Source organism: Streptomyces sp. NPDC090021, assembly GCF_044748225.1.
Classification (GTDB): Bacteria; Actinomycetota; Actinomycetes; order Streptomycetales; family Streptomycetaceae; genus Streptomyces.
Window position 1 is genome coordinate 54,211 of record NZ_JBIVFO010000014.1, and the last position, 55,408, is coordinate 109,618.

Annotated in this window: 53 protein-coding genes (2 of these 53 running past the window's edge); 29 read left to right on the top strand and 24 right to left on the bottom strand. The window is 72.6% G+C overall.

The features are described from left to right. Positions 1-412, top strand: partial view of a pentapeptide repeat-containing protein gene (locus ACIPXC_RS13575; RefSeq protein ID WP_401616543.1) — the 3' portion only. It extends 263 nt beyond the left edge of the window; only the last 412 of its 675 coding nucleotides appear in the window; its start codon lies off the left edge, out of view; the stop codon is at positions 410-412. A gap of 14 nt (positions 413-426) precedes the next feature. Further along, a complete protein-coding gene (locus ACIPXC_RS13580; RefSeq protein ID WP_401616545.1) occupies positions 427-1,146 on the top strand; it encodes a hypothetical protein in 720 nt (239 codons plus the stop codon). A 130-nt stretch (positions 1,147-1,276) separates the two neighbouring features. Here ACIPXC_RS13580 and ACIPXC_RS13585 read toward each other — a convergent pair whose 3' ends face one another. Beyond that, positions 1,277-2,464: a thiolase C-terminal domain-containing protein gene (locus tag ACIPXC_RS13585; protein WP_401616546.1), complete on the bottom strand. Its 1,188-nt coding sequence runs from the start codon at positions 2,462-2,464 to the stop codon at positions 1,277-1,279. 374 nt (positions 2,465-2,838) lie between these two features. Here ACIPXC_RS13585 and ACIPXC_RS13590 point away from each other — a divergent pair, with 374 nt between their 5' ends. Beyond that, positions 2,839-4,173: an acyl-CoA dehydrogenase family protein gene (locus tag ACIPXC_RS13590; RefSeq protein ID WP_401616548.1), complete on the top strand. Its 1,335-nt coding sequence runs from the start codon at positions 2,839-2,841 to the stop codon at positions 4,171-4,173. Continuing rightward, positions 4,173-4,655, top strand: coding sequence for a nitroreductase family deazaflavin-dependent oxidoreductase (locus ACIPXC_RS13595; protein WP_401616550.1), 483 nt, complete (start codon positions 4,173-4,175; stop codon positions 4,653-4,655). The genes ACIPXC_RS13590 and ACIPXC_RS13595 overlap by 1 nt, the downstream gene beginning before the upstream one ends. A gap of 87 nt (positions 4,656-4,742) precedes the next feature. Here ACIPXC_RS13595 and ACIPXC_RS13600 read toward each other — a convergent pair whose 3' ends face one another. Continuing rightward, complete coding sequence (locus ACIPXC_RS13600) at positions 4,743-5,390, bottom strand: TetR family transcriptional regulator (RefSeq protein WP_401616552.1); 648 nt, start codon at positions 5,388-5,390, stop codon at positions 4,743-4,745. 308 nt (positions 5,391-5,698) lie between these two features. Here ACIPXC_RS13600 and ACIPXC_RS13605 point away from each other — a divergent pair, with 308 nt between their 5' ends. The 3 genes from ACIPXC_RS13605 (at position 5,699) to ACIPXC_RS13615 (ending at position 9,673) form a co-directional block, all read left to right on the top strand. Next, a complete protein-coding gene (locus tag ACIPXC_RS13605; protein ID WP_401616554.1) occupies positions 5,699-6,493 on the top strand; it encodes a VOC family protein in 795 nt (264 codons plus the stop codon). 192 nt (positions 6,494-6,685) lie between these two features. Further along, a complete protein-coding gene (locus ACIPXC_RS13610) occupies positions 6,686-9,112 on the top strand; it encodes a PQQ-binding-like beta-propeller repeat protein (RefSeq protein ID WP_401616555.1) in 2,427 nt (808 codons plus the stop codon). A gap of 66 nt (positions 9,113-9,178) precedes the next feature. Beyond that, on the top strand, positions 9,179-9,673 hold the full coding sequence (locus ACIPXC_RS13615) for a peptidylprolyl isomerase (RefSeq protein WP_386456844.1): 495 nt from the start codon (positions 9,179-9,181) through the stop codon (positions 9,671-9,673). Positions 9,674-9,810: 137 nt separating this feature from the next. On the opposite strand, the gene ACIPXC_RS13620 is transcribed toward ACIPXC_RS13615, so the two are convergent. Genes ACIPXC_RS13620 through ACIPXC_RS13630 form a run of 3 tightly spaced genes read right to left on the bottom strand, consistent with a single transcriptional unit; the run spans position 9,811 to position 12,234 of the window. Further along, positions 9,811-10,587, bottom strand: coding sequence for an enoyl-CoA hydratase/isomerase family protein (locus ACIPXC_RS13620; RefSeq protein ID WP_401616557.1), 777 nt, complete (start codon positions 10,585-10,587; stop codon positions 9,811-9,813). Then, the gene (locus ACIPXC_RS13625) at positions 10,584-11,075 is read right to left on the bottom strand and encodes a Zn-ribbon domain-containing OB-fold protein (RefSeq protein ID WP_401616559.1); all 492 of its coding nucleotides are present in this window, start codon (positions 11,073-11,075) and stop codon (positions 10,584-10,586) included. The genes ACIPXC_RS13620 and ACIPXC_RS13625 overlap by 4 nt, the downstream gene beginning before the upstream one ends. Before the next feature lie 7 nt (positions 11,076-11,082). Beyond that, on the bottom strand, positions 11,083-12,234 hold the full coding sequence (locus ACIPXC_RS13630; protein WP_401616561.1) for a lipid-transfer protein: 1,152 nt from the start codon (positions 12,232-12,234) through the stop codon (positions 11,083-11,085). Between the two features lie 96 nt (positions 12,235-12,330). On the opposite strand from ACIPXC_RS13630, the gene ACIPXC_RS13635 reads away from it, so the two are divergent. Next, the gene (locus ACIPXC_RS13635; RefSeq protein ID WP_401616562.1) at positions 12,331-14,241 is read left to right on the top strand and encodes a FadD3 family acyl-CoA ligase; all 1,911 of its coding nucleotides are present in this window, start codon (positions 12,331-12,333) and stop codon (positions 14,239-14,241) included. Positions 14,242-14,345: 104 nt separating this feature from the next. Here the strand turns inward: ACIPXC_RS13635 and ACIPXC_RS13640 are convergent, their stop codons facing one another. The 4 genes from ACIPXC_RS13640 to ACIPXC_RS13655 all read right to left on the bottom strand — a co-directional run bounded on the left by ACIPXC_RS13640 (position 14,346) and on the right by ACIPXC_RS13655 (position 20,060). Beyond that, positions 14,346-15,110: a hypothetical protein gene (locus ACIPXC_RS13640; RefSeq protein ID WP_401616564.1), complete on the bottom strand. Its 765-nt coding sequence runs from the start codon at positions 15,108-15,110 to the stop codon at positions 14,346-14,348. Between the two features lie 99 nt (positions 15,111-15,209). After that, the gene (locus tag ACIPXC_RS13645; protein ID WP_401616565.1) at positions 15,210-15,938 is read right to left on the bottom strand and encodes a class I SAM-dependent methyltransferase; all 729 of its coding nucleotides are present in this window, start codon (positions 15,936-15,938) and stop codon (positions 15,210-15,212) included. 154 nt (positions 15,939-16,092) lie between these two features. Continuing rightward, positions 16,093-16,284 (bottom strand): hypothetical protein, encoded by a 192-nt coding sequence (locus tag ACIPXC_RS13650; protein WP_401616567.1) that lies wholly within the window; start codon positions 16,282-16,284, stop codon positions 16,093-16,095. Between the two features lie 173 nt (positions 16,285-16,457). Beyond that, a complete protein-coding gene (locus ACIPXC_RS13655; RefSeq protein WP_401616569.1) occupies positions 16,458-20,060 on the bottom strand; it encodes a BTAD domain-containing putative transcriptional regulator in 3,603 nt (1,200 codons plus the stop codon). A 131-nt stretch (positions 20,061-20,191) separates the two neighbouring features. On the opposite strand from ACIPXC_RS13655, the gene ACIPXC_RS13660 reads away from it, so the two are divergent. Both ACIPXC_RS13660 and ACIPXC_RS13665 read left to right on the top strand, forming a co-directional pair. After that, positions 20,192-21,424, top strand: a complete 1,233-nt coding sequence (locus ACIPXC_RS13660) for an amidohydrolase family protein (RefSeq protein WP_401616571.1) — start codon at positions 20,192-20,194, stop codon at positions 21,422-21,424. A 267-nt stretch (positions 21,425-21,691) separates the two neighbouring features. Beyond that, complete coding sequence (locus ACIPXC_RS13665) at positions 21,692-22,549, top strand: trypsin-like serine peptidase (RefSeq protein ID WP_401616572.1); 858 nt, start codon at positions 21,692-21,694, stop codon at positions 22,547-22,549. Positions 22,550-22,588: 39 nt separating this feature from the next. Here the strand turns inward: ACIPXC_RS13665 and ACIPXC_RS13670 are convergent, their stop codons facing one another. From ACIPXC_RS13670 to ACIPXC_RS13695, 6 genes are all read right to left on the bottom strand, one after another. Continuing rightward, complete coding sequence (locus ACIPXC_RS13670) at positions 22,589-22,900, bottom strand: hypothetical protein (RefSeq protein ID WP_401616574.1); 312 nt, start codon at positions 22,898-22,900, stop codon at positions 22,589-22,591. Then, positions 22,897-23,241 (bottom strand): hypothetical protein, encoded by a 345-nt coding sequence (locus ACIPXC_RS13675; RefSeq protein ID WP_401616575.1) that lies wholly within the window; start codon positions 23,239-23,241, stop codon positions 22,897-22,899. Before ACIPXC_RS13675 ends, ACIPXC_RS13670 begins: the two co-directional genes overlap by 4 nt. Positions 23,242-23,409: 168 nt before the next feature. Then, entirely contained in the window at positions 23,410-23,853 is a 444-nt protein-coding gene (locus tag ACIPXC_RS13680; RefSeq protein WP_401616579.1) for an NUDIX hydrolase, read from the bottom strand. Positions 23,854-23,988: 135 nt separating this feature from the next. Then, positions 23,989-25,191: an ATP-grasp peptide maturase system methyltransferase gene (gene tgmC, locus ACIPXC_RS13685; protein WP_401616581.1), complete on the bottom strand. Its 1,203-nt coding sequence runs from the start codon at positions 25,189-25,191 to the stop codon at positions 23,989-23,991. Continuing rightward, positions 25,169-26,167 (bottom strand): ATP-grasp ribosomal peptide maturase, encoded by a 999-nt coding sequence (tgmB, locus tag ACIPXC_RS13690; protein WP_401616583.1) that lies wholly within the window; start codon positions 26,165-26,167, stop codon positions 25,169-25,171. The genes tgmC and tgmB overlap by 23 nt, the downstream gene beginning before the upstream one ends. 3 nt (positions 26,168-26,170) lie before the next feature. Beyond that, positions 26,171-26,437 carry a putative ATP-grasp-modified RiPP gene (locus tag ACIPXC_RS13695; protein ID WP_401616585.1) on the bottom strand — a complete coding sequence of 89 codons (267 nt, stop codon included), beginning with the start codon at positions 26,435-26,437 and terminating at the stop codon, positions 26,171-26,173. 155 nt (positions 26,438-26,592) lie between these two features. On the opposite strand from ACIPXC_RS13695, the gene ACIPXC_RS13700 reads away from it, so the two are divergent. The 5 genes from ACIPXC_RS13700 (at position 26,593) to ACIPXC_RS13720 (ending at position 30,577) form a co-directional block, all read left to right on the top strand. Continuing rightward, a complete protein-coding gene (locus tag ACIPXC_RS13700; protein WP_401616586.1) occupies positions 26,593-27,963 on the top strand; it encodes a Tat pathway signal protein in 1,371 nt (456 codons plus the stop codon). A 13-nt stretch (positions 27,964-27,976) separates the two neighbouring features. After that, positions 27,977-28,267, top strand: a complete 291-nt coding sequence (locus ACIPXC_RS13705; RefSeq protein ID WP_401616588.1) for a DUF6087 family protein — start codon at positions 27,977-27,979, stop codon at positions 28,265-28,267. Between the two features lie 194 nt (positions 28,268-28,461). Then, positions 28,462-28,617: a hypothetical protein gene (locus tag ACIPXC_RS13710; RefSeq protein ID WP_401616590.1), complete on the top strand. Its 156-nt coding sequence runs from the start codon at positions 28,462-28,464 to the stop codon at positions 28,615-28,617. Continuing rightward, entirely contained in the window at positions 28,614-29,147 is a 534-nt protein-coding gene (locus ACIPXC_RS13715; RefSeq protein WP_401616591.1) for a hypothetical protein, read from the top strand. The genes ACIPXC_RS13710 and ACIPXC_RS13715 overlap by 4 nt, the downstream gene beginning before the upstream one ends. Before the next feature lie 620 nt (positions 29,148-29,767). Next, a complete protein-coding gene (locus ACIPXC_RS13720; RefSeq protein WP_401616593.1) occupies positions 29,768-30,577 on the top strand; it encodes a hypothetical protein in 810 nt (269 codons plus the stop codon). A 25-nt stretch (positions 30,578-30,602) separates the two neighbouring features. Here ACIPXC_RS13720 and ACIPXC_RS13725 read toward each other — a convergent pair whose 3' ends face one another. Together ACIPXC_RS13725 and ACIPXC_RS13730 are read right to left on the bottom strand one after the other, a co-directional pair. Then, positions 30,603-30,944, bottom strand: coding sequence for a hypothetical protein (locus ACIPXC_RS13725; RefSeq protein WP_401616782.1), 342 nt, complete (start codon positions 30,942-30,944; stop codon positions 30,603-30,605). Between the two features lie 32 nt (positions 30,945-30,976). Then, positions 30,977-31,234: a hypothetical protein gene (locus tag ACIPXC_RS13730; protein ID WP_401616595.1), complete on the bottom strand. Its 258-nt coding sequence runs from the start codon at positions 31,232-31,234 to the stop codon at positions 30,977-30,979. A gap of 191 nt (positions 31,235-31,425) precedes the next feature. Here ACIPXC_RS13730 and ACIPXC_RS13735 point away from each other — a divergent pair, with 191 nt between their 5' ends. The 5 genes from ACIPXC_RS13735 to ACIPXC_RS13755 all read left to right on the top strand — a co-directional run bounded on the left by ACIPXC_RS13735 (position 31,426) and on the right by ACIPXC_RS13755 (position 37,842). Further along, positions 31,426-32,373: a TIGR03619 family F420-dependent LLM class oxidoreductase gene (locus ACIPXC_RS13735; protein WP_401616597.1), complete on the top strand. Its 948-nt coding sequence runs from the start codon at positions 31,426-31,428 to the stop codon at positions 32,371-32,373. Between the two features lie 10 nt (positions 32,374-32,383). Further along, positions 32,384-33,169 (top strand): SDR family NAD(P)-dependent oxidoreductase, encoded by a 786-nt coding sequence (locus ACIPXC_RS13740; RefSeq protein WP_401616599.1) that lies wholly within the window; start codon positions 32,384-32,386, stop codon positions 33,167-33,169. Between the two features lie 113 nt (positions 33,170-33,282). Continuing rightward, positions 33,283-34,404 carry an LLM class flavin-dependent oxidoreductase gene (locus ACIPXC_RS13745; RefSeq protein ID WP_386464826.1) on the top strand — a complete coding sequence of 374 codons (1,122 nt, stop codon included), beginning with the start codon at positions 33,283-33,285 and terminating at the stop codon, positions 34,402-34,404. Between the two features lie 238 nt (positions 34,405-34,642). Beyond that, positions 34,643-36,382 carry an amidohydrolase family protein gene (locus tag ACIPXC_RS13750; protein ID WP_401616601.1) on the top strand — a complete coding sequence of 580 codons (1,740 nt, stop codon included), beginning with the start codon at positions 34,643-34,645 and terminating at the stop codon, positions 36,380-36,382. Continuing rightward, positions 36,379-37,842, top strand: a complete 1,464-nt coding sequence (locus ACIPXC_RS13755; RefSeq protein WP_401616603.1) for an aldehyde dehydrogenase family protein — start codon at positions 36,379-36,381, stop codon at positions 37,840-37,842. The genes ACIPXC_RS13750 and ACIPXC_RS13755 overlap by 4 nt, the downstream gene beginning before the upstream one ends. 100 nt (positions 37,843-37,942) lie before the next feature. On the opposite strand, the gene ACIPXC_RS13760 is transcribed toward ACIPXC_RS13755, so the two are convergent. Further along, positions 37,943-39,031, bottom strand: coding sequence for a DNA alkylation repair protein (locus ACIPXC_RS13760; RefSeq protein WP_401616604.1), 1,089 nt, complete (start codon positions 39,029-39,031; stop codon positions 37,943-37,945). Positions 39,032-39,409: 378 nt separating this feature from the next. On the opposite strand from ACIPXC_RS13760, the gene ACIPXC_RS13765 reads away from it, so the two are divergent. After that, positions 39,410-40,960 (top strand): APC family permease, encoded by a 1,551-nt coding sequence (locus tag ACIPXC_RS13765; protein WP_401616606.1) that lies wholly within the window; start codon positions 39,410-39,412, stop codon positions 40,958-40,960. 96 nt (positions 40,961-41,056) lie between these two features. Here the strand turns inward: ACIPXC_RS13765 and ACIPXC_RS13770 are convergent, their stop codons facing one another. Next, positions 41,057-41,395 (bottom strand): XRE family transcriptional regulator, encoded by a 339-nt coding sequence (locus ACIPXC_RS13770; protein ID WP_401616608.1) that lies wholly within the window; start codon positions 41,393-41,395, stop codon positions 41,057-41,059. Positions 41,396-41,618: 223 nt separating this feature from the next. Here ACIPXC_RS13770 and ACIPXC_RS13775 point away from each other — a divergent pair, with 223 nt between their 5' ends. After that, positions 41,619-41,906, top strand: a complete 288-nt coding sequence (locus tag ACIPXC_RS13775) for a hypothetical protein (RefSeq protein WP_401616610.1) — start codon at positions 41,619-41,621, stop codon at positions 41,904-41,906. Positions 41,907-42,642: 736 nt separating this feature from the next. Here the strand turns inward: ACIPXC_RS13775 and ACIPXC_RS13780 are convergent. Further along, the gene (locus ACIPXC_RS13780; RefSeq protein ID WP_401616612.1) at positions 42,643-43,962 is read right to left on the bottom strand and encodes a tetratricopeptide repeat protein; all 1,320 of its coding nucleotides are present in this window, start codon (positions 43,960-43,962) and stop codon (positions 42,643-42,645) included. A gap of 173 nt (positions 43,963-44,135) precedes the next feature. Between ACIPXC_RS13780 and ACIPXC_RS13785 the strand changes: the two genes are divergently transcribed. The 5 genes from ACIPXC_RS13785 to ACIPXC_RS13805 all read left to right on the top strand — a co-directional run bounded on the left by ACIPXC_RS13785 (position 44,136) and on the right by ACIPXC_RS13805 (position 47,486). Further along, positions 44,136-44,462 carry a hypothetical protein gene (locus ACIPXC_RS13785; protein WP_401616614.1) on the top strand — a complete coding sequence of 109 codons (327 nt, stop codon included), beginning with the start codon at positions 44,136-44,138 and terminating at the stop codon, positions 44,460-44,462. After that, positions 44,459-44,644, top strand: coding sequence for a hypothetical protein (locus ACIPXC_RS13790; protein WP_401616617.1), 186 nt, complete (start codon positions 44,459-44,461; stop codon positions 44,642-44,644). Before ACIPXC_RS13785 ends, ACIPXC_RS13790 begins: the two co-directional genes overlap by 4 nt. Before the next feature lie 89 nt (positions 44,645-44,733). Next, complete coding sequence (locus ACIPXC_RS13795; protein WP_401616619.1) at positions 44,734-45,453, top strand: hypothetical protein; 720 nt, start codon at positions 44,734-44,736, stop codon at positions 45,451-45,453. Between the two features lie 5 nt (positions 45,454-45,458). After that, positions 45,459-46,457 (top strand): hypothetical protein, encoded by a 999-nt coding sequence (locus ACIPXC_RS13800; RefSeq protein WP_401616622.1) that lies wholly within the window; start codon positions 45,459-45,461, stop codon positions 46,455-46,457. Next, complete coding sequence (locus tag ACIPXC_RS13805) at positions 46,458-47,486, top strand: serine hydrolase domain-containing protein (protein ID WP_401616625.1); 1,029 nt, start codon at positions 46,458-46,460, stop codon at positions 47,484-47,486. Here the strand turns inward: ACIPXC_RS13805 and ACIPXC_RS13810 are convergent. Both ACIPXC_RS13810 and ACIPXC_RS13815 read right to left on the bottom strand, forming a co-directional pair. Further along, a complete protein-coding gene (locus ACIPXC_RS13810) occupies positions 47,473-47,754 on the bottom strand; it encodes a DUF397 domain-containing protein (RefSeq protein WP_401616628.1) in 282 nt (93 codons plus the stop codon). The genes ACIPXC_RS13805 and ACIPXC_RS13810 overlap by 14 nt on opposite strands. Next, entirely contained in the window at positions 47,751-48,587 is an 837-nt protein-coding gene (locus tag ACIPXC_RS13815; RefSeq protein ID WP_401616630.1) for a Scr1 family TA system antitoxin-like transcriptional regulator, read from the bottom strand. The genes ACIPXC_RS13810 and ACIPXC_RS13815 overlap by 4 nt, the downstream gene beginning before the upstream one ends. Before the next feature lie 136 nt (positions 48,588-48,723). Between ACIPXC_RS13815 and ACIPXC_RS13820 the strand changes: the two genes are divergently transcribed. Both ACIPXC_RS13820 and ACIPXC_RS13825 read left to right on the top strand, forming a co-directional pair. Further along, positions 48,724-49,203, top strand: a complete 480-nt coding sequence (locus ACIPXC_RS13820; protein ID WP_401616633.1) for an ATP-binding protein — start codon at positions 48,724-48,726, stop codon at positions 49,201-49,203. A 52-nt stretch (positions 49,204-49,255) separates the two neighbouring features. After that, positions 49,256-53,245 carry a hypothetical protein gene (locus ACIPXC_RS13825; protein ID WP_401616636.1) on the top strand — a complete coding sequence of 1,330 codons (3,990 nt, stop codon included), beginning with the start codon at positions 49,256-49,258 and terminating at the stop codon, positions 53,243-53,245. Positions 53,246-53,389: 144 nt separating this feature from the next. Here ACIPXC_RS13825 and ACIPXC_RS13830 read toward each other — a convergent pair whose 3' ends face one another. Both ACIPXC_RS13830 and ACIPXC_RS13835 read right to left on the bottom strand, forming a co-directional pair. Beyond that, positions 53,390-54,250, bottom strand: coding sequence for an LLM class F420-dependent oxidoreductase (locus tag ACIPXC_RS13830; RefSeq protein WP_401616639.1), 861 nt, complete (start codon positions 54,248-54,250; stop codon positions 53,390-53,392). Between the two features lie 91 nt (positions 54,251-54,341). Further along, on the bottom strand, positions 54,342-55,408 hold the 3' portion of the coding sequence (locus tag ACIPXC_RS13835) for an ADP-ribosylglycohydrolase family protein (RefSeq protein WP_401616785.1). It continues 70 nt past the right edge of the window; only the last 1,067 of its 1,137 coding nucleotides appear in the window; the start codon falls outside the window, past its right edge; the stop codon is at positions 54,342-54,344.

Here is a 55,408-nt window from a genome sequence, read left to right on the forward strand (position 1 = left end):
GGCCCGTTGGAGCGAAAGCAAGCTGACCCGCGTCACCATCCGCGACACGAAGCTGATGGGCTCCGCCATGGACGGCCTAGTGCTCGACGACGTCCTCTTCGAGAACTGCAAGCTCGACTTCGCCACCTTCGAGAAGGTCCGCGCGACGGGCCCCGTCGTCTTCTCCGGCTGCGTCCTCACCGAGGCCACGTTCACCGACTGCGACCTGACCGACGTCGTGTTCTCGGGGTGCACGCTGCGGCTCACCGAATTCGGCGCCGGCCGATACCGGGACGCTGACCTTCGCGGCAACGACCTCTCGGCGATCCGCGGCGTCGCGAATCTCTCGAAGATCCGCATCACACACGCCCAGCAGGCCGACCTCGCCGAGGCCCTGGTGGCCGACCTCGACCTCGACGTCAGCGACGACTGACAGGAGGCTCCCTCATGCCCTTGCACATCGCGTACGGCGACCCCGCCGCGCTCCGTGCCCGCTGCGAGACGGCCACCGTACGGACCACCCTCAAGAACGAGACCGTCTACGAGTCCGGGGCGGTCGTCCCGGCCGGGCAGTGGCGCCCCATGACCGCCGCAGACGTCAGGTCCCTCACAGCGCCTCGCAGGCCCCTGGACAGCACTCTGGTGGAGATCGTCCGGCCCCCCTTCCAGGCAGGTCTCCCGCTCGAAGACCTGCCCCGGGCCCTGGGCGATCCGGACGCGGTGTACCTGGGGCAGGCCCTGGCGAAGCCGGACATGGTCACCACCACGGACAACTACGAGGACGGGCGGCTGATCGGCCTGCACCTCGACAACTGGGACAAGCTCCGCTGCTCCGACCGTCACACAGGCCGCCGCAGGATCGCCCTCAACCTGGGGCCCGGAACCCGCTACATCGTCCTCGGCGCCTTGGACGTCCAGACCGTATGCCGCGCGGTCCACGGCACCGGCCATGAGCACCGCTACCCCCACACCAACGATTTCCGGGCCTACGTCGCAGCCGGCCACCCCATCCGCGTCGTCCGCATCCGCCTCGCACCTGGCGAGGGCTACATAGCCCCTACCGAGTACCTGCTCCACGACGGCTCGACGCAAGACCAGGACCTCCCGTCGGCCGCTGCGTTCTGGCTCGGCCGGTTCCCCCGCGGCCTGCTGACCTCGCTGGTCTGACCGTGCACCGCCGAGCCCCCTGCACTCCGTCTCCACCGGATCGAGGAGGCGCTCAGCGCCTCACCCTCGCGATCCTTACCCCGGTGCCCCACCCGCGCCCGAACCCCCGCCCCGGCGAAACACCGCTCCCCTATCCCCGCCCCAGCAGGACCGTGCCCGAGGAGCAGAACCAGCCGCCCGTGCCCGAGGCCAGGGCCACCTGCGGGAGGTGGCCGCCGGGTTTGGTGACCTGGCCCGCTCCCGCCTCGCCGCGTAGCTGGCGGACCGCCTCCACCAGCAGGAACAGGCCCCGCATGCCCGGGTGGCAGGCCGAGAGGCCGCCTCCGTCCGTGTTGACCGGCAGTTCCCCGTCGCGCAGCAGGCGGCCCTTCTCCACGAAGGCCCCGCCCTCGCCCTTCCCGCAGAAGCCGAGGTCCTCCAGGGTCACCAGCGTCATGTAGGTGAAGGCGTCGTAGATCTCGGCGAGGTCCACGTCCGCGGGGGTCAGACCGGCCCGTTCGAAGGCGATGCGGCCCGAGACGGCGGCGGGGGAGACGGTGAAGTCCTCCCACTCGGACATGGTGGTGTGGGAAACGGAGGTGCCCGATCCCAGGATCCACACCGGCGCCTTCGCGGTGTCCGGTACGTGGTCCTCGGCCGCCAGGAGCACCGCGCAGCCGCCGTCCGAGCGGATGCAGCAGTGCAGTTTCGTGAAGGGGTCGGCGATCATCTCGCCGGACAGCACGTCCTCGACGGTGATCGGGTCGCGGAACATCGCGTCGGGGTTGGTCGCCGCGTTCGCCCGGGCCTGTACGGCGACCGCGGCGAGCTGCTCCAGGGTCGTGCCGTACTGGTGCATGTGGCGGCGGGCCGCCATGGCGTACTTGGAGATCAGCGTGTGGCCGTACGGGACCTCGAACTGCAGCGGTCCCCTCGCCCCGAAGGAGAGGTTCGACGTGCGCCGCCGGGCCTTGATGTCGGCGCGGGCGGTCGATCCGTAGACCAGCAGGACGGCGTTGGCGTGTCCCGCGGCGATCGCGTCCGCCGCGTGCGCGGCCATGACCTCCCAGGTTGAACCGCCCACGGAGGTGGAGTCGACCCAGGTGGGGCGCAGGCCGAGGTACTCGGCCACCTCGACCGGTGCGAGCGTGCCGAGGCCGGCCGAGGCGAAGCCGTCGATGAAGGAGCGGTCCAGGCCGGAGTCGGTCAGGGCCCGCCGGGCGGCCTGTGCGTGCAGGGCGTAGGGGGTGGGGCCGTCCACCCGGCCGCAGTCCGAGAGGGCGACGCCGACCACCGCGACCCGTCGGCGGGGGGTGGATGCAGGTGTGAGTCCAGGCATGCGAGGACGGTACATCTGACGTATCGTCAGATGCTAGGCCCCCCGGCTCCGCCCCGGCCCCCGGCCCCCGGCTCCGCCCCGGCCCGGCCCCGACCCCGGCTCCCGGCCCCGACCCCGGCTCCCGGCCCAGACCCCGGCTCCCGGCCCCGGCTCCGCCCCGGCTCCGCCCCGGCCCGGCCCCGGCCCGGCTCCCGGCCCCGACTCCGGCTCCCGACCCCGACCCCGGCTCCCGACCCCGACCCCGGCTCCCGGCTCCGCCCCGGCCCCGGCTCCTCCCCGGGGGCACGCCCGCAATCCGGCTCCCTCACCCCCTGTGCTTCTGTCGCCCGGCGCCCTAACATGACGGCCCGTCAGAAACGGGGAGGAGCCCGACGATGGATGCCGCCTTCACCGCGGAGCAGGACGCGATACGGCGAACCCTGCGCGAGATCCTGGGCAAACGCTGCGGTCCCGACGAGGTCAAGGCCGCGGTCCGTACCGCTGCCGGACACGACCGCGAGCTGTGGCAGCAGCTCTCCCGGCAGCTCGGGCTGCCGGGCATCGCCGTGGCCGAGGAGTACGGCGGGGTCGGCTGCACCCCTGCCGACCTGGCCCTGGCCTGCGAGGAGACCGGGCGCGCGCTGCTGCCCTCGCCACTGCTGGCGACCGCCGTGCTGTGCGCGCCCCTGGTCGCGGCCCTCGGCAGCGGCGCCCAGCGCTCCGCACTGCTCCCGCCGCTGGCGTCGGGCGGGCTGACCGCCGCCCTCGCCGTCCCCGGTCCGCTGCTGGCCACCGCCCTCGCGCTGACCGGCGAGGACGCCGTGGGCCAGTGGTCCGGTGGCGGCCGGGCCGGCGGGATCCAGGCCCGGCCCGGCGAGGCCGGCGACGGCTGGCGCCTGTACGGGGAGGCCGCCCAGGTGCTCGACGGGCACAGCGCCCCGCTGCTGCTGGTTCCCGCGCACGCCGGCGGCTTCGCGCGCAGCCGTACGCTGCTGTTCCTCGTACGGGAGGACGCGCCGGGTCTCGTGCGGTCGCGGCAGGCCGTGCTCGACGAGACCCGCCCGCAGGCGCGGATCCAACTGCGCGACGTGCCGGCCGAGTTGCTCGGCGATCCCGGCGGGGAGGGGCGGGCGGCCGACGTGCCGGCGGCCCTCGCCGCCACCGGGCGCACCGCCTCCGCGGCCCTCGCCGCCGAGGCGGTCGGGGCAGCGGACCAGGCGCTCGCGCGCACCGTGGAGTACGTCCGCCAGCGGGAGCAGTTCGGCCGGGCGATCGGCTCCTTCCAGGCGGTCAAGCACCGGCTCGCCGACCTGTACGTGCAGGTGCAGGCGGCCCGCTCGGCGGCCTACTACGCCGCCTGGGACCCGGACCAGGGAGGCCTCGCGCTCGCCCAGGCCCTGGAGGCGCTGCGGATGACGGCGGGGGAGGCGATCCAGCTGCACGGCGGCATCGGCTTCACCTGGGAGCACGACGCGCACCTCTACTTCAAGCGGGCGGCCTCGGACGAGCTGCTGTTCGGCCCGGTGCACCGGCTGCGGGCGCACGCCGCGGACCGTGCGGGCCTGTTCGCGCCGGCGCCGGCCTCCGCCCCGACGGCCGCATCCGCGTCCGCGTCCGTATCCGCGTCCGCATCCGTGCCCGTGTCCGGGGTCGCGTCCGGGGTCGCGTCCCCACCCACCGCCGCGGCTCCTGACGCTCCCCCGCCCGCACACGAGAAGGTGGCCGTCTGATGGCTCGCGTGGCCCCCGGCGTCAAGCTGATGCAGAAGGTCTCCTCGACCACCCTGTTCGCCAAGATCGCACCGCACTTCATCCCCGCCATGGACAAGGCGGTGCACCGGCTCACCCGCGGCAAGGTGCTGCTGAGCGCCCGGATGCTGCCGGGTGTGGTCCTCACGGCGAAGGGCGCCCGGACGGGCGAACCGCGCACCACACCGCTCGCGTGCATGCCGGAGGACGGCGGGAGGAGCTGGATCCTGATCGGGTCCAACTTCGGCCGCCCCGGGCACCCGGCATGGACCGGGAACCTGCTCAAGCACCCGGACGCGAACGTGAGTTGGCAAGGCGAGGAGATAGCCGTACGGGCCCGGCTGCTGGCGGGTGAGGAGCGCGCGGAGGTGTGGCGGGCGGTGCTGGGTTTCTGGCCGCCGTACGCGACGTACCAGGCGCGCATCGAGCGTGAGATCCGGCTGTTCCGCCTGGAGCGTCGCTGATCCCGGGCGGGTCGTGGCGCCGGCGCGGAGCCGGCCGGGGGTGGCCGGGGGCGGCCGAGGGGGGGCGGACCCGGAGCGGGTCCGCCGTTACCTGGTCGGCTTCTTGCCCGTGATGCCGAGGTGGACGAGCAGCGCCAGGTTCGGCTTGAGCTCCGCCTGCTTGACGCCCCAGGTCTGGAAGCCCTTCTGGTGCGAGGCGACCGCGGCCAGCATCGCGACCAGCGAACCGGCCATCGCGGCGGGGCTGACGTCCTTGTCGACCTTGCCCTTGGCCTGCAGCTCCTTCACCGATTCCGTGAGGGAGTTGGTGACCGAGTTCAGGATCTTCATGCGGATCTTGTAGAACCGCTTGTCGCCCTCGGCCGCGCCGAGGTCGACCACGCGCAGGATGGCGTCGTTGCGACGCCAGAACTCCAGGAATCCGTCGACGAGTTCCTCGGCGGCGGACCATCCGGACTTGCCGACCCAGGTCCGGCCCTCGACGAGCGACGTCAACTGCGCGCCCTCGGTGGCCATCTGCTCGGCGATCTCCAGGACGGCGCCCTCGACGTCCGGGAAGTACTGGTAGAAGGTCGCGGGGGAGGTGCCGGCCTTGCGGGCGACGTCGATCACCTTGACGTCGCGGTACGGCGAGGAGCTGAGCATCTCGCCGAGGCAGTCGAGCAGCTTCTGCCGCGTCGCCTGGCCGCGCCGGCCGGCGACACGCCCGTCGACGGTGCGTACTTGTCCTGTCATGCCGTCAGCTTACCGAGGGGTGGTCGGCGCGCTATTCGGCCGCCTGCAAATGGGGTTACGGGCCCCCTGGCCTGGGCGGGAGGCAGTCCCGGGCGATCACGGAGGGGGATTTCCGGCCGGATGCGCCCCGTAGCCGACCGGTAGCCGCCCGGTAGCCGCCCGGTGGTCACGGTCCGGGCGTGTCGCCCGGTTCCGCGAGGTTTCCCCCGAATAGTCTTATCAACAGGCTGTGGACAAGTTTTCGGGCGGATCATGGCTGAGAGAGGTGGGAGGTCACACACCCCCGCAGAACGGAAGGAACCGGGCCCATGGCCGCATTCGTGGAAGGCGCACCCTGCTGGGTGGACGCCTCGCTTCCGGACGTCGAGGCGGGCAAGCGGTTCTACGGCGAGCTCTTCGGCTGGACCTTCGCGGACAGCGCGGGCGCCGAGTACGGCCACTACACGCAGGCCTACAGCCGGGGCCGCAACGTCGCCGCCCTCGCCCCCAAGCCCGACGGCCGGATGCCCACGGTCTGGGGCGTCTACCTCTACACCACCGACGCCCACGCCTGCGCCCAGCGCATCCGGGCCGCGGGCGGCCAGATGGTGATGGACCCGATGCCGGTCGGCCCGTACGGCACCGCCGCCATGGCCGCCGACCCCGGCGGAGCCGTCTTCGGGCTGTGGCAGCCGGGCACCCACCACGGCTTCGAGGCCCAGCAGGAGCCGTACACGTACTGCTGGAGCGAGGTCTACACCCGGGCCCGCGACGCCGTGGACGTCTTCTACGCCAAGGTCTTCGGCTACGTCCCGCAGGACCAGGACGACGCCGGCGTCGAATACCGCATCTGGTCGCCGCCCGGCAAGGCCCCCGGCACGGACACCGCCGTCCTGGGCCGCAGCCTGATCACGGACGCCTTCCCGGAGATCATGCCGGCGCACTTCCTCGTCTACTTCGCCGTCCCGGACTGCGACCGGGCCGTCGCCACGGCGCAGCGCCTCGGCGGCCGGGTCACCGCGGACCCCTTCGACACCCCCTACGGGCGGATCGCGGTCGTCGCGGACAATCAGGGGGCGGTCTTCGGACTGCTCTCGCAACCGCGTACCGAGGCGGCCGGGTAGGCGCCGGGGACCGGCCGCCGGGCAGATCACACCGTGCTGCTCGCCGCGCCGGGGCCGGACCCGGCCAGGGCCTGACAGAATCGGGGTTGCGCGACCCGGGCTGCGCCCCGGGATGAGACGCGGCACGGGGCCGGCCCCGTGCCGGTGGGAGCGGGCCCGGTGAGTGGCCCGTACGGGGAGGTGTGGAGGCGAGTGGTGGAGCAGCTGACGCAGCACGACCCGAGACGGATCGGCCCCTTCGAGGTGCTGGGACGGCTCGGCGCCGGCGGCATGGGGCTGGTCTATCTCGCGCGGTCCGCGTCCGGACGGCGGGTCGCGATCAAGACGGTGCGCACCGAGCTCGCCGAGGACCAGCTCTTCCGCGTCCGCTTCACCCGCGAGGTGGAGGCGGCGCGTGCGGTGTCCGGCTTCTACACGGCGGCCGTGGTCGACGCCGACCCGCGGGCCGCCGTGCCGTGGCTGGCCACCGCGTACGTGCCGGCGCCCTCCCTGGAGGAGATCGTCAACGAGTGCGGGCCGATGCCCGCCCAGGCCGTACGGTGGCTCGCCGCCGGTATCGCCGAGGCCCTGCAGTCCATCCACGGAGCCGGTCTCGTCCACCGCGACCTCAAGCCGTCGAACGTGCTCGTGGTCGAGGACGGCCCGCGGGTGATCGACTTCGGTATCGCCAGCGGTGTCTCGAACACCCGCCTGACCATGACGAACGTCGCCGTCGGCACCCCCGCCTACATGTCGCCCGAGCAGGCGAAGGACTCCCGCAGCGTCAAGGGCGCCAGCGACGTCTTCTCGCTCGGCTCCACGCTGGTCTTCGCGGCGACCGGGCACCCGCCGTACCACGGGGCGAACCCGGTGGAGACGGTCTTCATGCTGCTGCGCGAGGGGCCGAACCTGGAAGGGCTCCCCGAGGAGCTGCGGCCCCTGATCGAGTCCTGCATGCAGATGGACGCCTCGCTGCGCCCCACCCCGGCCGACCTGCAGGCGCAGCTGGCCCCGCACCTGTTCGACGGCGGAGACGAGAGCGGTACCGCCTCGGCGTGGCTGCCGGGCCGGGCCGTCGCGATGATCGAGGCCCGGCGCGCGGGGAACCGTACGCCCGCCGCGGCCGTACCCGTGCCCGGCCGTGACGGACGCGGCGGCGGTGACGGACGCGGCGGCGGCGCGGCCCGCGGGCCGCTGTCGGAGCAGGCGACGCACCGCCGGCCCCGCGGCGCCGAGGGCTGGGTGGACCCGCGGACCGGCCAGGCCGTGCCGCAGCGCCCGCACCACCCGCCGCGGTCCCCGGTGCCGTCGGGCGAGCCCGTGCGCCTGGGCGGCTCGCCGGTGCCGATCGGGCCTGGCCCGTTCGCCACTGTCGCGGCGTCGGCCGCGCACGGCGCCCGGGCGGACTCGGCGACCGGCTGGGTCCGCCCGCCCGACGGCTCCGCGCCCGCCCAAGCCACCGGACCGGTCACCCCCTCCGTTCCGGGTCCCGGCGCGGCCCCGGACAGCGGCCGCTGGCGGCCGTGGCGGTTCCGCATGTCGAACGAGGTCTGGGGCACCCCGACCGTCGCGGGCAACCTGCTGTACGTGACCTCCTTCGAGGTCCACGCACTGGACGTGGCCAGCGGTCGCCGCCAGTTCAAGACCCGTGACGTCGCCTGGTCCATGGCGGTGGCCGACGGCCGGATCCACGCCTCGGACGGACCGTCCCTGTACGCGCTCGACGGCTCGGACGGCTCCGAGCGGTGGCGGCTGTCCACCGACGCCTGGGTGTACGCGCTGCGCGCCGAGCGGGGCACTGTGGTCACCGCCACGCGCGGCGGCGGCGTACAGGCCTGGGAGGCGTCCAGCGGCCAGAAGCTGTGGGAGCTGACGGGCGCGCAGAGCGACTTCGAGACCCCGGAGGCGGCCCCCGTCCTGCACGAGGGCACGGTGTACGTGTGGCAGGAGGCGCGGCTGCGCGCCCTGGACGCCCGCAGCGGCCGGGAGTCCTGGTCTTACCCGATCGGTGACGTCGGCTCCTGCGGAAACGTGCCGGTGCGGGTCACGCCCGCCGCGGACGGCAACGTGTACGTCGCGGCCGGCACCCGGGTGATCTCCGTGGACCGGGCGTCGGGCCGGGTCCGCTGGCACTTCGAGGCCCCCGCGGTCTTCCTGGCCCCGCCGGCCTTCGCGCCGGGTCCGGCGGTCACGGGCGGCGGGGTCTACCTCGCCGACTACCTGGGCACCGTCTACGCCCTCGACGCGGCCACGGGCCAGGACCGCTGGCGGATCGCGACGGAGTCACGGCAGTCCTCCGACCCGGTGCTGGTGGTGGGCGGCAACGTCCACCTGGGGGCGGGCAGCGCGCTCTACACGCTCGACGCGGTCACCGGCACCCCGAAGTGGCGGTTCGCGGCGGGCGGCGAGATCACGGGCCTGCCGGCGGTCGCGGACGGCCGGGTGCACTTCGGTTCGGCCGACCACTGCCTGTACACGCTCGACGCGGCGGGCGGTCAGCTCCGCTGGAAGCTGGCCACGGGCGGCGAGATCGCGGGCGCCCCGGTCGCGGAGGCGGGGGTGGTGTACGCGTGCAGCAAGGACCGCTGCGTGTACGCCCTGGACGCGGCGAAGGGCACGGGCACCCGTACGAGCGGGTGACCCGACCGGGGCCGGGTCCGGCCCCGCCGGGTCGCGCACCGCACCGGGAGTGACAGGATGGACCCCATGAGCAACGTTTTCTTCGACATCAACATCAACGGCGCCCCCGCCGGCCGCATCGTCTTCAAGCTGTACGACGACGTCGTCCCGAAGACCGCGCGCAACTTCCGCGAGCTGGCCACCGGCCAGAACGGTTACGGTTACGCCGGCTCGGGCTTCCACCGCGTCATCCCGCAGTTCATGCTCCAGGGTGGTGACTTCACCAACCACAACGGCACCGGCGGCAAGTCCATCTACGGCGAGAAGTTCGAGGACGAGAACTTCGAGCTGAAGCACGACCGCCCGTACCTGCTGTCGATGGCGAACGCCGGCCGCAACACCAACGGCTCGCAGTTCTTCATCACCACGGTCGTCACCTCGTGGCTCGACGGCAAGCACGTCGTCTTCGGCGAGGTCGTCGAGGGCCAGGCCCTCGTCGACCAGATCGAGGCCCTGGGCTCCCAGTCCGGCGCCCCGAAGGGCAAGATCGAGATCGCGGCCTCCGGCGTCGTCGAGGCCTGATCCCCACCCGCCTGCCCGGCCGGTCGGCCCCGCCCCCTCCCCGGGGGCCGGGGCCGCCGCCGTTTCCGGGCCCGCCCGGTGGCGTGACCCGCCGCTTGTCCGAGGGGGTCCCGAGGGGGTCCCGCTGACGGGCTGCTTCAGCGCATGCGGAACGCCGTTCCCGCGCGGCGGTTCCTGAAGAGGTCCGCCTGGCGGTCCGGGGGCAGGTTGCCCAGGGCGATCAGGGCCGGGGCCTGCGCCAGGGCCTGCTGGAGCGCGGCCTGCTTCGCCGACCACAGGGCCCGTACGGTGCCCTGCACGGCCTCCGTCGGGAAGCCCGCCAGGGTCTGTGCCGCGCGCAGGGCCGCCGGGAGCAGTCCGTCCGGTGCGGTCAGCTCGGAGACCAGGCCGATCTCGTGGGCCCGCCGCGCGGAGAGCCGTTCCGCGGTGCCCATCAGGGACATCCGGGCGGCCTCGCCGAAGGGCATGCGCTGGGCCATGTAGACGGCCTCGTAGGCACTGACCATCCCGTACGTGGTGTGCGGGTCGAAGAAGGTCGCCGACTCGGAGGCGATGAGGAAGTCCGCCTCGCCCAGCAGGTAGAAGGCCCCGCCGCAGGCCATGCCGTTGACGGCGGCGATCACCGGCTTCCACAGGTCGCGGGACTTGGGGCCGATCGCGATCAGCGGGTCGTCGGCGGAGTAGGGCGACGCGGGCTGCGGCACCTCGACGCCGCGGTCGATGCCGGTGCAGAAGGCGGCCGGACCGGCGCCGGTCAGGACGACCGCCCGGACCTCCTCGGCGAACCGGAGCTCGTGCCAGGCCGCGCCCAGTTCGGCGGCGGTGGCCAGATCGACGGCGTTGTGCCGGTGCTGCCGGTCCAGGGTGACCACCGCGACCCCGGTGGCCCTGTCCCGCTCCACCCGGACGGTCACGGCTTCTCCAGGAGCCAGCGCGGCACGGTCATTCCGCCCGCCTCGGTGAAGGTCACGTGGACGCGTGCGCCGATGCGCAGCCGGGCCGGGTCCATGGAGTCGAGCGGGGCGTCGGCGGAGGTCACCAGGTTCCCGGCGAGCCGGATGTGCGGGGCGTCGGCGAGCTCGACGAGGATCACGTTGTACGGGGCCTGCGCGGCGTAGGCGGGCAGCAGCGGCGGGTGCGGCCGGACGTAGGACCAGATGCGGCCCCGGCCGCTCATGCGGCGCCACTCGCTGTCGAAGGACCGGCAGTGGGGGCAGCAGGGGCGGGGTGGGAAGCGCAGTCTGCCGCAGGCGGCGCAGGCCTGGACGCGCAGTTCGCCCCGGGCGGCGTACTCCCAGAAGGGGGCGCCGTCCTCGTCGGGGACGGGCAGGAGCAGGGCGTCCGCGGATGCGGTGGACGCGGCGGGCGCGGCGGACGGGGCGGCTTCGGGCGCGGTGGTCATCGGTCGGTCAGCTCCTCAGCAGGATCGCGGACGTCGGGACGCCTTCGCCTGCCGTTACCAGGCAGGTCGCGGCGTCCGGCACCTGGGCGGTGGAGACGCCGCGCAGTTGCTTGACGCCCTCGTTGATCAGGTTGAAGCCGTGCACGTACGCCTCGGACAGGCCGCCGCCGCCGGTGTTGAGGGGGAGCCGGCCGCCCAGCTCCAGGGCGCCGCCCTCGGTGAAGGCGGCGCCCTCGCCGCGTCCGCAGAAGCCGTAGCCCTCCAGGGAGAGCGGGATGAGCGGGGTGAAGGCGTCGTAGATCTGGGCGACGTCCACGTCCTGGGGGCCGAAGTCGGCCTGCTTCCACAGGTGCCGGGCGGCGGTCCAGGCGGGCCCGGACAGGGGGTCGTCGTTCCAGTAGTTGACCATGCCGTGGTGCTGGGAGGGCAGGCCCTGGGCGGCGGAGTGGACGTAGACGGGCCTGTGGCGGCAGTCGCGGGCCCGTTCGGCGGAGACGATCACGCAGGCCAGGGCGCCGTCGGTCTCCAGGCAGTTGTCGAAGAGGCAGAGCGGGTCGCTGATCATGCGGGAGGTCATGTACATCTCGCGGGTCAGCGGGCGTTCGTACATCATCGCGGCGGGGTTCTCGTTGGCCCGGTTGCGGCAGGCCATCGCCACGTTGAAGAGGTGGTCGCGGGTGGCTCCGTACTCGTGCATGTAGCGGCGGGCCAGCATGCCGATCTCGTCGGCAGGGCGCAGCAGGCCGAAGGGGCGGGTCCACTGGCCGGGGGTGGGCAGTTGGACGGCGGTGTTCTTCCAGGGGCGCGGGCCGGACCCGCGTTTGCGGGAGCGCCAGGCGACGCCGACGGTGGCCTGGCCGGTGGCCACGGCGGCGGCGAGGTGGCCGACGGTGGCGCAGGACCCGCCGCCTCCGTAGCCGATCTTGGAGAAGAAGGTGACGTCGCCCGCGCCGATGGCCTTGGCGACCTCGACCTCGTCGGTCTCCTCCATGGTGTAGGAGGAGAAGGCGTCGACCTCGGACGGTTCGACGCCGGCGTCGGCGAGGGCGGCCAGGATCGCCCGGCAGGCCAGTTCCTTCTCGGACTGCGGCAGGTGTTTGGCAAAGGCGGTCTGGCCGATGCCGACTATCGCCGTAGCGTCCTTGAGCGTTGCCGCCATCGCCACCTCCGGGGAGTGCGCCAGTACTGACAGCCGCGAAGGCTACAGCTAATCTGACGGATAGTCAGCTACTGGGTTCGCGGGAGGGTGGCACGCATGGGCGACGACGGGCTGCGCGAGGACGTCCACGGGGGCGCGAGCGAGGGCGCATCCGGGGGCGCGAGTCGGGGCGTGAGCCAGGGCGTGCGCGGGGGTGCTTCCCAGGGCGGGGGTGCTGCCGAGGGCGGGCGCGGCGGTGGTCGCGAGGAGGCGCGTGAGCGGGCGCGTGAGGGAGCGCGCGAGGGGGCTCATGGGGACGTACGCGAAGACGTACGCGGTGACGCGCGCGAAGACGTACGCGGTGACGCGCGCGAAGACGTACGCGGTGACGCGCGCGAAGACGTACGCGGTGACGCGCGCGAAGACGCGCGCGGTGACCTGCGCTGGGGGACCATCGCGGGGCTGATCCGGTCGGCGGCCGCGCGGTACGCCGACCGCGAGGCCGTCGTCGACGGGCGCGTCCGGATCGACTACGCGCAGCTCGGGGAGCGCGTCGAGCGCGCCGCGGCCGCCTGCGTCGCCGCCGGGCTGGAGCCCGGCGACCGGGTCGCCGTCTGGGCCCCCAACACCCTGGACTGGATCGTCTCCGCGCTGGGCGCCGTCTCGGCGGGCGCCGTTCTCGTCCCCCTGAACACCCGTTTCAAGGGTGCGGAAGCGGCGTACGTCCTCCGGCGCAGCCGGGCTCGGCTGCTGTTCGTCACCGGTACCTTCCTCGGTACCTCCTACGTCGCCTCCCTGCGCCGGGCCGCGGCCGAGGGGCCGGGCCGCGGACCCCTGCCCGGGCTGCCGCACCTGGACGAGGTCGTCGTCCTCGCCGAGGACGCCCCCGACTCCTTCCGCACCTGGAAGGACTTCCTCGCCGGCGGGGACCGGATCACCGCGGAGGCGGTCCGCGAGCGCGCCGAGGCCATCAGCCCCGACGCCCCCTCCGACATCATCTTCACCTCCGGCACCACCGGCAGTCCCAAGGGCGCGGTCATCACCCACGCGCAGTCCCTGCGCTGCTACGACGTGTGGAGCGAGCTCGCCGGCCTGCGCGAGGGCGACCGCTACCTGATCGTGAACCCCTTCTTCCACACCTTCGGCTACAAGGCCGGGATCATCGCCTGCCTGATGCGCGGGGCGACGATGGTCCCGCAGCCCGTCTTCAACGCGGACACCGTCCTCGCCAACGTCGCCGCCGAACGGATCTCCGTGCTCCCCGGGCCGCCCACCCTGCACCAGTCCCTCCTGGACCACCCCCAGCGCGACCAGCACGACCTCTCCGCCCTGCGGCTGGTTGTCACCGGTGCCGCCGTGGTCCCACTGCGGCTCGTCGAGCGCCTGCGCGAGGAGCTGCACATCGCCACCGTCCTCACCGCCTACGGCCTCTCCGAGGCAGGCGGCATCGTCACCATGTGCCGCCGGGGCGACCCCGCCGAGGTCGTCTCCGCCACCTCGGGCCGGGCCATCCCGGACACCGAGGTGGCGGTCCTGGACGGCAGCGGCCGCCCGCTGCCGACCGGGACCCCCGGCGAGATCGCGGTCCGCGGCTACCACGTCATGCAGGGGTACTTCGAGGCCCCCGACGAGACGGCCGCGGCGATCACCCCGGAGGGCTGGCTGCACACCGGCGACGTGGGGGTGCTGGACGGACACGGGAACCTGCGCATCACCGACCGGATCAAGGACATGTTCATCGTCGGCGGCTTCAACGCCTACCCGGCCGAGATAGAGCAACTCCTCGGCTTGCACCCGGACATCGCCGACGTCGCCGTCGTCGGCGTCCCCGACCCGCGCCTGGGCGAGGTCGGCAGGGCCTACGCGGTCCGCCGCCCCGGCTCCACCCTCACCGCCGACGACCTGATCGCCTGGTCCCGCCGCGAGATGGCCAACTACAAGGTCCCGCGCACGGTCGAGTTCGTCACCGAACTCCCCCGCAACGCGAGCGGCAAGGTCCTCAAACGCGAACTCCGCACCCGCACCTGACCCCGCCCCGCTGTACGCCGTACGCCGTCGGCCACCCGGCCACCCGGTCACCCGGTCGCGCGGGTCGTGGGGACGCCAACCCGTCCCGGCCGTGCACCCGTGGGTCAGCGGGCGTAGGAGCCCAGGCCCACCAGGCAGTAGACGTACTGGTTGAGGACGGTGGAGCCGCGCATGTAGCGGTAGGAGAAGGCGTACTGGGTCCTGGGGTTGTCGTTGCAGCTGTTCAGGTCCGCAGTGCCGGGGATGCTCTCGATCACCCGGTAGTGAGCGTCGGAGGCCGAGCAGGGGACCTCCTCGACGCCGCTGACGCTGCGGGGCGTCGTCGAATCCGGGAGCTGCCCGTTGAGGCAGGTGCCCCGGTCGAAGGGGCTGGGCTCGGGGCTCGGCTCGGCGCTCGGCTCGGAGCCGTACGCGGTGGTGGCGGCGGCTTCGGGGGCCGGCGTCCACGGCGAGGGGGTGGCGAAGGGAGTCCACGAGGACGACCGGGTGGGCACGGCGTCGGCGGCGGGTTCGGCGTCGCCGCCGCCCAGCAGGAAGAAGCCGATGACCAGGACCGCCGCGACGGCGAGCCCCACCAGGCAGCCGCGCCCGCCGCCCGTCTGCGGGGCCGGGACGGGCCGCTGTGCGACCGTGTCCGCCGTCGGTGGGGGAGTGATGCCGCCGGCCCCCGCGATCCAGGCCGCGCCCGCGCCGGACACGTGGATGCGTAAGCGCATCTCCTCGGTGCCGACACGGACCTTGACGAGGTCGCCGTGCCGGCAGGGGGGTATGCGCAGCCGGACCGTTCCGGTCGGCAGCTCCACGGGGAGGATCACACCGTGGGCGGCCTGCTGGGGGGAGATCGTGACGACCATTTCCTGTGACGACACCGGCTGCTCCAGGGAGTGAGGGTGGTGCGCAGGCTGCCTGACGGTTCCTCACGGATTGTGCCCTGTGTCCCGTGGGCGACGCAGTCGTTCCGCCGAGTCTCAGGAGCGGCGGGCCAGTACCAGCCGCCAGCGCGGAGCGCCGTCGGGCAGGCGGCCGAAGTGCGCGAGCGGGACGGTCTCCACGGTGAAGCCGGCCGCCCCGAGGTCGGCGCGCACCCCGCTCAGCGGGAAGGTCCGGTAGTACATGACGAAGGGCGGCCGCCACACCGCGTTGCGCACCCGCATCGCGGCGTCGAAGCCCGCCACCGCCCACCACACCGGTGAGCCGGGCGGGATCGGGGCGCCGATGGGGAAGGCGAAGACGCCTCCCTCGCGCAGTGCCGCGTGCACCCCGGAGAAGAGCGCGGGCCGCTCGGAGGGCAGGAAGTGGCCGAAGGCCCCGAAGCTGACGGCCAAGTCGTAGCGGTCCGAGAGTTCTGGCGGCAGGGCCCGCGCGTCGGCCCGTACGAAGTCCACGCGGTCGTCGTCCGCGTGCCCGCGCCCGGCCTCGGCGAGCATGCCCGCGCTGAGGTCCACCCCGGTGACGCGGTCCCGGCACAGCCGCCGCAGCATCCCGATCCCGGCGCCGGTGCCGCAGCACACGTCCAGGCCGGAGCCGAAGGTGCCCTCCCGCTGGGCAAGGGTCTCCTCGACCGCGTCGAGCATCCGGTCCGGGGTGCGGAAGGGGGTGTGGTCGAACTTCGGCGCGAGGAGGTCGTAGCCCCGCTCGACGGAGGAGAGGCCCTGCACGGCCAGTTCGCGGACGCTCGGCCCGTGGGAGGAGAACACACCCCCAGCCTAGGCCGCCGAGGCCGGGCATACGTGTGCGGCGGTCGCGGTGGCTCCCCCTCCGGGCCACCGCGACCGCCGTTCCCCCGTTGCTCCCCCGATTTCCCCCCGAGCCCCCGATTCCCCCGTGGGCTCCCCCGTGCTCGTGCCGGTGTTACGGGCGCGGACCGGACGCGTGGTTGTCCAGCGTCCGGATCTCCTCGTCCACGGCCGGGTCGTCCGCCGGCGGCTTGATCTCGATGCCCGACGCGTGGTTGTCCAGGGTCTCGATCTCGACGCCCGAGGCGTGGTTGTCGAGCGGCTTGATGGTGCCGTCGTTCGGCAGGATGTTCTCGTTCGTCGTCATCGGTTCTCCTGATGGATGGGTGGGACCCGTTCGGCGATTCCCCCGATGACCGCCGAACGGGTGATCCTTCCAAACGACCCGGATGTCCCCCGACGCACCGGGTCGATGCACCTATCGTGCCGTTCGGCGATAAACGAACGATGAACGCCTCGTTCAGCAAGCGCTCTTGCAGGTCAGGCGGCGATCTCCGTGGCCAGCAAGGTCTGCACCTCGGTCAGTTCGGCCGAACCGAGCTGCCGGAACACGGCCTCCGCGTCCCGCCAGCACGCCCGCGCCCGGTCCGTCTGCCCCAGCCGCCGCAGGGCCTTGCCCAGCACGGTCAGCACGGTCGCGCGCCGCCACTCCCCGCCGATGCCGCGCAGCGCGATGGCCTGCTCGGCGTGCGCGGCGGCCAGCGTGGGCCGGCGCGCGGCGAGATGGGCGACGGCCAGCCGGAAGTGGGTCACGCCCTCCCACAGCGGCTGCCGGTTGTCATGGAAGAGGGCCAGGGCCTCGGTGAGCTGTGCGAGCGCCTCCCCGAGCCGGCCCGCCTGGGTGAGCGCGATGCCGAGCGCGTAGCGGCCGTTGGCCAGGCGCAGGGACAGGCCCATCCGGTCGTAGATGGCGATGCCCTGCTGCGCGAGGTCTATGGCGCTGGTCAGGCGGCCCAGTTCCACGTGGATGCGGGACAGGTTGCACAGGGCGCTCGCCTCGCCGACGTTGTTGGCGTCGGCACGGAAGTTCTGGATGGCCTCCAGCAGGTACCGCTCGCCGTCCGCGTGGCGTCCCTCGTAGAGGGCGATGATCCCCCGGTCGTTGGGCGCCCAGCAGCTGGGCAGCGGGTCACCGGCCTCGCGGGCCAGGGCCGTGGCCTGGCGGGCCTCGTCGTCGGCCTCGGCGAAGCGGCCGGCGACCAGGTGCACGTTGGTGAGGGTGGTGCGGGCGCGGCCCTCGGCGTACGGGTCCTTGGCGGCCTGGGCGGCGTCGCGCAGGGCGGTCGCGGCGGACTCGTACTGCCTGGAGTTGGCCCCGGACTCGGCCAGGTCCTTGGCCGCCCACAGCAGGTCCACGGCCCGGCGCAGCACCGGGGAGTCGCCGCCCCGCGCGGAGGCCTGCCGTACGCACGCCAGCAGCGGCCCGGCCTCCGCGTACAGCCAGTCCAGGGCGGCGCGCGGCTCGGCGAAGACCAGCCCGGGGTAGTGGGTGTCGGACAGGTGCGCGGGCAGCCGGTCACCGGGGCGTTCCAGGGCGTAGACCCCGGAGGCGGTGGCCAGGTAGAAGTCCAGGAGGCGGTCCAGGGCCGCCTCGCGCCCGCTCGGCGGCTGCTCGTCGCGCTCGGCGCAGGCACGCGCGTAGAGGCGTACGAGGTCGTGGAAGCGGTAGCGGCCGGGGGCGGCGGATTCCAGGAGGGAGCAGTCGACCAAAGCCTCCAGGAGGTCCTCGGTGTCGTACTCGGGCAGGTCGAGTACGGCGGCGGCCGCCGACAGCGAGATGTCGGGGCCGTCGGCGAGGCCGAGGAGGCGGAAGGCGCGCTGCTGGGCCGGTTCCAGCTGGCCGTAGCCGAGCTCGAAGGTGGCCTTGACCGCCAGGTCGCCGGACTGGAGCTCGTCGAGGCGGCGGCGTTCGTCGCCGAGCTTGGCGGCGAGGACGGAGACGGTCCAGGTGCGGCGGGCCGCGAGCCGGGAGGCGGCGATCCGGATGGCCAGCGGCAGGAACCCGCAGGCGCCGACGACGTCGAGGGCGGCCTGGCGTTCGGCGCCCACGCGTTCCTCACCGACGATGCGGGTGAAGAGCTGGAGGGCCTCCTCGGGGCTCATCACGTCGAGGTCGACGAGATGGGCCCCGGCGAGGCCCGCCATGCGGACGCGGCTGGTGACGAGGGCGGCGCAGCCGGCGGTGCCGGGCAGCAGCGGGCGGACCTGGGCGGCGTCGCGGGCGTTGTCGAGGAGGACCAGGACGCGGCGGCCGTCGAGGGTGGAGCGGTAGAGCGCGGCCCGTTCGGCCGGGGAGTCGGGGATGGCGGTGTCGGGGGTGCCGAGCGCGCGCAGGAAGGAGCCGAGGACGGCCTCCGGTTCGGTGGGGCGGGCGTCGGTGCCCTGGAGGTCGACGTAGAGCTGGCCGTCCGGGAAGTGCGGGCGGGCGGCGTGCGCGACGTGGACGGCGAGGGTGGTCTTGCCGACGCCGCCGATGCCGGCGAGCGCGGAGACGGCCATGACCTGGTCCTGGGCGCCGCCGGAGAGGATCGTGCCGAGTTCGGCGACGAAGCTGGAGCGGCCCGTGAAGTCGGGTACGGTCGCGGGCAGCTGGGCGGGCCTCACGTGAGCGGCGGTGGCGGCCGGGGCGGGGTCTTCGGCGCGGGCCAGATCGGCGTCGGCGTTCAGGATGCGCTGCTGGAGGGCGGCCAGCTCGGGGCGCGGGTCGACGCCGAGCTCGTCGGCGAGGAGGCGGCGGGTGTCGGCGTACACGGCGAGGGCCTCGGCCTGCCGGCCGCTGCGGTAGAGGGCGAGCATGAGCAGCTCGCGCAGCCGTTCGCGCAGCGGGTGGGCGGCGGTGAGGGCGGTGAGTTCGGAGACGGCCTCGGCGTGGTGGCCGAGCTCCAGGTCGAGGTCGAGGCGGGACTCCAGGAGCTGGAGGCGCCATTCGGCGAGCCGGGTGCGCTCGGTCTCGGCGTGCGGGCCGGGGACCCCGGCGAGGGGTTCGCCCTCCCACAGGTCGAGGGCGCGGGCCAGGAGCGTACGGGCGAGGGAGCGGTCCCCGGCGGCCCGGGCGCTCTCGGCGTCGGCGGCGAGGCCGCGGGCGACGCCGAGGTCGAGGGTGGCGGCGGAGCGCAGCCGGATGGCGTAGCCGCCGGACTCGGTGACGAGCAGGCCGGGGTCGACGACCTTGCGCAGGCGGGAGGCGTAGGTGCGGATGGTGGCGAGGGCCTGCTGCGGGGGGTCCTCGCCCCAGATGGCGTCGATCAGTTCGGGGGCGGTGGCGGTGCGGCCGTCGCGCAGCAGGAGTACGGCGAGCAGGGCGCGCTGCTGGGGGGTGCCGGAGGGCAGGGCCTCGGCGCCCCGCCAGGCCCGGACGGGCCCGAGAACGGCGAACCGGGACTCGCGGTCGCTGCCGGTGCCGCCTGGTGCGGTCGCGGTGGCGCCTGCGGTGGCGCCTGCGGCGGGCCCGGGGGTCGCGGGCTGGGCCGTGCTGGGTGCGGGTGCGGGTGCGGGCCGGGCGGGGCCTGGGGCGGTCGCGGCGTGGCCTGCGGCGGGCCCGGGGGTCTCGGCGGGGTCGGCCGTGCCGGGTGCGGGTCGGGCGGGGCCTGGGGCGGTCGCGGCGGTGCCTGCGGCGGGGGCGGGGGCCGCGGCGGGGGCGGGCGTGCCGGGTGCGGGTGCGGCTATGGGCCGGGCGGGGCCTGGGGCGGTCGCGGCGTGGCCTGCGGTGGGGGCGGGGGTCGCGGGCTGGGCCGTGCCGGGTGCGGGCCGGGCGGGGCCTGGGGCGGTCGCGGTGTCGCCTGCGGTGGTCTCGGCGGTATCTGGGGCGGTCGCGGCGGTGTCCTGGGCGGGGCCGGAGGTTCGGGCGGGCTCGGGCGTGCCGGGTACGGCTGTGGTCGGGGTGGTGCGGCCCGCCGTCGCGCCTGCGGCGGCGGGGCCCGGCGTGCCGGGGGCGTGGCCACGGCCGGCTGCGGCGCCTGCGGCGGCCGTCGGCGGTACGGGACCGGCGGGGCGGGCGGGGCGGGTGGGGTCGGCTCCGGACGCGGCGGCCGCGCGGGCCTCGGGGTGTTTCCGCGGGTGCGGGATGGCCGGTACGCCGTCCATCTGTCGTCCCCCTGCCTTCCGTCGGTGTAAGGGTCAGTCTGCCCTGTCTCGCGCGTACACGTCAGCCCGTCCATGACCGATCACAGACCAACTAGCTGACGGTTCGTCAGATCGGCGCTACCGTATGCGCCATGGAGACCTTCCCGAAGATCATCTCGGTGGACGACCACACGGTTGAGCCCCCCCACGTCTGGCAGGACCGGCTCCCGTCCAAGTACCGGGACACCGGCCCCCGCATCGTCCGCGCCCCGCTCAAGGAAATGACCTTCCTCGGCGGCAAGTTCGCTCCCGTCATGGGAGCCCGCGGCGACGACGGCCCGATCGGCGACTGGTGGGTGTACGAGGACCTGCACCGGCCGCTCACCCGCCTCGACACCGCCGTCGGGTACGACCGCGACGAGATCAAGCTGGAAGTCATCACCTACGAGCAGATGCGCCCGGGCTCCTTCTCGGTTCCCGACCGGTTGGCCGACATGGACGTCAACCACGTCCAGTCGGCGCTCTGTTTCCCCACCTTCCCCCGCTTCTGCGGCCAGACCTTCACCGAGGCCAAGGACCGTGAGCTGGGGCTCCTCGGCGTACGGGCCTACAACGACTGGATGGTGGAGGAGTGGTGCGGCCCCGACGCCCGCGGCCGTCTCATCCCGCTCACCCTCGTCCCGCTCTGGGACGCCCGGCTGGCCGCCGCGGAGGTGCGCCGCAACGCGGCGCGCGGCGTGCGCGCGGTCGCCTTCTCGGAGATACCCCCGCACCTGGGCCTGCCCTCGATCCACACCGACGAGTGGGACCCTTTCCTCCAGGCGTGCGACGAGACCGGCACGGTCATCGCCATGCACATCGGCTCCTCCTCCCGCATGCCGTCCACCTCCCCGGACGCCCCGCCCGCGGTCGGCTCCACCATCACCTTCGCCAACTGCTGCTTCTCCATGGTCGACTGGCTGATGAGTGGCAAATTCGAACGCTTCCCCCATCTGAAGATCATGTACGCGGAGGGTCAGATCGGCTGGATCCCGTACATCCTTGAGCGCGCCGACGTGGTCTGGGAGGAGAACCGCGGGTGGGGCGGGGTCGCGGACAAGGTGCTCAGGCCGCCGTCCGAGCTCTTCGCCGGGCACGTCTTCGGCTGCTTCTTCGACGACGCCTTCGGCCTGAAGAACCTCGACTCCATCGGCGTCGGCAACGTCCTCTACGAGACCGACTACCCCCACTCCGACTCGACGTGGCCGAAGTCCCGTGAGGTCGGCGAGGCGCAGATGGGCCACCTGGACCCGGACGTGGTGGACCGTATCGTGCGGGGCAACGCGATCGACCTGCTCGGGCTCACCCCGGACGGCCTGTGGCCGGGACCGGGCTCGACCGCCTGACCCCGTGGTCCGGCCCCGGTGCCGGCTCGGCCGCCCGACCGGCCCGACCGCCCGGCCAATGCAGGCGTGTCCGCTGGTGACGGTCTCGGCCACGGAGGAGCTGGTGAAGCCGCAGCTCAGGTTGGCGGTGCCGGTGCCTTCTTTGACGAGCGCGGACAGGCTGCCGGGAGTGACGGACCGGCTACGCAGGGGTCGTCACATGCCTTGCACCCGGCCGTGCGGGCAAGGCATGCTTCGCCAGGGCAAGGCGGAAGGATCATCATGCCGGTGGACAAGCGGAGCGTCGTGACGGCGGTGCTGTGTGCGGTGGCGGCACTGGGGGCTTCCGCGGCGGTCGCGAAGCTCGCGCCGCCGCCCGAGGCGACCGCGCCCGTACAGGCGAAGGCCGCGCAGCCCTCCCTCTCGCCGACTGCTCCCTCGCGCTCGCACGAGCCGAAGCCCCAGCTGTCCGGGCAGCCCGGGACCACCCTGCCGCCAGGCGTCACGCCCCCGCCGGGCGGGCCCGCCTCCTTCACCGGCGCCCTGTTCACCAACGGCCTGGACAGCGACCACTTCTGCACCGCCACCGTGGTGCAGAGCCCCGGCCGCAACCTCATCGTCACCGCCGGGCACTGCCTGCTCGCCGGGAAGCAGGCCGACGGGACCGCCGTCTTCGCCCCCGCCTACGCCAACGACACCGCACCGTACGGCACATGGAAGATCGAGGAGGTCTTCGAGGACGAGCGCTGGGCCGAGGGTACGGACGACGACTACGACCTCGCCTTCGCCACGCTCGCCCCGGACGCCCAGGGCCGCTCGATCGAGGACGTGACCGGCGCGGCCGTACTCGACACCACGGGCCGGGCCGGCGAGGAGGTCACGGTCACCGGCTACCCCGCCGACCGCAAGATCCCCCGTACCTGCACGGCGACCGCGGTCCGCGAGAGCGCGACCCAGCAGCGCTTCGACTGCGCGGACTTCCCGGGCGGCACCAGCGGCAGCGCGTGGATCGCCCGCGACGGCAAGATCGTCGGCATCCTCACGGGCGGCGACACCGACGACGTTTCGACCAGCACGGTCCTGGGCGACTACGCGGCCTCCCTCTACACCAAGGCCACCGCCCAGACCGCCCCGCAGTCCCGCTGAGGCGCGTGCCCGAACGGTCTGCGAAGCGAGCGGCCTGGGTCATTGCCAGAAGATCTGCTCGATGACGATCTGGGGCTCGGCCGTGCGGTGGACGAAGGTGTAGCGCAGCCAGCCGTGGCCTCGGTCGAAGTAGAGCATGTGGGCGCCGCGGGGTTCGGTGGAGCGGACCGGCTCGATGCTTACCTTCGTGGTGTCGAGATGGTCGTCGCGGTACGGGTGATGTGACGTCTTCAGCTCTGTGACCGCATCGGTGATGAGGTCCCGCACGTCGGCAGGCAGCGTGTCCCGGTATTCGGCGGCCAGCTTGGTCCAGTCCGTGGCCCATGGGGGACCGGTGAAATCCGCGCTCACTCGCCGGGTCCGAGCGCGGCCACCTGGTGGTGAATGCGCGACGCTTCTTCCAGCAGGGCCTTGGCCTGGTCCGGGTCCGCGCACTCGGCCGCGCGCTGCTCCAGATCACGCACGTGGTGGTCCAGGTGCGGGTCCTTGGCGAGGGCGTACTCGCCCCACCAGCGGGCCAGGAACGCCGGCGCCGCCCCCATGTCGTAGGTGTCGGCGACCTTCGCCCGCCAGTCGGCCTCGAAGTCGTCCAGGAGTTGCGGGGCATGGGCGGCGATCGCCGCCCGCAACGCGGGAATGTTGCGCTCGGGCATCGGGGGGACACCGTGGGCGGGCCCCGGGGCGGTGGTCATGAGACATCCTCTTCCGGTAGGCGCCCTACACCCTAGTGCTCCCGGCCCCGCCCCGTGGGGAGACGGCCGATCCGACGGAGCGTGGCTCCGGCGCACGGGCCCTCCGAGCGCGGCCGCCTGGTGGTGAATGCGTGACGCCTCCCGCAGCCACCGCCGTCGGCGGCCGGCTCAGGCCAGCAGGCCCAGGTGGACGGGCTCTGCCGGAGGGTTCGTGAGGAGGTCCGCGAGGCGGGGTGGCCATACCGGTTCGCCCAGGGTGGCCAGGCGTTCCGCCGAGAGCCACTGCCAGTGGATGCCCGGGGACTCCAGGACCGGTTCCCGGCGCGGGCCCGTGGTGACGTAGATGTGCTCGTGCTGGCGCACCGGTACGCCCTGGTGCGTGAAGTCGTGCTCCCAGGTGCACAGGAGGCGCTCCGGTTCCAGGTCGGTCCACCCGGTCTCCTCGCGCAGCTCGCGCCGCACGCAGTCCTCGGGGCTCTCGCCGGGATCGATCCCACCGCCGGGCGGCAGCCAGTGGATGCCCACCTCCACGTTGTCCTCGCGGAAGAGGAACACCGACCCGGCGGGGGACAGGATGACAACGCGTGCCGCGTGACGTGGAGTTCGCCTCATCGATTCAGAGTACGTCGGTGATCGGCTCCGGGAGACGGGCCTGCGCTGCCCGTCTGCCCAGGAGCCGATCACCGCGCGGCGACGGCCCACGCCGGGGCCCACGCCGGACCAGCGATCGGCTGAAGCCACCATCCGTCAGGGCTTGGGGAGCGGCAGGCCGGGCATCTGCGGGTTCCGCAGGTGCTGCCCGCCGTCGTACACGTGCAGGGTGAAGGTCTCCGGGCCCGGGCGGCCGACCGCGTCGTACGCGGTGAGCACGCTTTCGACCTGCTCCCACAGCCGTACCGGTCCGCCTTCGCGTACCTCCCAGTCGCTGCCCTGCGGGGTGAGGAGGGCGGCGGAGCCGGTGACGGTGTCGGCCAGGAGCACGCTCTCACCGAGCACCGTCATCTGGGCGTCGTGCACGGCAGTCTGGGCGAGGAACCGCAGGTGGAACGCTTCCTCGGTGGCGGCGGTGATCCGCTGCGGCGAATGCATGGCCGGGCGGCCGTCGTCGTCGACGCGGTGGGCGGCCCAGTGGCCGGGGTTGCCGAATGCGGGGGCCGCGTGGGTGCGGGCGGACATGAAGGACACCGTGCCGCCCAGCAGCGCGCCCTCCCCCGTGCCGTCATCACCGACGGTCAGCAGAACCCGTGCGTATCCGTAGAGCCAGCCCGACAGGGTGATCAGGATCTTCCCGCCCGGCCGGGTCTGGGCGATCAGGGCGGGCGGGACGGCTCGGAAGGAGCAGGCGGCTACGATCCGGTCGAAGGGCGCTTCGGGCCAGTACCCGTACATCCCGTCCGCGACCGCGAGGGCGGGGGTGTAGCCCAGGCCGTAGAGGGCGTCGGCGGCTTGGCTGAGCCGGTGGGGGTCGACCTCGATGGAGGTGACCGCTGCGGAGCCGAGGCGTTGGCAGGCGAGCGCGGTGGAGTAGCCGGTACCGGTGCCGATCTCCAGCACCCGGTGACCTTCGCGGACATCGGCATCGGCCCACATACGTATGACGAGGGAGGGCAGGGTGGATGAGGATGTCGGGGCTCCGCCGTGCCTGGGGGAGGGCTGCTTCCAGTCGGGTTCGTCGCCGTCGAACTGGGTGATCAGGGTGGTGTCGGTGTAGGCGGCGGCCAGCCACCGGCCGTAGTCGAGCTCGGCGGTGACCGGCTCCCACACCGTCAGCCCCTGCCCGTCGCGCACGTCGGCGGGCAGGTAGAAGCCCGGCACGAACCGGTGCCGCGGCACCTTCTCCACGGCCTCCCGCCACGCGGGATCGGCCGGCGCGCCGTTCTCGGCGAGGGCGCTGGCCATCGTCTGCCGCAGCTGGGCGGCGTCGGTCTCAGGGTCGGCGGGCATCGTCATAGCCTGCCGCCTCCTTCCTCGTGAGGATGTCGGCGAACGCCTCGGTGATGGCCGGCGCGTCCGGGAGCCAGCCCCACTGTCCGTTCGGGTTGCACTCGACGGCCGTCCAGTGTTCCGCGGCATCGCCGTCGCCGGTGAGGGCGAAGTCGAAGCAGCCGAAGACCAGACCGAACGATGCCAGGTAGCTGTGTGCCGCGGAGGCGATGGGATCGGGTACGCCGATGGGGGTGTGGATCAGCTTGTTCCAGTCGCCGCGGCGCCAGTCCAGGGAGCCGTCGGGTGCCTGGACGCGGCTGGCGAACACCTTCTGGCCGACCACGGTCATCCGCACGTCGCCGGTCTTGGGGACCTCGGCCTGGAACAGGTGCGGCATCACCGCCAGGGAGTCGTCGAAAGTGCCGGGGTCGACGCGCTGGGCCCAGATCGCCCCGGCGCGCCCGTCCTCGCCGGCGGGCAGGCCGCGGAAGGGTTTGTAGATGACCGGCCCGTGCTCGGCGGCGAACGTACGGGCCTGCTCCGGGTCGTTGGTGACCAGCGTCGCCGGGATCGTCAGGCCGAGCTTGGCGAACCGCTGAAGCTGGTCGGGCTTGAACTCGGCGCGGGCGACGGCGAGGGGGTGATTGACGTAGAGGGCGCCGGTCAGGGTGTGCAGGATGCCGCCGAGCCCGTGGCGGGCCTCGGCGGTGCAGAAGTCCCGTTGCTGGGCAGGCAGGTGTCCGTACCGGGCGGCGTACGGGGTGGGGCGGCGGTAGTACACCGCCGCCACCTCCCCTAACTCCACCTCCCGGCTGCCGGTGGCCAGGCGTCCGCCCCAGGCCGGCGCCCCAGCGCCGATGCGGGCGCCGAAGGACAGCCCGGCGCCGATGTCGGCCGGGTCGGCGCGGACGACCGGCGCCTCACGCTCGTGCAGCGCGGAGATCACCAGGTCCGCGGTGACGTCCTCCAGCGCGGTGAGGACCAGGGTGGTGGAGGTCATCGGTCAGTCCGAGCTGTAGTCGGGGGTGGAGTCGTCCGCGGTCTGCGGCTGCGGGCTGGACCCGTCGCCGCCGCCGGACATGGACGTGGTCGGGTTGGTCTGGTTGGTGCCGTGCTGGCCCATCTCCACCCGCCGGCCGGCGGTGTCGGTGTAGCGGGCGGTCTGCGTGGACGGATCCAGCGTCACCGCGGCGTAGGACGGCGGGCCGACCGGCAGCCGGTCGGTGACCAGCCTCATCGCCCACGGAGCCTGGGGTGCAAGCGTCTGCATGCGCTATCCCTTCCCCTGTGTCAGACGGGCAGCCGGGCGGCTGCCGCCTGAGAAGAATCGCCGCCGGGCTGGTGCCCCGGCCAGTACCGTAGGGGTCGCGAACCGTGGCGGAAAAACCACGCTCCGTACTCGGACTTGGGGAGGGTCAGGCAGCGATGGCGAGCAGATCCGGCAACCCGCACCTGGAGCTGTGGATCACGGCGAGCGGTCTGTCTCATGGGGAGATCGCCCGCCGCATCGCAGCGGCGGCCAAAGGCCAAGGCCACCGGCAGATCGCCCCAGACGCGACCCGTATCCGGCGCTGGATCGACGGGGAACGGCCCCGCCCGCCGGTCCCTTCCCTACTTGCGGACGTCCTCTCGGAAGCGGTCGGCCAGATCCTCACTCCCAGTGATCTCGGCTTGACCGCCGCCGGTCCGGTGCTGGATAGCATCCAGCTCCCGCTGCTGACCGAGGCAGCTGCCCAAACCCTGGCCGGATGGACGCAGATGGACCTGTTCATGAACCGCCGCGACGCCCTCAAGCTCGCCATCGGCGCCCCGCTGGTCCTCGCCGCCGAACGGATGCTCGGCGGCACCGCCCGCGCCCTGAACGACGACCGCAAGGGCTTCGACACCGACACCGTCTCCGCTCTCGAAGAGGTCACCGCCTTCTTCGCCCGGGCCGACGCGTCCAAGGGCGGCGGCCTGTACCGCTCGGCGATCGTCGCCCAGCTCGCCGAAGTCGCCCGCCGCGTTCAGGACGGGGTGCCCCGAAGTCTGCGGACCCGGGTGTTCGCGGCGACCGCCGATCTGGCGGCGCTCGCGGGGTGGGTGAGCCACGACAGCGGCCGGTACCCGACCGCTCAGCGGTACTGGAGCTACGGGATCTACGCAGCCGGTGAGGCCGGGCACCCGGATCGAGGGGTGGAGATCGTCACCCGGATGTCCCACCAGATGATCTACCTCGGCCGCCCACAGGACGCCCTCGGCCTTCTCGGCGTAGCCGCGGCGAAGGCGAAGATGCCCGTGACCCGGGCGCTGGTCGCCTCACAGACCGGCCGTGTCCACGCGGCCCTCGGTGATGAGTACCAGGCGGACAGGCACCTCGGCGTGGCCGACGTGCTCCTGGCCGACGGTCTTGGCGGGGACGTCCCCGAGTGGGTGGGCTACTTCGACGCCGCCGAGCACGCCGGCGCCTGCGCGGTCTCCGCCCGCGACCTCGCTGGACTCGGCCGTGGCCACCGCGCCGCGAGCATCCACTTCCAGGACGCCCTCGCACTGCGCAAGCCCGGCTTTGACCGGGTACGCGCCATGGACCGCATCGGACTCGCCGCAGCCCTCTTCGACGAGGGAGAGGCCGAACGCGGGGCCCGGGCCGCCCAGCAGGCACTCGACGACGCGGCCCGCGTCGACTCCACTCTGGTGACCTCGCGGCTCAACACGCTGCTGCGCGCGGCCCGCCCGTACGAGACTGCTGCGGTCAACGACGTACGGCACCGGGCGAAGGATCTCGCCGCCGCGCGCCCGACCACGGTCGCGGCCTGAGAACATCGAGCACATGGCCAAGCACCGCCGACCCGGACCGCCCAACGAGCCCTCCCGCGCCGCTCCCCGCATCGATGCCGGCAACCCGCTCGCCGCGTACAACAAGCGCCGGCGCCCGCCGCTGGACGTCTACCGCCGTCACCGGCCCGTGCACGGCGGGGCCGGACACCTGCGGCCCGACGAGCCTCGCGTCCTGGAGGAGTGGAACGGCTTCGCGTACGAACCTGCCGGCACCGCCCCGAACCTCGCGGCGGCCCAGGGGTGGGTGAACGAACTCCAGATCGGCAACGGCCCAGCCATGTGATCAGCTTTGGTGAGTTCTGGGTTCTGGCGCAGGTCTTGGGGAGCCGTCGCGGAGCGTTACGTCGCTGTTCGATTGCGAGGGACCGGCACGTGCGAGACGGCGTACGCCTGGGCTTCTGACAGGCGGAAGTGACGCCCTCTCAGGTGCATTCCGTCCGCTCCTCCAGTCGGCTGTGGACGGTGATGGTGCTGGCCATGCAGACCGACGCACCGTTGTGGGACTCTCCGGTGTCCGAGGGGATCGACGAGGTGGATGTCGAGGCGGTTACGGCCGCGTTCGGCACGGTCGAGGTGGCGGCGGCACCTGCCGCCGAGGACTGTCGGATGCGCCTGGCACGATGCCGGGCATGAGCCCGACACCAGAGCTGACGCAGAAGACCCTGACCGAACGCGGCTTCCGCGGCTTCGTGTCGTTCCGTGAACTGCCCGGCAGCAACGTTCCCACCGGGCACGGAATCTACGTGGTGATCCGCACGGACACCTCGGCCCCGTCGTTCCTCCCCGCCAGCCCTGCCGGACACCTCAAAGGCCGCGACCCGTCCGTGACAGCCGACAAACTCAGCAAGGCCTGGGTGGACGGGGCAACGGTCGTGTACATCGGCAAGGCCGCAGGCCAGGACGGACTGCACGAGCGGCTTGCCGACTACCGCCGCCACGGCGCCGGTCTGCTGGCCGGCCACTGGGGCGGTCGCTACATCTGGCAACTGGTCGACTCGGACGCACTGCTCGTCGCCTGGCGGCCGACGACCGAGGATGACGCGGGTGAGGCCGAGCAGGACCTGATCGACGAGTTCAAAGAACTCCACGGAGGAGCTCTGCCCTTCGCCAACCTCAGGAACAACGCCCGAAAGGCTCCGGAGACGGACACCAACATCGGCTAACCCCGGTCACCCTGCGCCGCCCAGGGGCCGCGCGCCGACACCGGCCGCGGCCTCTGTGCGTTCAGGAAGACGAGCACGACCCCGCTGAGCTGCACTGCTGATTCGCCAAGATCATTCCGTGGCGGCTTCTGGGGTCGCCTTCACTGTACCGATGGTCCCCAAGGCCGGACACCGCCCGGCGCGGCGCGGCCTGCGACGGACATCGGCTCGCGCGGTCCCGCAAGGAGTGGCCGGGTGCTGCTGGGCCACCCGCCGCGCAACCCGCCGATGAATGAGGTGCGTCACCACAGCGCCGAGGGCCGGATCCCCGATTCCGGTTCCGTGGACGGGGAACTGACGGTGTCGAACGCGGGTCCGGTGATCGATCCAGTGGGCGTGCCGGGGCTCCGGGAGCCCTTCCGTAGGTGGCCCGCACGGCAGCACACCGCAGGTGAGGGCCCTGGGTTGGGCCTGTCGGCCGCCGTATCGACGGCCCGGGCGCACGAGGCGGAGCCGACGGCCGCGGCTCCTCCGCCGCCGGAGGGCGGTCTGACGGCCGGTGTCCGGTTCCCCGTGCCCGGCGTGGCGCGTACAACGCGGACAAACCAGGTCTGATGGTGCGCTGATGTACGGTCGGGTGGATGAGCAAGCACGCCCGAGCACGCTCCCGCCCCGCCCGTACGAACCGTCGTGCGGCCCGCCGCCGCGCCGCCCTGGCGGCCACCCTCGGCCTGGTGACCTTCACTGCCGGGTGGGTGTACGTCGCCCAGGACCCGGACCGGTCGGCGGGCGCGGCGCAGGCCAGCACCGACTCCCGCCCGCAGCCCGTGGACCGGGTGGCGCGTGACGTCCGGCGGTCGCCCATGCAGGGCCTGACGGGGATCAGCGAACAGACCCGCGCGCGGATCCCGGCCGAGTCCCGCCAGCTGATCCTGGTCACCGGCAGGGCCGTGGACTCCTCGGAGTCGACCGCCACCCTGTACACCCGTCCCGAGGCCGGGGCCGACTGGGTCAAGGCGGAGAGCTGGCCGGCGCGCAACGGCGCCCGGGGCTGGTCCACGGAGCGCACGTACGGCGACCTGACCTCCCCGCAGGGCGTCTTCGCGCTCACCGACGCGGGCGGGCTGCTGTCCCCGCCGCCGGGGACGCGGCTCCCGTACGACGAGGATCGGGGCTTCGTCGCCACCGGTCGCGGGGTGAACGGGGAGTCCCTGGTGGGGTCCTTCGACTACGTCGTCGCCATCGACTTCAACCGCCGCCCGGGCCACTCCCCGCTGGATCCGGTCAAGCCGGACGGTGAGGGCAAGGGCGGCAACATCTGGCTCCACGTGGACCACGACGGCCCCTCCCAGGGGTGCGTCGGCATCCCGAAGGAGGCCATGCGCAAGGTCCTGGAGACCCTGGACCCGGCGGCGAAGCCGGTCATCGTGATGGGGCCGGAAGGCTTCTGACGGGGCGAGCGCGCAGCGCCGGCCGTCAGTCGCCGAGATCCAGGACGCGGACCGGCTCGCCCTCCCAGCGCTTGGGGAGGGTAGTGGCGACGACGGCTCCGTCGGGGCGTTCCGGCGTGGGCTGGGCCGCGTGCCGGGCGTGTGCCGCGGCCCAGGTCTCGTGGCGTGCAAGGGCCAGCGCGGCGGGCAGGTCCAGGTCCAGGATGGTGATGCCCGGCAGGGAGGCCAGGTGCTCCGCCGTGCCGGGCCGGGCGCGGTCTGCTTCGACCAGTGCGCAGGTGGGTGCGTAGAGGAACCAGCCGGCCTCGGCGTGTGCGCGGTGGATGAGCCGGGACGCGAGGACGTTGCCCTGACCCGCTGCGAGCATCGCCGTCTCGTCCAGCACAATGTGCGTTTCCGTCACCTGCCCCTCGTCTCCGCCAGGCGCCGGTCCAACTCGTTGTCCAGGTACTGCTGTTGCGACGGGGACGGGGCGTAGCCGTTCCAGGCGTGCAGCGCGGCTCGGGCCCGCTCGGCCCGTTCCGCCCGCTCGGCCGGGGTGAGCAGCGTCTCGGCCAGACGGGCCAGGTAGGCGCGCAGCGACAGTCCCTCGGCGGCGGCTATGGCGGCGAGTCTGTCCTTGGCTTCCTCGGGGATGCGGATGTTGGCGTCGGCCATGAGCGTGCTCCTTCCCGTAACCCAAGGGTACGGGTACGCACCCGTACCCGCAATCCGCGGGCGCCGTGGGTCGGATCCGGCGGGGGTGGGGGTCGCAGATCGGCTCCCCTCTTGTCTGATGGACCGTCAGGTATCACGATGGCCCGGCACCGATAGGACGCATCGGCAGACGAAGGCGAGGCGGGCCCGCCATGGCGCGCGTGTTTCCGGAAGGTCGGCTGGTCTACGGGATGCAGCTCCCGGTCCAGTCGCAGAGCACGATCTACGCGGAACCCTGGGAGGCGGCGGCCGGGGCCCGCGATCTCGCCGAGATCGCCCGGGCCGCCGACCGGTCCGGCTTCGGATACCTGGCCACCTGCGACCACGTGGCGATCCCGCGGCGGCTCGCGGGAGCCATGAGCACCGTCTGGTACGACCCGGTGGCCACGCTCTCCTTCCTCGCCGGGATCACCGAGCGCGTGCGGCTGATGAGCCACGTGGCGATCCTCGGCCTGCGTCACCCGCTGATCAGCGCCAAGCAGTACGCCACCCTCGACCACCTCTGCGGCGGCCGGCTGATCCTCGGCGTCGGCGCCGGTCACGTCCAGGAGGAGTTCGAGGTCCTCGGCGTGGACTTCGCGCGCCGCGGGGCCGTCCTCGACGAGACACTGGACGCGCTGCGGGCGGCGCTGGGGCCTGAGGAGTACCCGGAGTTCGAGGGCGGGTCGTTCTCCTTCAAGGACCTCGGGCAGCTGCCGCGCCCCGCCCAGGAGCGGATCCCCGTCTGGGTGGGCGGCTCCTCGCCCGCGGCCGTCCGCCGGGCCGCCGTTCGCGGGGACGGCTGGCTCCCGCAGGGCGACCCGCGCGAGAAGCTCCCGGCGCAGATCGCCCGTATCGCGCGGCTGCGCGCCGAGGCCGGCGTCACCGGACCCTTCGAAGTCGGTGCGATCACCGAGGCGCTGTACGTCGGGGAGCCCGGCTGGGACACCGGCCGCCGCACCCTCACCGGCAAGGCGGAGGTGCTCGCCGAGTCCCTGCGCGAGTACCGGGCGCTCGGCGTGGACCAGATCCAGGTCCGGTTCCGCAGCCGCGACCGTGCCGAGCTCGTCGACCAGATCACCGCCTTCGGGGCCGAAGTGGCCCCGCACCTCAACGACTAGGAGCACGGGCATGGGCAAGCTGGATGGGCGCGTCGTCGTCATCACCGGTGCGGCGCGCGGCCAGGGCGAGCAGGAGGCCCGGCTCTTCGCGGCCGAGGGCGCGAAGGTGCTCCTCGGGGACGTGCTGGACGAGCAGGGCGCGGCCGTGGCCAAGGAGATCGGCGAGGACCGGGCCCGGTACGTACGGATGGACGTGAGCCGGGAGGAGGACTGGGCGGCGGCCGTCGCCGCCGCGAAGGAGTCCTTCGGCCGGATCGACGGCCTGGTCAACAACGCGGGCATCCTGCGCTTCAACGAGCTGACGGCCACGCCGCTGGAGGAGTTCCAGCAGGTGGTCCAGGTCAACCAGGTCGGCGCGTTCCTCGGCATCAAGTCGGTGGCGCCCGAGATCGAGGCGGCCGGCGGCGGCACCATCGTCAACACCTCCTCGTACACCGGCCTGACGGGCATGGCGTACGTCGGCACCTATGCCGCGACGAAGGCGGCGATCCTCGGCCTGACCCGGGTCGCCGCGCTGGAGCTGGCGGCCAAGGGGATCCGGGTCAACGCGATGTGCCCGGGGGCGGTGGACACCCCGATGGCCAATCCGGGCCTGCTGGACCCCGCGAACATGACCGACGAGGCCCGCGAGGCGATGGCGGAGCTCTACCGGCGGGTGGTCCCGATGGGGCGGGTGGGGCGGCCGGAGGAGATCGCCCGGCTGGCGCTCTTCCTGACCGGTGAGGACTCCTCGTACATCACCGGTCAGCCGTTCGTCATCGACGGCGGCTGGATGGCGGGCGTCAGCATCCTGTAGCGACGCGACCGGTAGCTGATGGAGCGTCAGGTATTGACGCTCACGGCCCCCCGGTGGAACAGTCGAGACATCAAATCTGACGACACGTCAGAAAACAGAGGACGGTGACCCCCTTGGAATTCGGGCTCTTCGTGCAGGGATACGTGCCAGAGGCGCGGTCCAAGGTCGACCCCGAGGCAGAGCACAAGGCGCTGGTCGAGGAGACCGAGTACGTCATCCAGGCCGACAAGTCCGGCTTCAAGTACGCCTGGGCCTCCGAGCACCACTTCCTGGAGGAGTACTCGCACCTGTCGGCGAACGAGGTCTTCCTCGGCTACCTCGCGCACGCCACCGAACGCATCCACCTCGGCTCCGGCATCTTCAACCCCCTCGCCCCGGTGAACCACCCGGTCAAGGTGGCCGAGAAGGTCACCATGCTCGACCACCTCTCCAAGGGCCGCTTCGAGTTCGGCACCGGACGCGGCGCGGGCAGCCACGAGATTCTCGGCTTCCTGCCCGGCATCGAGGACATGAACGGCACCAAGGAGATCTGGGAGGAGACCATCGCGGAATTCCCCAAGATGTTCCTCCAGGAGGAGTACGAGGGGTTCCAGGGCAAACACTGGTCGCTGCCGCCGCGGAAGGTCTTCCCCAAGCCGTACGGCAAGGCCCACCCGGCCATGTGGTACGCCGCCGGATCGCCCTCCTCCTACGCGATGGCGGCGAAGAAGGGCCTCGGCGTGCTGGGCTTCAGCGTGCAGAAGGTCTCCGACATGGAGTGGGTCCTCGACCAGTACAAGACGGCCATCAGGGAGGCGAAGGCCATCGGCGCCTTCGTCAACGACAACGTGATGGTCACCTCCACCGCCATCTGCGCCGAGACCCACGACAAGGCCGTCGAGATCGCGGTCAACGCCAACATGAACCGCTTCCAGTCGCTGGTCTTCCGCTACCACGACACCTTCCCGCGGCCCGAGGCGATCCCCGAGTGGCCCGAGACCCTCCCCGAGTACAACGCGGAGATCATCGAGCTGCTGATCGCCGAGGAACTCCTCATCTGCGGCGACCCGTCGGAGGTCCGGGCCCAGTGCAAGCGCTGGGAGCAGGCGGGCGCGGACCAGCTCTCCTTCGGCCTGCCGACCGGTGTCTCCTACGAGGACACGATGACCACGATCAAGCTGATCGGCGAGCACGTGATCCCGCAGATCGACACGGACCCGGTCCACCGCACCACCCGCTTCCGCCAGGCCGCCTGACCCTGCGGGATACGCCGACGGGGACGGCGTCTTCCCGGACCGCCGTCCCGCACCGGCCCCGGCCGGGCGGCCACCGGCCGGGGCCACGTCCAGCCCCGCCGCCGTTGCGGGCGCGGGGCTGGACGCCGCAGCCCCGCCGGCCGGGCCGAAGGCGGACGGAGGCCCAGCACAGGCCGACCGTAAGGCGGGCGGAGGCCCCGCAGGCCGACCGTAAGGCGAACACGGCAGAGAGGACGTCATGCTCGACCACCTGATCAAGGGCGCGACCGTCGTGGACGGTACCGGCGCCCCCGCCCGCGTCGCGGACCTCGGCATACGCGACGGCCGCATCGCCGTCATCGCCGCACCCGGCACCGTCACCGAAGAGGCCCGCACCAGCGAGGACGCCACAGGCCTCGTCCTCACCCCCGGCTTCGTCGACCCGCACACGCACTACGACGCCCAGCTCTTCTGGGACCCTTACGCCACCCCCTCCATGAACCACGGCGTCACCACCGTCGCCGGCGGCAACTGCGGCTTCACCCTGGCCCCGCTCAACCCGGACCGCCCCGCGGACGCCGACTACACCCGCCGCATGATGAGCAAGGTCGAGGGCATGGCACTGGCGGCCCTGGAGGAGGGCGTCGACTGGACCTGGTCCACCTTCGGCGAGTACCTCGACGCCCTGGAGGGCCGGATCGCCGTGAACGCCGGCTTCATGGTCGGGCACTGCGCCCTGCGCCGCCACGTCATGGGCGAGGACGCCGTCGGCGGACAGCCCACCCCCGAGCAGATGCAGCAGATGCTCGACCTCCTCCACGACGCCATGGACGCCGGCGCCTGGGGCCTGTCCACCACCCAGTCCGCCACCCATTCCGACGGCGCCGGCGCCCCCGTCGCCTCCCGGCACGCGAAGCCCGCCGAACTCCTCGCCCTGTCGAAAGCCGTCGCCGAACACGAGGGCACCCAGCTGGAAGCGATCGTCGCAGGCTGCCTCGACCAGTTCTCCGACGAGGAGATCGACCTCTTCGTCGACATGAGCGCCGCCGCCGGCCGGCCCCTGAACTGGAACGTCCTCACCATCGACGCCGCCGTCCCGGAACGGGTCCCGCGCCAGCTGGTCCCCAGCGAGCGCGCCCGCAAGGCGGGCGGTCGCATCGTCGCGCTGACCATGCCGATCCTCACACCCATGAACATGTCGCTCGGCACCTTCTGCGCGCTCAACCTCATCCCCGGCTGGGGCGAGGTCCTCGGCCTGCCCGTCCCCGAGCGGATCGCCAAGCTCCGCGACCCGGACGTACGCGCCGAGATGCTGCGCCGCGCCGACAGCAAGGAGGCCGGCGTCTTCCGGCGCCTGGCCCACTTCGGCCGCTACGTCATCGGCGACACCTACAGCAAGGAGAACGAGGGCCTCTCCGGGCGGGTCGTGAACGACATCGCGGCCGAACGCGGCCAGGACCCCTTCCAGTGCCTGGTGGAGATCTGCGCCAACGACGAACTGCGCACCGTGCTCTGGCCGATGCCCACCGACAACGACCCGGCCAGCTGGGCGCTGCGCGCCGAGACCTGGCAGCACGAGGACGTCATGCTCGGCGGCTCCGACGCCGGCGCGCACCTGGACCGGATGTGCGGCGCCCCGTACACGACCCGCTTCCTCGGCGACTGCCTGCGCGGTCGCAAGCTGGTGCCGCTGGAGCAGGCCGTACGGATGCTCACGGACGACCCGGCCCGGCTGTTCGGGCTGCGCGAGCGGGGCCGCCTCGCCGAGGGCTACCACGCGGACCTGGTCCTCTTCGACCCCGAGCGGATCGAGGCGGGTCCGGCCACCCTCGTCCACGACCTGCCCGGCGACAGCCCCCGCCTCGACGCCCGGGCCGTCGGCATCGTCTCGGTACGGGTCAACGGTGTGGAGACCGTCCGCGACGACGAGGTGACCGGGGCCGTCCCCGGCATCGTGCTCCGGTCGGGCCGCGACACCAGGACGGTGAGCACCCGATGACCGCTCAACCCCTGTACATCGGTGGCGAGTGGGTGGAGCCGGCGGGCGGGCACTACGAGGTGGTCAACCCGGCCGACGAGTCGGTGGTCGGGCTCGCCCCCGAGGCCTCGCGCGCACAGGTCGCCGACGCCGCGCGCGCCGCGGCCGAGGCCTTCGACAGCTGGTCGCGCACGACGCCGCAGGCCCGCGCGGAGATCCTCGACCGGGCCGCGGACATCATGCAGCGGGAGTTCGAGCCGTGGACGGCGCTCGCACGGGCGGAGACGGGCGCGCCGACCGGCATCGCACGCGGCATGCAGGTCGGCGTCGGTGTCGCCCGCTTCCGGCGGTACGCCAAGGGCGCCCTGGAGCCCGTCGAGAAGGGGCTGCCGCCACAGGTCACCGAGGCCGGCCCGATGGGGCGGGCGAGCATCCTGGGCGCGCTGGAGGTCCGCCAGCCCGTCGGCGTGGTCACCTGCATCACCTCCTACAACAACCCGTGGGCGAACCCGGCCGGCAAGGTGGCCCCCGCCCTCGCCATGGGCAACACCGTCGTCGTCAAACCGGCCCCGCAGGACCCGCTGTCCGTTTTCCGGATGGCGCAGGCACTGCACGAGGCCGGGGTCCCGGCGGGCGTGGTCAACGTCGTGTCCGGGCAGTCGGTGGAGGTCGGCGAGGCCGCCGTGGACTCCCCGTACGTGGACATGGTGTCCTTCACCGGCTCCACCGGCGTCGGACAGCGCATCGCTGAGGTCTGCGGCCGCACGATGAAGCGGCAGCTGATGGAACTCGGCGGCAAGGGCGCCGCGATCGTCTTCGAGGACGCCGACCTGGACGCGGCGGTGATGGGGATCGGGACCACCTTCTCCTTCTACTCCGGTCAGATCTGCACCGCCCCGACCCGGGTGATCGTCCACCGGTCGGTCTACGAGCGGCTCGTCGAGAAGCTCACCGGCTACCTGGCCTTCATGAAGGTCGGGGACCCGGCGGCGGCCGGGACGGTCGTCGGCCCGGTCATCTCGGCGGCGCACCGCGACCGGGTGGAGTCGTACGTCGAGCTGGGGAGGAAGGAGGGCGCGCGGGTCGCGTACGGCGGCGAGCGTCCGGTCGTCGGGGACGGGCGGGGCTTCTACGTCGCACCCACCCTGCTCGTGGACTGCACGAACGACATGCGGGTGGTCCGCGAGGAGATCTTCGGCCCGGTCGTCGTGGTCGTCCCCTTCGACGGCGACGAGGACGAGGCGGTCGCGCTGGCCAACGACAGCGACTTCGGCCTGCTCAGCTACGTGTGGTCCGGTGACGCGGCACGCGCCTTCCGCGTGGCGCGGCGGCTGCGCGCGGGCGGTGTCGGTGTGAACACCATCGGCCGCAACATGGAGGCACCCTTCGGCGGTTTCAAGCGCAGCGGGGTCGGCCGGGACGTCGGCTCGTACGCCCTGCACGCCTACAGCGAGATCCAGTCGATCGTCTGGACGACGTAACGACGTAACGACGTAACGACGTAGCGACGTAGCCCGCGGGGCGGCCCCCGGCCGGGATCCGCCCCTCCGGCTCGATGTCAGGCGGCGGTCCCAACGGTGATCATGTCGCGTCCAGTGAGAAGGCGGCCTCGCCGCGGACTCGGCCGTTGATCTGGAGCTGCACCAGGTGCTCGCCGGAGTGGTAGCGGCGGGTGGTGATCGGCTTGAACGAGTGCCGCTTGGTGCCGGCCAGGGTCTCGCCGGGCGCCAGTGGACGGGTGACGAGCTTGAACACCTTCGGGGTGCGGGTGCCGTTCGCCTTGGTGTGGTGCACGACGTAGTCGATCACCAGCTCGGCGGGGAGCGCGCCGGTGTTGGTGACCGTGTAGTCGAAGACGAGGTACTCCCCGACGGCGACGCGCGGCGTGGTGACCACCGGCCCGTGCACGGCGACCGGTACGTCCGGGGCGTGGCCGAGGAGGGTCAGCGCCTCGGGCCGGCCGGCCTTGATCAGGGTGCGCAGCCCGTGCCGTACGACGCGGTCGGTCGTGCCGACGGGCTCGGCCAGCCAGCGGGCCGCGGTCTCGACGGCGAGGCCGGGGTGGTCGCGGCTGATGTCGTTGAGGTGGTTGGAGACGGAGCGGCGCACGTATTCGGACGGGTCGCGGTGGAGGGCGTCCAGCACGGGCAGCGCCGGGCGCGGGTCGGCGACGAACGCGGGCAGCTGCGGGGCCCACGGCAGCCGGGGCCGCGTGCCCTCGCTGGCGAGGCGCCGCACGTGCGGATCCGGGTCCTCGGTCCACTTCCGTACGACGGCCAGGGCGCGGTCGGGGTCGGCGCGCAGGAAGGGCCGTACCGCGGATTCCGCGGTCAGGCGGGGGGTGAGGTCGCGCAGCAGCTCCAGTCCGGGCTCGAACGCGGCCAGCCCGCGGACGGCGACGGCCTCGTTGACGGGGAAGGTCATCCACCCCGCGAAGCCGGGCTCGGCGAGGGCGGTGCGCACGACGGCCTCGAATCCGGGCCAGTCCTCGGGGAGGTCGGCGAGGACGGCGTCGCGGATCGCGCCGACCCGGCCGCTGTACGACAGCCCGTCGAGCGCGGCCGCGCGGGCGGTCAGGGCGGGCGCGGACCGGCGCCCGCCGGCCTGCGCCAGCAGGCCGGCCAGGGTGGTGACGGTGTCCGCGCTGAGGAGTTCATCGGCTGTGGGCATGGGCCCAGTCTCACGGATCGCGCACCCGGACGAGGCATCCCCGACGACCCGCCCCCGACGGCCCGCCCCCGACAGGCCGGGCCGGGCGCCGAACCGGTGCTCGGGCTTCGGCAAACCGGTCCACATACTCCGTTACCACTGGTCACCGCAAAGTCATGAGGGAAACTTTGAAAAAGTGCAAATCGGACATGCCTGCGGTTTCCGCATCATGAAAGCCTCCTGGTCGGGCCTGCTGAATTGCGGGGTAATGCTTGAGCGAACCTTGCATTAAGTGATCGTGAATCGCCTTGGCCTCAGGATTCCAAGGCGCCGGAGGCTTTTTCCTTCCGGACTTCGATCTTCCAGATGTGGAAAACGCACCGTCTAACGTCCTGACCCATGACTCAGCTGGACGTTCGGCCTCAGGCCGGAGACACGGTAAGCGGCGTGGCCGGGGGCGTACGCGGCAAGGGACTCGGCGGCAATTCCGTCGGGCTCGTGGGCAACGCCGTCATCGGCGTGTCGACGGTCGCCCCCGTCTACTGCCTGACGGCCACACTCGGCCCCACGGTCAGCGAGGTCGGCGTCCAGATGCCGGCCATCTTCCTGGCCGGATTCATCCCCATGCTGCTGGTGGCCTTCGCCTACCGCGCCCTGAACAAGGCCGTCCCCGACTGCGGCACCTCCTTCACCTGGTCGGTCAAGGCCTTCGGCCCCCGGGTCGGCTGGATGTGCGGCTGGGGCCTGCTGGTCGCCACGGTCGTCGTGCTCTCCAACCTCGCCGGCGTGGCCACCAACTTCTTCTATCTCCTCGTGGGCGAACTGACCGGCAGCGCCGACCTCGCCGCGCTGGACGACAACAAGTTCGTCCACATCCTCACCACCCTGGTCTTCATCGCGATCGCCACCGCGATCAGCTACCGCGGCATCACCGCCACCAAGTGGGTCCAGTACATCCTGGTCGGCCTTCAGCTCACGGTGCTGGCGATGTTCGCCTACCTGGCCATCACCAAGTCCGACGAGGTCGCGGGCTCGCTCGCCTTCTCGTGGTCCTGGATGAACCCCTTCGCCGTCGAGTCGCTCGCCGCCTTCACGGCCGGTCTCTCCCTCTCGATCTTCATCTACTGGGGCTGGGACGCCTGTCTGTCCGTCAACGAGGAGAGCGTCGGCAGTGCCAAGACGCCCGGCCGCGCCGCGATGCTCGCCATGGTCGTCATCGTCGCCTCGTACCTGGTCGTCGCCATCGCCGCCCAGATGTACGCCGGTGTCGGCACCGAGGGCAACGGCCTCGGCAACGAGCAGACCGCAGACAACGTCTTCGCCACCCTCGCCGCGCCGATCATGGGCTCCGGTCTCGGAGTGCTGCTCTTCGTCGCCGTCCTGGCCTCCGCCGCCGCGAGCCTGCAGACCACCTTCATCCCGGTGGCGCGCACGGTCCTGTCGATGAGCACCTACGAAGCCCTGCCGACCTCCTTCGCCAAGGTCCACCCCCGCTTCAAGACCCCGGGCCGCGCCACCGTCATGGCGGGCGTCGCCACCGGCGTCTTCTACGCGGTGATGACACTGGTCAGCGAGAACGTCCTGATCGACACGATCTACGCCCTCGGCCTCATGATCTGCTTCTACTACTCGATCACGGCCTTCGCCTGCGTCTGGTTCTTCCGCGCGGACCTGCGCTCCTCGGTCCGCGACCTCCTCGTGAAGGGCATCCTGCCGGGCATCGGCGGCCTCATGCTCGCCGCGGTCTTCTGCCAGACGATGTACGACATGTGGGACCCGGCCTACGGCTCCGGCTCGTCGCTCTTCGGCGTGGGCAGCGTCTTCGTCATCGGAGTGGGCCTGCTCCTCCTGGGCGTGGTCATCATGCTGATCACCCAGCGCCGCAGCCCGGCCTTCTTCCGCGGCGAGGTCCTGACGAAGTCCACCCCGGCCCTGGTGGTCGAGGACTGACCTCCGAGCCGAACGCACCCGCCGAGTCATCCCCGCGGCCCCGGATCGATCCCCCCGATCCGGGGCCGCAGGTGTTCCCGGCGGCGGCCGTTCCGCCTACCCGAGGAGGTACTGCTCGTCCCCGAATTCGGCCACGATCTTGAGCTTGCCGCCGAGGGCGCGTACATACGCGGCGAGGGTCTCGACCTCGCTGCGTGCGAGCTCCCCGTTCTCGATCCGGGAGACCCGGGCCTGGGTGACTCCCATGGCCTCGGCCTGAACCTGCGTGGTGTGCTGTCGCTTGCGCACCTCGGCCAGTCGGTGTGCGCGGACGACGGCGATCATCTCGGCCGCGCCGCGGTCGATCTCCGCCCGTTCGGCGGGGGAGAAGCCGAAGTCCTCGACGACGTCCTCCCAGCGGGCGGCCCGCGCAGGGCCGTCGGGCGTCTGGGTCATGGTGTGTCCTCCTCCGATTGCGTCAGGTAATCCTCGTACGCCTTCTCGGCCCGGGGAATCGCGGACCGGTACCAGCCCTGCCAGTCGCCGGCCTTGTCTCCGCCGACGAGGAACACCGCTCGTCGCAGCGGGTCGGTGGGGGTGGATGAAGGGGAGTCACTCCAAAGAGGTGGGCGGGTGGTGACCCTGGGGCGGCGGGGTCGTTGGGACGGGCATGACTGCCATGAAGCGCACCCTTGCCGCCCTGGTCCTGTCCGGGGGCGCCGCCCTCGCGCTCGTTCCCGCCGCGCACGCCGCCGACGAGCCGTCCGCGGCGACCGGGGCGGCGCCGCTCGTCGGCCGCGTAGTCGAGATCGCCGACCACCCCGCGCAGACCGTCCAGGACACCAAGACGGCGGTCGCGGTGACCCAGGGCGCGGTCGGCTCCGCCGCGAAGGCGACCGACAGCTCACTCGGGGGTGCGGGGTCGGCCCTGGACGCCGGGCTGCCGAAGACCCCGAAGGTCGGCTGAGCCCGGCCCGCGGCCCCGGCGAGGGCGCAGGCCGCGTTCAGGCCAGGGGTGACTATCAGCCAGATAGGGGCTGAGCTGGGTAAATGCGTTTTCCGGGGCGGGTGGTACGGCCTAGGATCGATTCCGCTGACGGCCCCGGACCAGCCGCGCATGCCGCTGCTCGGGGGGAGCGACAGGCCTCGTCGCCGGTCCCGCAGGGCCGTTCAGCCCTTTCCGTCCTTCCCGCGCTTCCTGCGTGATCGCGGGCGGCCCGACCCGCCCGCGATCAGGCGGACGCGCGGTGCAGGCTGCGGGGGCCCCAGGGGTCTGGTTGTCGACCCGGACCCTGATCCACGTCGTGAAGACTTCCAGGGTGCCCAGGGCCTCCTGGCAGGCGGCGTGCTGTTCGTCGGTGAAGTCCAGCGGGGTGGAGGGCGGGTACCTGTTCATGAGGGCGGTGGCCTGGTCCCGCTGCTGCAACAGGTCTCGCGCCAGGGCCTGAGCCTTGGTGGTCCTCTGTCGCCGTCGTGTACGTCCTGGTCTGTGTAGCTCATACGGATTCCTCATTGAGCCGATTGGACGAGCACACAGCGCAATCGTGGGGATCCGGTGTGTTTGATCTTCAAGGCTTCGAAAAGCCCCTCCGGTTGACGCCATAAGTCTCTGAACAGCGCTGTTGCGGTGTCAGGTTGAGGGGGACCTGCACTCTTGCTGGTGGGTGCACCGAGCCGTGGGATCTCCCCGGAGGGTGATGTTGTCAGCCGTCGATGCGGGCGGCCCGCTCTCGGAGGTCCTGGGCCTGGGGCAGTCCTTGGAAGCGCCGGAGCCGTACGCGCATGTCCCGCAGGGCGGCCTGCACCTTCACCGACTGGATGCCGTCGGCGCAGTCTAGGAAGTCCGCCCAGGTGGCCAGTGCGCCGTCTACGTTGCCTTGGCGTAGGCGGACGCCGCCGAGGTCGGCCAGGACGATGGCGCGGGTGCGGCGCCGGTCCACGCCGTGGATCTCCAGAGCGAGGTGGAGGTTTTCCTCGGCGGCGTCGAGGTCGCCGAGTCGGGAGAGGATCATCCCGGATTCGTGGGCCCACCGGCCGGGCGAGTAGTGGGCCGCCCAGGACTCGCCGCCGGTCGCGGTCGGCTTGCCGATCGCGGTCTCGGACAGTCCCAGGTGCTGGGTGGCCGTCCTGCGGTCGTCGTCCTGGGCTGCGGCGTTGGCGAGGGTGGCCTCGTAGTAGGCGACGGCGCGGCCGTTGCCTACGTGGCGGCCGTACTCGACGCAGGCTTCACCGAGCTGGACGGCCTCAGCCCGGTAGCCCAGCTCGACGCACTGCACCGCAAGTCCCCGCAGGGCAGTGGCGGACAGTTCGGGGTCCCCGGCCTCTGCGGCAAGACGATAGGCGTGCGCGTAGTAGCCCTGGGCGAGCCCGCGCAACTGTGGGGTGTCGCCCTCGTCCTGAGCCATCCACCCGGCCAGGTGGACGAGCTGGGAGACAGCGGCGTACAGCTCACGGCCGGTGGCCTCTGTGAACCGGCCGTTCAGCCAAGGGCCCACGTCTTCGGTGAGGTAGCGCACGGCCAGGTGACGGGCATGGCCGCCGCCGAGTTCGGAGGCGGAGTCGCCCAGGGACTTGACCATCTGCCTGACGGCGGCGACTTCGCCCTTGCCAACACGGACCGCGCCGGCTGAGGCGCCGCTGGTGCGGCGGAGGATGCTCTCGGGGTCGGGAAGACCGAGGGCCGCCAAGGCGTATCCGCTGGACGCGGTGATGAAGTTCCGGCGGTCCACATCGCTCCTTCCCAGTATCAGCACTGATGCCACGGTATCCGCGAGGAGTTCGCCGGGGACGGTCTCCGCGAGGTTGATCGCGTTCGGATCCAGGCTGAGGACTTGTGCGATATACGGCCACCAGTGATCCGGGGTCCGTTCGCCTTCCATCCACCGGCGGGCGTGCTGGCGTTGTAACCGGCGCGGGTTCCCGGACTCCGCCATGCCCAGGGCGCGGGCGAGATCCGTCGGCCCCCACCCCTTGGCCTCGCACGCCAGTCTGATCAGTTCCGCGACGGCCGGATTTTTCGGCACCCGTCACCCTCCCCACCTGGATTACGCGGGATTACGCAGGACTACATCGTGGGCTCTGTCCCAGGGCCACGGATCGCCGTTGACTGAACATCACCCGCACAAACCTCGATTGGCCAAGAACGGCCCTGTTCAGGGCCTGTTTGAGGCTGCCCGGATGCGAAAGGAAAACAACGGTGGCAACTCCCGCTCCCGCCCCCAGCGCCCGCGAGACCGTCCCGCTCCAGCAGGACGAGGAGGTGTTGACCGACACTGCGGCCGGCGAAGTGTCCTGCGACACCCTGCCGTTCGTCTCCCACGTCGCGCCGATCGCCCGGGACCTCCTCTACGACCGGACCCGCGACGAGATGCTGCTGCCGGTCGAGGTCCGCTTCCGCGACGGCACCCACCTCCCCACGGTGATGCGGGTGGACCCGGGCCGGGTGGAACTCCTCAGCATCCAGCTCGCCCAGGCCATCGACCAGCGGCAGAAGGAACTCGACGCCAGGGCGAAGGGCCTGTGAACCGCATCGCCTTATCCGACCCGCTGGAGACCGTCCTGTCGTGGGTGTGGGCGCTCGGCACGGCCGCCGGGCTCACCGTGCTCGGCCTGATCGCCCACAGCGAGCACGACACCGGCCACACCCTCACGGCGGCGCCCGCGCTCAGCGCCGACGACGCCGACCCCGACGAGGGCGGCCTGTAGACCGCTCCGGCCCTCAGCCTGCCCCTCGTGCGCCGGGGGCCGGAGCCACCATCCCGAACGACCTCACCCCCTCACCCTGGGAGGTTCCCGTGCGACCCACCATCCCCGCCACGGCGGCGGACATCCGGCTCACCACGGGCTACTACCTCGACCCCGACGACCTCGGCGACTACATCACCGCCCTCCTGGCCCGCTGCACCACCGTCTTCGACGTCAAGCCGCTGATGATCGCCGACCTGGACGACCCGGCCGCCAGCGGCGCCGGCGCCGACCGGGGCGGACGCATCCACCCCGGCGCCCTCATCGAGGGCGACGTGATCGTGCAGGCCGGCGCCCGCATCGAGAAGGGCGCCATGGTGACGGGCCCGGCCCTGATCTGCACCGGCTCCGTCATCTCCGCCGGAGCCCTGATCCGCGAGCACACCGTGATCGGCCCCGGCTGCCGGATCGGCTTCAACGCCGAGATCACCCGCAGCCTCCTGGCCGGACACATCTTCGCCAAGCACGCCTGCTTCATCGGGGACTCGCTCGTCGGCCGCCGGGTCAACTTCGGCTCCTTCTCCTCCACCACCGGCCTGCGATGCGACGGCGGACCGGTCGCCGAACCGGCCATAGAGGAGATCACCGTCACCCTCGACGGACAGCGGATCGGCACCGGGCAGACCAAGTTCGGGGCCGTCGTCGGCGACGAGGTCACCCTCCCCGCCGGCACCTCCCTGTCCCCGGGCACGCTGATCGGCCCCGGCACCACCCTGTACCCGCGCAACCAGGTCGGCGGCTTCCTGCCCGCCGGAACCCGGGTGAGGTGACTGCCATGACCACCTCGAACGCCCTCGTGAAGGTCATTGGCGGCACCCGCCTTGCGGGCCGCTACCGGGTGCAGGGCAGCAAGAACATCGCCCTGCACCTCTACGCCGCCACCGTCCTCGCGGATGCCCCGGTGACACTGCACAACGCGCCCGACATCGTGGACTCCGGGGTGTGCGCCCGTATCCTCCAGCACACCGGCATGGGCGCCGACTTCGACGGCACCACCTTCACCACCATGCTGCTGGCCGCCCGCGCCGAGGGAACCTCCCTGATCACCAGCCCCAGCATCGAACCCGAGGTCACCGAGACCGCCCGTTTCCTGTCGGCCCGCGGCGTCGGCATCGTCTTCGACGGGCAGAGCCTGCTCGTCACCGGGACCGACTACATCGGCGGCGGGGAGTTCACCGTGGCCGGGGACCGCATCGAGGCCGCGACCGTGGCCATGGCCACCGCCGCGACTCGCGGCACGGTCACCCTGGACGGGATCGCCCTGGCCGACCTCCCCGACGGCCTGACCGGACCGCTGACAGCCGCCGGGCTCACCCTCACCCCGCCTGCGGACCGTGCCACCGGACACCTTCCGGCGGTCGAAGCCGTCGCCGGGCCGCTGACGGCGGTCGAGACGCGGACCGGCCCGCACCCGGGCCTGCCCACCGACACCGCACCCCAGCTCGCCGCGATGCTCACCCAGGCCACAGGCACCTCCCTGATCCGGGAGCGGATCTACCCCCAGCGCGACACCCACGCCGAACCGCTGCGGGCCTTCGGCGCGAGGGTCCGCTCCACCGGCAATCTCATCCGCGTCCGTGGCGGCAAGCCGCTGCGGGCGGCCGACGTGGAGGCCGCCGACATCCGGGCCGTGACCGCCCTGGTGCTCGCCGCCCTGGCCGCCGACGGGACCTCTACGATCCGGGGCCTGCACCATCTCCGGCGCGGCTACGGTCACTTGCTCGACGGCCTGGCCACGCTGGGGGCTGACATCACAGTCGAACCGGAGGTCTAAATGAGCGCCGTACCGTTCACCCATGCCGACACCACCCTGCTGTCCGACGGCCTGAACCAGGTCGTCGCCGACGGCGCGACCCCGGGCGGGTTCCTGGTGTCCGGTACGGCCTCCGGCGACCGGACCACAGTCGCGGCCGGGGTGATCTCCCCGGAGACCCACAACGAGGCGCCCGACGACCGCACTGTGTACGACATCGCCTCGCTGACGAAGGTCGTCGCAACCTGGCCGCTAATCGGCCGGGCCCTGCACGCCGGCTTCCTCGACCTGGACACCCCCGTCCGGGACTTCCTCCCGGCGGTGGACGGGCCGGCTCCCAGCGTTGAGCCCACCGTCCGCCAGCTGCTGGCCCACACTTCCGGGCTGCGCGCCTCCACCCGCCTAGACCACTACGTGGACCGCACCGAACTGCTGCACGAGCTGATCCTGCGCGAGCCGCTGGAAACCGTCCCCGGCCCCCACAAGTACATCAACAGGGGCTTCATCCTCCTCGGACTCGCCCTCGCACACGTCCACCAGCGGCCCCTGGACGAGCTGGCCGCCGACATGTGGGACGAGTTCCACATGAACGCCACCACGTACGGGCCGATCACCCCCAATCCGTGGGTCGCCCCGACCGAGGCCCGGCCCGGCGCGGACCGCCTGTGGGGGTCTGTGCACGACGAGAACGCCGCCACCATGGGTGGCGTCGCCGGGCACGCCGGTGCCTTCGCTTCGGCCGGGAACCTGGCCGCCTACGCCGAAGCCCTTCTCAGCGCGGCCCCCACCAGCCCGCTCGGGAACTGGCTCACGGCCAGCATGAAGCCACAGGCCGAGATCGAGCCGGGCCTGTCCCGGGGTCTGGGCTGGATCCTCGCCGCAGGCGGCACGGTCTCCTACCACCACGGCTTCACCGGCACGAGCCTCTACCTCGCCCCCGCAACCGGCCGGTACATCGTCCTGGCAACCAACGCCGTGCACAACGGCGCTGCCCGCACGCGGCTCGCCCCGCTGCGCGAGTCGATCCTCAAGACGATCACCACAACCTGACCGGAGGCCCCGGTGTGGGTGAACTGCTGGCCGTGAGCCCGCCCAGGAAGGCGGTCCAGACGCCGGGGGTGACGGCCAGCTCGGGGCCGGCCGTCACCTTGGAGTCCCGGACGTGCACGGCATCGGGGCAGGCGGCGACCTCGACGCAGTCGTCGCCGTCACCGCTGCTGTACGTGGACTTGTGCCAGGAGAGGGCGACCTCGACGCAGTTGTCGCCGTCGCCGCTGCTGTAACTGCTCTTGAACCACCGGAGTCGGGAGTTCTTCACAGGGATCCTCGCCTTCGCATCAACAGGCCGACGGTGTCCGCCGGATTGAGGGCCTGGATGCGAAGTTTGGCATACCGGAGGTGGAGGAGACTGAGGTCCTTCGGGTCGGACAGCACCCGGCCCGACTGCTGTCCCTCGCTGTATCCCACCCATTCGTGGTCCTGGGTTTCGAGGAGGCAGAAAGGCCCACCGAGTCCTGCGTGTTCGGGGCTGACCAGCGGCATGATCTGCAGGTCCACGTTCGGCAGTCGGCCGCACTCCAGCAGGTGGTCGATCAGCTGGCGGCTCACCTCCGGTCCACCGGTCTGCCGCAGGATCACCGCCTCGTCGATGATGAAGCTGAAGACGGTGTAGGGGGTGCGGGAGAGCAGTTGCTGGCGCTCCAGTCGGGCCGTGATGCGCTCCTCGACCTCTTCGAAGGTGGGCGGCGGCAGGACGTCGTCCACCAGCGCGCGGGCGTACGACTCCGGTTGGAGCAGACCCGGCACGGACCGGCACTCGTAGGTGTTGAGGATGACGGCGCCCTCCTCCAGCTCCGCCCACCGCCGGAACCACGTCGCCAGCCCGCGCCGCCGGGTCAGCTGCCTCGCCGCGATGTCGATGACGCCGAAGGTGTCCAGGACCGCCTCGGTCTTGGACACGAACTTCTGCGACGGGTGGCGGCGGCCCTGCTCCACCGAGCCGACGTACTGGACCGAGTACCCGATCAGCGAGGCCAGCTGCTCCTGGGTCAGGCCGGCGCGTTTGCGGGAGGCCTTGACCGTCTCGCCGAAGCTGCGCAGGTTGTCGTCCGGCTCGACCTCGCCGTCGCCGTTGTCGTCGGCACTCACCATGGCGGTCACCTCCCCGATCCCCGACAGCAGACTCACGCACCGTGACCGCGCCTGTCCAGGGAGTGCACTCGTACAGTTGGTTTGTACGAGTCCGGGTGGTGTTGAACGAGCCTGGTCGGGCGGGATGTTGGCGCCCATGACCGCACCTTCCGGCCGCGCCCGGACCCTCGTACGCGTGTTCACCCAGCGTTTCACCAGCACCCGCCGCGGGGCCCGGCTGGCCCGACAGCTGGCCCTCGTCGAGCTCGACGCGTGGGGCTTCCCCGAATCCACCGCCCTGTCCGCCGACACCGGCCTCCTCGTGGCCGAGCTCGCCGCCAACGCCGTCCGGCACGGCCGCGTCCCGGGACGGGACTTCGAGCTGAAGCTGACCCTCCTGGAGGACTTCCTGCGCATCGAGGTCTCCGACGCCCGCCGGGACCGCCGCCCGGCGGTGCAGCCGCATGCGTACGGGGCGGAGTCCGGCTACGGCCTGCGCATCGTGGACGCCGTCGCCGCTGCTTGGGGCGTCACGGACCGCGTCGTCGGCAAGACGGTCTGGGCCGAGCTGGCCCGGCGACGCCCCCCTGCGGAGTCCCTCCGGCGGGCGGATAGGCTCCGCCTGCCCGTCGTGTGAGGGACACAGGACGAGGACCTGCTGAGCTGGGGGCTCCATGAGATTGCTGCCGATGGGCAGAAGAGCGCGCGAGAGACGGGGGAGGGGCAGGGCCGCGGTCGCTTCCGGGGCCCTGCTGCTCTCCGTACTGGCATCGTTCACCGGCCAGACAAGCGCCGCCGCGGCGACGCAGCCGCCCGCCACCACGGCCGCCACCGCCTCACCGCAGTCCGGCGCGTCCGTCGAGTCCGTCGCCACCGCCCCCGAGGCGGGCCCCACGGCCACCGCGCCGAAGAAGGATCCGGCGGCCGAGCGCGAGACCGTCCTGAGCTCGCTCCAGCAGAGCGGCCAGGCCACCGGCGCCTGCCCGACGGCCCTGCAGCCGAGCACGATCGTCAACTGTGCGGTCGAGGCCAACACGACGGCGTCCTTCTCCTTCACGGTGCCCGCACCGGACGTGGTCGTCCTGCAGCTCGCCACCTCGCCCGGCATCATCCGGCCCAAGCTGGTGTCGCCCACGGGCGCCACCGTGACCTGCGAGCACGTACGCGGCCCCGGGGACTACGCCTACGGGGCGGTCCGCTGCCCCGCCGCCCAGGCGGGCACCTACACGATGAAGGTCGTGAACAGCACGGGTTCGCAGACCTCGATCTGGACCTCGTACCTGCCGCTGGCCTCGTCCACGACCTGCACCACCGTCGCTCCCGCCGACCGCAGGCTCGGCGCGCCCAAGGTGTTCCAGGGCTCGCTGCCGGCCGGTTCGGCGGGTGACTGCTACGCGCTGGACCTGGCCGCGAACGACGTACTGCGCAGCTACTCCTCCTCGAAGCAGGTCCACCACAGCGTCTACGACGCGACCGGCAAGCAGATCTGCGCCAGTGCCTACGACTGGCTGAACACCGAGAGCGCCGCGCTCGACTGCAAGCTCACCGGAACCGCGCCGTTCCGGATGATGACCGTCCGCTCGGACGGTGCGAGCCAGCCGTCCTACGACCTGACCCTGGCCCGCCTCTCCCGGCCCGAGGGCTGCGCGCTGGTGGAGCCGCAGGCGTTCGGGGTCTCCCCGGACCTGACCGCCACCGCACGCTGCCGGACCCTTCGGGTCGCCCAGCCCGCCTGGCACTCCTTCGGCCCCGTCGCCTCCGGTCCGGCCCCTGCCGGAACGCTGTACGACGCGGCCGGCGCCGCGATACCCGGAGTCTGCCAGTACGGCGCGTGCGACCTGCCCGCCGGGGACCACACGTGGGCGGCCACCCCCCGGGCCGAGGCCCCCACCGCCTTCGGCATGGCCTTCCACTCCGCCAAGGAGACCCGGGGCTGCACCGCCACCCACGACAACGGTCTCGTCGCCGGGGCGGCGACCGGCACCTTCGGCGGCCCCGGGCAGAAGCTGTGCCTGAGCCTGCCGACCGCCTCGGGCAAGGGCGTGTACCTGCTGGACCGGACGCCCGCCGGCGGGAAGACCGTCGGCGCGGTGGTGTACGACGCGGCCGGCCTCAAGCAGTGCGAGTACTCCGGCTACTACCCCGTCTGCAAGCTGACCGGTACGGCGCCCTTCCGGGCCGTCCTGACCGGCACTCCGGCACAGGCCTACGGCCTGGCGGTCCACCGGACCGGTGAACCCGCGGGATGCGCGTCCTGGCCGCGGACCGGCTTCGACGGATCGGCCGGAGCGGAGGTCTCGCTGACCGCCGGCAGCCGGCAGTCCTGCCTGAGCCTGCCCGCCGGCCAGCACTCGCCCGCCGAGGTGCTGGCCTACTCCCAGCCCGTCGGCGGGGAGGGAGCGACCTTCTACGTCGCCGACCCCGCGGGCAACGTCGCGTGCCTCGGCGGCGCCGTCCTGCCGTGCCCCCTGACCGCCGGCACCCCGTACACGGTGATGCTGGTCGGCGGGGTCAGCACCTACAAGCTGGCACGGCGTGACGTCTCCGCGGCGGCGAACTGCACCGCCCCGGTCTCGACGAAGGTCGGCGGCCAGGCCGTGCCCTTCGACCTGACCTCGCCGCTCGACGCGCGCTGCGTGCGGATCACCGGCGCCACCACCGACAAGTTCTGGCTGAGCGCCCGGACGGCCGGCGTCAGGGACGCCCCCTCGGCGACGCTGCAGGTGGTCGACTCCGGCGGCAGGTTCCTGTGCCGGCAGTACGCCGTCGCCTGCCGGGTCACCGGATCCACGTCGTACGTCGCGATCGTCCACACCCAGAACCACGCGGGCAAGCCGGTCCACGCCGACGTGGACACCTGGAAGGTCGGCACGTCCGCGGGCTGGGTGCCCGAGTGCACCGCGAACCGGATCTCGGCGGCGGACGGCTTCCCCGAGCGCAGCGGAGTGCTGACGCAGGCCTCGACCGCCTACTGCGCGGTCGTCGACATGAAGCCCTCGCAGAGTTTCGGCGTGACCGGACACAGCATGTCCAACGACCTCGCCAGCTACGCCACCCCCGAACTGAGCCTGCTCGGCGCCCAGGGATGGGAAGGCTCCGGTACCTCGTCCGGGTACCGGTGCGAGGGCGGGTTCAGCACCCGGTGCTCGGCCGAGAGCGGCGCGAAGGCGGGCCAGGCCGTGCTGATGCTGAGCGCGGCCAGGACCGTCCTGCCGGTCGAGTTCACCATGCGGGGATCCTGCATCACGGTGTGCAGCGGGCCGCAGCAGCCGGCCCCGTGGGTGACCTCCATCAGCCCGGCGACCGGGCCCGCCGGGACGTGGAACCAGGCGGTCCTCCACGGAGTGGACCTCACCCTCACCTCCGACCTCATGCTGATGCCCAGCGGCTCGAAGTACGAAGACGGTCCCGCCCTCAAGCCGCTCTCCGTCAGCCCGGACGGGACCTCGATGAAGGTGCTGGTCGACACGACCGGCCTGCAGCCCGGCCTGTACGACGTGGGCCTCTACATCGGGCACCGGATCACCAAGGCGTACACGGTGACGGCGCCGACGACCGCCACCGAGAGCCGGTTCGTGCCGCACGGCCCCGCGCGGTTCCTGGACACCCGTGACGGTACGGGTGCGAAGAAGCAGCGGGTCGGTCCGGGCGGGGTCGTCACCCTGCAGGTCGCGGGCGTCAAGGGCATTCCGGCGACTGGGGTCACCGCCGTGGTCATGAACGTGACCGCGGTCCAGCCGACCGAGGCGGGACACGTGATGGTCTACCCGAACGGGCAGCCCAGGCCCTCGGTGTCGAACCTCAACTTCTCGCCGGGGCAGATCGTGCCGAACCTGGTGACGGTGCCGGTGCTGAACGGCAAGGTCGACCTGCGCAACAACGCGGGGTCGGTGGACCTGATCGCCGACGTCACCGGCTACTACACGGACAAGGCCGGGGCCGGCTCCGCGCTGAACCCGGTCACGCCCGCGCGGTTCCTGGACACCCGTGACGGTACGGGTGCGAAGAAGCAGCGGGTCGGTCCGGGCGGGGTCGTCACCCTGCAGGTGGCCGGTGTGAAGGGCGTCCCGGCGAGCGGGGTCACGGCCGTGGTCATGAACGTGACCGCGGTCCAGCCGACCGAGGCGGGACATGTGACGGTCTATCCGAACGGCCAGGCCGCACCGGGTGTGTCGAACCTCAACTTCACGCCCGGACAGATCGTCCCCAACCTGGTGACGGTGCCGGTCGTGAACGGCAAGGTCGACCTGCGCAACAACTCCGGTTCGGTGGACCTGATCGCCGACGTCACCGGCTACTACGCGGCCGAGGGCTCGGCCTTCTCGGCCGGTGCGCCGACCCGGCTCCTCGACACCCGTGACGGGACCGGCGCCCGCGCCGGAGCCGTCCGCGGGGGCAGCATCGTCAGTCTGCAGGTGGCCGGCGTCGAGGGTGTGCCGCTCACCGGGGTGACCGCGGTGGTCCTGAACGTCACCGTCACCAACCCGACGGAGGCGAGCCACCTGATCGTCCACCCGCACGGGACCGGACGGCCGGGCGTCTCGAACCTCAACTTCACGGCCGGGCAGACCGTCTCCAACCTGGTGGTCGTCCCCGTCGTCGACGGCCGGGTGACGTTCTTCAACAACTCCGGCTCCACCGACGTGATCGCCGACCTGAACGGCTGGTTCACGGCCTGAGGATCCCGCGGAATTGAACCGGGGCCCGTCCGATCGCACGATCGGACGGGCCCCGCCGCGTTCGGCCGCCCTCCTTTGGGCCCTGCCGCGTGCCGTGCGGCCCCAGCCTGTGCGGGGGGACACGCCGTCCGGCCGGGCGGCAGGTCAGAGGTACCGGGCGAGGTCGTCCAGGGCGCGGAGGATGTCCGGCTCGGGGGCCGAGGGGAGCTGGAGGACGACCTCCTCGATGCCCAGGTCGGCGTAGTGCGCGAGTTTGCCCGGGCTGGGGTGGACCGCGTACGGGAGGATTTGGAGGGACTTCGGGTCGCGCCCGGCGGTCTCCCAGACCTGGCGCAGTACGGGGAGGGACTCGGTGAGGCCGCCTCCGCCGATCGGGAGCCAGCCGTCGGCGTGGTCGGCGACGGCGGCGAACAGCTTCGGGCCGGCCGCGCCGCCGATCAGGGTGCGGGGGCCGTGCAGGAGGGAGCCGGGGCCGAGTTCGCGCGGGGCCTGGGCCGGCTTCGGATGGGCGCTGCTGGCCCGGACGGAGCAGAACTGGCCCACGTACGCCGTCGGCTCGGGGGCCCACAGGGCGCGCATCAGGGCCATCCGGTCGCGGACCAGGTCGCGGCGCGTGCGCCACTCGACTCCGTGGTCGGCGGCCTCCTCCACGTTCCAGCCGTAGCCGACGCCCAGGGTGAAACGGCCGCCGGAGAGGTGGTCGAGGGTCGCGACCTGCTTCGCCAGGGCGATCGGGTCGTGCTGGGAGACCAGGGTGATGCCGGTGCCGAGCCGCAGCCGTTCGGTGACCGCGGCGGCCTGGCCGAGGGCGACGAAGGGGTCCAGGGTGCGCCCGTACATGTCGGGGAGTTCGCCGCCCATGGGGGCGGGGGTCTCGCGGGCTACCGGGATGTGCGTGTGTTCCGGCAGGTAGAGGCCCGAGAATCCGCGCTCCTCCAGGGCGCGGGCGAGACGGACGGGGGAGACGGAGCGGTCGGTGAGGAAGACGGTCGTGGCGATCCGCATGGGCGCTGGCACCTCCAGGACGTGGGAACGCCACGGTACGGGCTGAGCCCCCGATTGTTGAGTGGGCGTCAGTTCCCGGGTGGGGTGCCGGTCAGCCGCGGGGGTAGCGGGCCAGCCAGCCGGGGGCGGAGGCGGCGGCGGAGGCCGAGGGGCCGTGCAGGGCCGGGCCCTGGGTCATCTCCAGGGCGAAGTCGTCGCACAGTTCCAGGAGCGTGGCGCGGCCCTCCAGCTCCGCGAGCCAGGCGGGCGGGAGCGCCGTCTCACCGTGGAGCGCGCCGAGCAGGGCCCCGCACAGGGCGCCGGCGGCGACGGAGTCGCCGCCGTGGTTGACGGCGAGGCGCAGGCCGTGGGCGATGTCCTCGGCGACCAGGGCGCAGTAGACGGCGACGGCGAGGGCGTGCGTGGCGTCGCGGGCCTCGGGCGCGGCGTCGCCGGGGGAGAGCGCTGCGACGGCGTCGGGGCCGGGCGGGCCCTGGGTGACGGCCGAGGTGGCACGCTGGAGGGCGTCGGTGACGGGCTGGTGGCCGGGGCGGGCGCCCAGCAGTCCCAGCGTGCGCTGGACGGCGGCGTCGAGGGAGTCGCCGCGGATCAGGCCGTGGACGATGACGGCGAGGGCGCCGGCCGAGAGGTGGGCGGTGGGATGGCCGTGGCTCTGCGCGGCGCACTCGACGGTGAGCTGGAGGACGAGGGCGGGCTCCCAGCCGACCAGCAGGCCGAAGGGGGCCGAGCGGGCGGCCGCGGCCGCGCCGCGGGCGGCCGGGTTCTTGGGCCGGTCGAGGGTGGCGAGGACGTCGTCGCCGAAGCCGGTCAGGCAGGCGCGATCGGGGTCGCGGCGGGCGTAGAGCCATTCCTCCTGCGCGAGCCAGCCGTTGTCCTCGCGGCGCTCGTCGGGGCCCCAGTCGTGCTGGGTCGCCGCCCAGCGGCGGTACGCGCGGTGCACGTCGGTCGGCGGGTGCCAGGCGCCGGTATCCCGGCGCACGTGGGCCCGGATCAGCCCGTCCACGGTGAAGAGGGTGAGCTGGGTGGCGGCGGTGACCCGGCCGCGGCGGCCGTGGGCGGCTGCGGGGCCGGTCAGGCCGTCGGGGCCGTGGGCCGCGCGGATCGCGTCGAGGGAGAGACCGGCGAGGGGCGCGCCGAGGGCGTCGCCGAGGGCCGCGC

Coding starts and splice junctions, on each gene's coding strand:
- ACIPXC_RS13580 (WP_401616545.1), top strand. CDS start 427: ATGCCCTTGCACATCGCGTACGGCGACCCCGCCGCGCTCCGTGCCCGC.
- ACIPXC_RS13585 (WP_401616546.1), bottom strand. CDS start 2,464: ATGCCTGGACTCACACCTGCATCCACCCCCCGCCGACGGGTCGCGGTG.
- ACIPXC_RS13590 (WP_401616548.1), top strand. CDS start 2,839: ATGGATGCCGCCTTCACCGCGGAGCAGGACGCGATACGGCGAACCCTG.
- ACIPXC_RS13595 (WP_401616550.1), top strand. CDS start 4,173: ATGGCTCGCGTGGCCCCCGGCGTCAAGCTGATGCAGAAGGTCTCCTCG.
- ACIPXC_RS13600 (WP_401616552.1), bottom strand. CDS start 5,390: ATGACAGGACAAGTACGCACCGTCGACGGGCGTGTCGCCGGCCGGCGC.
- ACIPXC_RS13605 (WP_401616554.1), top strand. CDS start 5,699: ATGGCCGCATTCGTGGAAGGCGCACCCTGCTGGGTGGACGCCTCGCTT.
- ACIPXC_RS13615 (WP_386456844.1), top strand. CDS start 9,179: ATGAGCAACGTTTTCTTCGACATCAACATCAACGGCGCCCCCGCCGGC.
- ACIPXC_RS13625 (WP_401616559.1), bottom strand. CDS start 11,075: ATGACCACCGCGCCCGAAGCCGCCCCGTCCGCCGCGCCCGCCGCGTCC.
- ACIPXC_RS13630 (WP_401616561.1), bottom strand. CDS start 12,234: ATGGCGGCAACGCTCAAGGACGCTACGGCGATAGTCGGCATCGGCCAG.
- ACIPXC_RS13635 (WP_401616562.1), top strand. CDS start 12,331: ATGGGCGACGACGGGCTGCGCGAGGACGTCCACGGGGGCGCGAGCGAG.
- ACIPXC_RS13650 (WP_401616567.1), bottom strand. CDS start 16,284: ATGACGACGAACGAGAACATCCTGCCGAACGACGGCACCATCAAGCCG.
- ACIPXC_RS13655 (WP_401616569.1), bottom strand. CDS start 20,060: ATGGACGGCGTACCGGCCATCCCGCACCCGCGGAAACACCCCGAGGCC.
- ACIPXC_RS13660 (WP_401616571.1), top strand. CDS start 20,192: ATGGAGACCTTCCCGAAGATCATCTCGGTGGACGACCACACGGTTGAG.
- ACIPXC_RS13675 (WP_401616575.1), bottom strand. CDS start 23,241: ATGACCACCGCCCCGGGGCCCGCCCACGGTGTCCCCCCGATGCCCGAG.
- ACIPXC_RS13680 (WP_401616579.1), bottom strand. CDS start 23,853: ATGAGGCGAACTCCACGTCACGCGGCACGCGTTGTCATCCTGTCCCCC.
- tgmC (WP_401616581.1), bottom strand. CDS start 25,191: ATGACGATGCCCGCCGACCCTGAGACCGACGCCGCCCAGCTGCGGCAG.
- tgmB (WP_401616583.1), bottom strand. CDS start 26,167: ATGACCTCCACCACCCTGGTCCTCACCGCGCTGGAGGACGTCACCGCG.
- ACIPXC_RS13695 (WP_401616585.1), bottom strand. CDS start 26,437: ATGCAGACGCTTGCACCCCAGGCTCCGTGGGCGATGAGGCTGGTCACC.
- ACIPXC_RS13700 (WP_401616586.1), top strand. CDS start 26,593: ATGGCGAGCAGATCCGGCAACCCGCACCTGGAGCTGTGGATCACGGCG.
- ACIPXC_RS13705 (WP_401616588.1), top strand. CDS start 27,977: ATGGCCAAGCACCGCCGACCCGGACCGCCCAACGAGCCCTCCCGCGCC.
- ACIPXC_RS13710 (WP_401616590.1), top strand. CDS start 28,462: ATGCAGACCGACGCACCGTTGTGGGACTCTCCGGTGTCCGAGGGGATC.
- ACIPXC_RS13715 (WP_401616591.1), top strand. CDS start 28,614: ATGAGCCCGACACCAGAGCTGACGCAGAAGACCCTGACCGAACGCGGC.
- ACIPXC_RS13720 (WP_401616593.1), top strand. CDS start 29,768: ATGAGCAAGCACGCCCGAGCACGCTCCCGCCCCGCCCGTACGAACCGT.
- ACIPXC_RS13725 (WP_401616782.1), bottom strand. CDS start 30,944: ATGCTCGCAGCGGGTCAGGGCAACGTCCTCGCGTCCCGGCTCATCCAC.
- ACIPXC_RS13730 (WP_401616595.1), bottom strand. CDS start 31,234: ATGGCCGACGCCAACATCCGCATCCCCGAGGAAGCCAAGGACAGACTC.
- ACIPXC_RS13735 (WP_401616597.1), top strand. CDS start 31,426: ATGGCGCGCGTGTTTCCGGAAGGTCGGCTGGTCTACGGGATGCAGCTC.
- ACIPXC_RS13740 (WP_401616599.1), top strand. CDS start 32,384: ATGGGCAAGCTGGATGGGCGCGTCGTCGTCATCACCGGTGCGGCGCGC.
- ACIPXC_RS13750 (WP_401616601.1), top strand. CDS start 34,643: ATGCTCGACCACCTGATCAAGGGCGCGACCGTCGTGGACGGTACCGGC.
- ACIPXC_RS13755 (WP_401616603.1), top strand. CDS start 36,379: ATGACCGCTCAACCCCTGTACATCGGTGGCGAGTGGGTGGAGCCGGCG.
- ACIPXC_RS13760 (WP_401616604.1), bottom strand. CDS start 39,031: ATGCCCACAGCCGATGAACTCCTCAGCGCGGACACCGTCACCACCCTG.
- ACIPXC_RS13765 (WP_401616606.1), top strand. CDS start 39,410: ATGACTCAGCTGGACGTTCGGCCTCAGGCCGGAGACACGGTAAGCGGC.
- ACIPXC_RS13770 (WP_401616608.1), bottom strand. CDS start 41,395: ATGACCCAGACGCCCGACGGCCCTGCGCGGGCCGCCCGCTGGGAGGAC.
- ACIPXC_RS13775 (WP_401616610.1), top strand. CDS start 41,619: ATGAAGCGCACCCTTGCCGCCCTGGTCCTGTCCGGGGGCGCCGCCCTC.
- ACIPXC_RS13800 (WP_401616622.1), top strand. CDS start 45,459: ATGACCACCTCGAACGCCCTCGTGAAGGTCATTGGCGGCACCCGCCTT.
- ACIPXC_RS13805 (WP_401616625.1), top strand. CDS start 46,458: ATGAGCGCCGTACCGTTCACCCATGCCGACACCACCCTGCTGTCCGAC.
- ACIPXC_RS13815 (WP_401616630.1), bottom strand. CDS start 48,587: ATGGTGAGTGCCGACGACAACGGCGACGGCGAGGTCGAGCCGGACGAC.
- ACIPXC_RS13820 (WP_401616633.1), top strand. CDS start 48,724: ATGACCGCACCTTCCGGCCGCGCCCGGACCCTCGTACGCGTGTTCACC.
- ACIPXC_RS13825 (WP_401616636.1), top strand. CDS start 49,256: ATGGGCAGAAGAGCGCGCGAGAGACGGGGGAGGGGCAGGGCCGCGGTC.
- ACIPXC_RS13830 (WP_401616639.1), bottom strand. CDS start 54,250: ATGCGGATCGCCACGACCGTCTTCCTCACCGACCGCTCCGTCTCCCCC.